The 57671-nt window shown below is 72.0% G+C and carries 43 protein-coding genes and 1 pseudogene (1 of these 44 running past the window's edge); 22 read left to right on the forward strand and 22 right to left on the reverse strand.

All coding sequences use genetic code 11. The annotated features are described in order from the left end of the window. Window positions 1-95: 95 nt before the first annotated feature. Together AB0E24_RS17840 and AB0E24_RS17845 are read right to left on the reverse strand one after the other, a co-directional pair. Window positions 96-1169, reverse strand: coding sequence for a LacI family DNA-binding transcriptional regulator (locus AB0E24_RS17840; RefSeq protein WP_359378077.1), 1074 nt, complete (start codon window positions 1167-1169; stop codon window positions 96-98). 25 nt (window positions 1170-1194) lie between these two features. Then, the gene (locus tag AB0E24_RS17845) at window positions 1195-2856 is read right to left on the reverse strand and encodes a glycoside hydrolase family 13 protein (protein WP_174885988.1); all 1662 of its coding nucleotides are present in this window, start codon (window positions 2854-2856) and stop codon (window positions 1195-1197) included. Between the two features lie 263 nt (window positions 2857-3119). On the opposite strand from AB0E24_RS17845, the gene AB0E24_RS17850 reads away from it, so the two are divergent. From AB0E24_RS17850 to pulA, 6 genes and pseudogenes are all read left to right on the forward strand, one after another. Next, complete coding sequence (locus tag AB0E24_RS17850; protein ID WP_069869276.1) at window positions 3120-4397, forward strand: extracellular solute-binding protein; 1278 nt, start codon at window positions 3120-3122, stop codon at window positions 4395-4397. Window positions 4398-4408: 11 nt separating this feature from the next. Continuing rightward, window positions 4409-5431, forward strand: a complete 1023-nt coding sequence (locus tag AB0E24_RS17855; RefSeq protein ID WP_147968156.1) for a carbohydrate ABC transporter permease — start codon at window positions 4409-4411, stop codon at window positions 5429-5431. Window positions 5432-5433: 2 nt separating this feature from the next. Then, complete coding sequence (locus AB0E24_RS17860; RefSeq protein ID WP_069869277.1) at window positions 5434-6264, forward strand: sugar ABC transporter permease; 831 nt, start codon at window positions 5434-5436, stop codon at window positions 6262-6264. A 131-nt stretch (window positions 6265-6395) separates the two neighbouring features. After that, complete coding sequence (locus AB0E24_RS17865) at window positions 6396-7439, forward strand: LacI family DNA-binding transcriptional regulator (protein WP_174885989.1); 1044 nt, start codon at window positions 6396-6398, stop codon at window positions 7437-7439. A gap of 475 nt (window positions 7440-7914) precedes the next feature. Continuing rightward, window positions 7915-9342 (forward strand): annotated as a pseudogene (locus AB0E24_RS17870) (alpha-amylase); the annotation flags it as partial. 253 nt (window positions 9343-9595) lie between these two features. Further along, window positions 9596-12262 carry a pullulanase-type alpha-1,6-glucosidase gene (gene pulA, locus AB0E24_RS17875; RefSeq protein WP_359378084.1) on the forward strand — a complete coding sequence of 889 codons (2667 nt, stop codon included), beginning with the start codon at window positions 9596-9598 and terminating at the stop codon, window positions 12260-12262. 354 nt (window positions 12263-12616) lie between these two features. On the opposite strand, the gene AB0E24_RS17880 is transcribed toward pulA, so the two are convergent. From AB0E24_RS17880 to AB0E24_RS17890, 3 genes are all read right to left on the reverse strand, one after another. Continuing rightward, window positions 12617-14557, reverse strand: a complete 1941-nt coding sequence (locus AB0E24_RS17880; RefSeq protein ID WP_359378087.1) for a hypothetical protein — start codon at window positions 14555-14557, stop codon at window positions 12617-12619. A 177-nt stretch (window positions 14558-14734) separates the two neighbouring features. Continuing rightward, a complete protein-coding gene (locus AB0E24_RS17885) occupies window positions 14735-17869 on the reverse strand; it encodes an alpha-N-acetylglucosaminidase (protein WP_359378090.1) in 3135 nt (1044 codons plus the stop codon). A gap of 125 nt (window positions 17870-17994) precedes the next feature. After that, the gene (locus AB0E24_RS17890; protein ID WP_079257337.1) at window positions 17995-18642 is read right to left on the reverse strand and encodes a LuxR C-terminal-related transcriptional regulator; all 648 of its coding nucleotides are present in this window, start codon (window positions 18640-18642) and stop codon (window positions 17995-17997) included. A gap of 201 nt (window positions 18643-18843) precedes the next feature. Between AB0E24_RS17890 and AB0E24_RS17895 the strand changes: the two genes are divergently transcribed. After that, window positions 18844-20235 carry a PT domain-containing protein gene (locus AB0E24_RS17895; protein ID WP_359378095.1) on the forward strand — a complete coding sequence of 464 codons (1392 nt, stop codon included), beginning with the start codon at window positions 18844-18846 and terminating at the stop codon, window positions 20233-20235. A 90-nt stretch (window positions 20236-20325) separates the two neighbouring features. On the opposite strand, the gene AB0E24_RS17900 is transcribed toward AB0E24_RS17895, so the two are convergent. After that, window positions 20326-21600: a sensor histidine kinase gene (locus AB0E24_RS17900; RefSeq protein WP_099013490.1), complete on the reverse strand. Its 1275-nt coding sequence runs from the start codon at window positions 21598-21600 to the stop codon at window positions 20326-20328. A gap of 237 nt (window positions 21601-21837) precedes the next feature. Here AB0E24_RS17900 and AB0E24_RS17905 point away from each other — a divergent pair, with 237 nt between their 5' ends. Then, window positions 21838-24033 carry an MMPL family transporter gene (locus AB0E24_RS17905; protein WP_359378097.1) on the forward strand — a complete coding sequence of 732 codons (2196 nt, stop codon included), beginning with the start codon at window positions 21838-21840 and terminating at the stop codon, window positions 24031-24033. 186 nt (window positions 24034-24219) lie between these two features. Here AB0E24_RS17905 and AB0E24_RS17910 read toward each other — a convergent pair whose 3' ends face one another. After that, window positions 24220-24810, reverse strand: a complete 591-nt coding sequence (locus AB0E24_RS17910; RefSeq protein WP_100807468.1) for a winged helix-turn-helix domain-containing protein — start codon at window positions 24808-24810, stop codon at window positions 24220-24222. Between the two features lie 396 nt (window positions 24811-25206). On the opposite strand from AB0E24_RS17910, the gene AB0E24_RS17915 reads away from it, so the two are divergent. Then, the gene (locus tag AB0E24_RS17915; protein WP_069869286.1) at window positions 25207-25647 is read left to right on the forward strand and encodes an SPW repeat protein; all 441 of its coding nucleotides are present in this window, start codon (window positions 25207-25209) and stop codon (window positions 25645-25647) included. Window positions 25648-25791: 144 nt separating this feature from the next. Here the strand turns inward: AB0E24_RS17915 and AB0E24_RS17920 are convergent, their stop codons facing one another. Next, window positions 25792-26514 carry a DUF2848 domain-containing protein gene (locus tag AB0E24_RS17920; RefSeq protein WP_069869287.1) on the reverse strand — a complete coding sequence of 241 codons (723 nt, stop codon included), beginning with the start codon at window positions 26512-26514 and terminating at the stop codon, window positions 25792-25794. A 248-nt stretch (window positions 26515-26762) separates the two neighbouring features. Here AB0E24_RS17920 and AB0E24_RS17925 point away from each other — a divergent pair, with 248 nt between their 5' ends. The 3 genes from AB0E24_RS17925 (at window position 26763) to AB0E24_RS17935 (ending at window position 29645) form a co-directional block, all read left to right on the forward strand. Next, window positions 26763-28121 carry an MFS transporter gene (locus AB0E24_RS17925; protein ID WP_359378101.1) on the forward strand — a complete coding sequence of 453 codons (1359 nt, stop codon included), beginning with the start codon at window positions 26763-26765 and terminating at the stop codon, window positions 28119-28121. Between the two features lie 328 nt (window positions 28122-28449). Continuing rightward, the gene (locus AB0E24_RS17930) at window positions 28450-29259 is read left to right on the forward strand and encodes a carbon-nitrogen hydrolase family protein (RefSeq protein ID WP_359378103.1); all 810 of its coding nucleotides are present in this window, start codon (window positions 28450-28452) and stop codon (window positions 29257-29259) included. Next, on the forward strand, window positions 29256-29645 hold the full coding sequence (locus AB0E24_RS17935) for a cupin domain-containing protein (protein ID WP_359378106.1): 390 nt from the start codon (window positions 29256-29258) through the stop codon (window positions 29643-29645). The genes AB0E24_RS17930 and AB0E24_RS17935 overlap by 4 nt, the downstream gene beginning before the upstream one ends. Window position 29646: 1 nt before the next feature. On the opposite strand, the gene AB0E24_RS17940 is transcribed toward AB0E24_RS17935, so the two are convergent. Both AB0E24_RS17940 and AB0E24_RS17945 read right to left on the reverse strand, forming a co-directional pair. Then, window positions 29647-30279, reverse strand: coding sequence for a GntR family transcriptional regulator (locus AB0E24_RS17940; RefSeq protein ID WP_093702759.1), 633 nt, complete (start codon window positions 30277-30279; stop codon window positions 29647-29649). A gap of 156 nt (window positions 30280-30435) precedes the next feature. Then, window positions 30436-31491 (reverse strand): medium chain dehydrogenase/reductase family protein, encoded by a 1056-nt coding sequence (locus AB0E24_RS17945; RefSeq protein WP_359378109.1) that lies wholly within the window; start codon window positions 31489-31491, stop codon window positions 30436-30438. 119 nt (window positions 31492-31610) lie between these two features. Between AB0E24_RS17945 and AB0E24_RS17950 the strand changes: the two genes are divergently transcribed. Further along, the gene (locus tag AB0E24_RS17950) at window positions 31611-32318 is read left to right on the forward strand and encodes a TetR/AcrR family transcriptional regulator (protein WP_079257330.1); all 708 of its coding nucleotides are present in this window, start codon (window positions 31611-31613) and stop codon (window positions 32316-32318) included. Window positions 32319-32401: 83 nt separating this feature from the next. After that, a complete protein-coding gene (locus AB0E24_RS17955) occupies window positions 32402-32911 on the forward strand; it encodes an inorganic diphosphatase (protein WP_069869294.1) in 510 nt (169 codons plus the stop codon). A gap of 150 nt (window positions 32912-33061) precedes the next feature. Here AB0E24_RS17955 and AB0E24_RS17960 read toward each other — a convergent pair whose 3' ends face one another. Then, entirely contained in the window at window positions 33062-34855 is a 1794-nt protein-coding gene (locus tag AB0E24_RS17960; protein WP_359378113.1) for an ABC transporter ATP-binding protein, read from the reverse strand. Window positions 34856-35235: 380 nt separating this feature from the next. Between AB0E24_RS17960 and AB0E24_RS17965 the strand changes: the two genes are divergently transcribed. The 4 genes from AB0E24_RS17965 (at window position 35236) to AB0E24_RS17980 (ending at window position 39961) form a co-directional block, all read left to right on the forward strand. Further along, window positions 35236-35874 carry a LysE family translocator gene (locus AB0E24_RS17965; RefSeq protein ID WP_079260419.1) on the forward strand — a complete coding sequence of 213 codons (639 nt, stop codon included), beginning with the start codon at window positions 35236-35238 and terminating at the stop codon, window positions 35872-35874. Window positions 35875-36254: 380 nt separating this feature from the next. Beyond that, window positions 36255-37472 carry an Ig-like domain-containing protein gene (locus tag AB0E24_RS17970; RefSeq protein WP_359378116.1) on the forward strand — a complete coding sequence of 406 codons (1218 nt, stop codon included), beginning with the start codon at window positions 36255-36257 and terminating at the stop codon, window positions 37470-37472. A gap of 126 nt (window positions 37473-37598) precedes the next feature. Next, window positions 37599-38993 carry a hypothetical protein gene (locus AB0E24_RS17975; protein ID WP_359378118.1) on the forward strand — a complete coding sequence of 465 codons (1395 nt, stop codon included), beginning with the start codon at window positions 37599-37601 and terminating at the stop codon, window positions 38991-38993. Window positions 38994-39370: 377 nt separating this feature from the next. Beyond that, on the forward strand, window positions 39371-39961 hold the full coding sequence (locus tag AB0E24_RS17980; RefSeq protein ID WP_069869297.1) for an Ig-like domain-containing protein: 591 nt from the start codon (window positions 39371-39373) through the stop codon (window positions 39959-39961). Between the two features lie 94 nt (window positions 39962-40055). Here AB0E24_RS17980 and glnA read toward each other — a convergent pair whose 3' ends face one another. Then, complete coding sequence (glnA, locus tag AB0E24_RS17985; protein ID WP_069869298.1) at window positions 40056-41465, reverse strand: type I glutamate--ammonia ligase; 1410 nt, start codon at window positions 41463-41465, stop codon at window positions 40056-40058. Window positions 41466-41719: 254 nt separating this feature from the next. On the opposite strand from glnA, the gene AB0E24_RS17990 reads away from it, so the two are divergent. Then, window positions 41720-42187 (forward strand): RDD family protein, encoded by a 468-nt coding sequence (locus AB0E24_RS17990; protein WP_079153447.1) that lies wholly within the window; start codon window positions 41720-41722, stop codon window positions 42185-42187. Window positions 42188-42368: 181 nt separating this feature from the next. Here the strand turns inward: AB0E24_RS17990 and AB0E24_RS17995 are convergent, their stop codons facing one another. The 4 genes from AB0E24_RS17995 to lipB all read right to left on the reverse strand — a co-directional run bounded on the left by AB0E24_RS17995 (window position 42369) and on the right by lipB (window position 45676). Continuing rightward, window positions 42369-43049, reverse strand: coding sequence for a DUF4191 domain-containing protein (locus AB0E24_RS17995; protein ID WP_069869300.1), 681 nt, complete (start codon window positions 43047-43049; stop codon window positions 42369-42371). 10 nt (window positions 43050-43059) lie between these two features. Further along, a complete protein-coding gene (locus AB0E24_RS18000) occupies window positions 43060-43257 on the reverse strand; it encodes an SCO2195 family GlnR-regulated protein (protein WP_020871972.1) in 198 nt (65 codons plus the stop codon). Window positions 43258-43593: 336 nt separating this feature from the next. Beyond that, window positions 43594-44544 carry a lipoyl synthase gene (gene lipA, locus AB0E24_RS18005; protein ID WP_069869301.1) on the reverse strand — a complete coding sequence of 317 codons (951 nt, stop codon included), beginning with the start codon at window positions 44542-44544 and terminating at the stop codon, window positions 43594-43596. A gap of 307 nt (window positions 44545-44851) precedes the next feature. After that, window positions 44852-45676, reverse strand: coding sequence for a lipoyl(octanoyl) transferase LipB (gene lipB / locus AB0E24_RS18010; RefSeq protein WP_173963306.1), 825 nt, complete (start codon window positions 45674-45676; stop codon window positions 44852-44854). Window positions 45677-45880: 204 nt separating this feature from the next. On the opposite strand from lipB, the gene AB0E24_RS18015 reads away from it, so the two are divergent. Beyond that, window positions 45881-47497, forward strand: a complete 1617-nt coding sequence (locus tag AB0E24_RS18015) for an NsdA family TPR-like regulatory protein (RefSeq protein ID WP_359378126.1) — start codon at window positions 45881-45883, stop codon at window positions 47495-47497. Window positions 47498-47651: 154 nt separating this feature from the next. Here the strand turns inward: AB0E24_RS18015 and AB0E24_RS18020 are convergent, their stop codons facing one another. The 3 genes from AB0E24_RS18020 to AB0E24_RS18030 all read right to left on the reverse strand — a co-directional run bounded on the left by AB0E24_RS18020 (window position 47652) and on the right by AB0E24_RS18030 (window position 51130). Next, window positions 47652-48416, reverse strand: a complete 765-nt coding sequence (locus AB0E24_RS18020) for an ArsR/SmtB family transcription factor (protein WP_079257325.1) — start codon at window positions 48414-48416, stop codon at window positions 47652-47654. Between the two features lie 253 nt (window positions 48417-48669). Then, window positions 48670-50013, reverse strand: coding sequence for an NAD(P)/FAD-dependent oxidoreductase (locus AB0E24_RS18025; RefSeq protein ID WP_359378129.1), 1344 nt, complete (start codon window positions 50011-50013; stop codon window positions 48670-48672). 208 nt (window positions 50014-50221) lie between these two features. Beyond that, window positions 50222-51130 (reverse strand): TIGR01777 family oxidoreductase, encoded by a 909-nt coding sequence (locus AB0E24_RS18030; RefSeq protein WP_069869305.1) that lies wholly within the window; start codon window positions 51128-51130, stop codon window positions 50222-50224. Between the two features lie 59 nt (window positions 51131-51189). Between AB0E24_RS18030 and AB0E24_RS18035 the strand changes: the two genes are divergently transcribed. After that, window positions 51190-51750: a GNAT family N-acetyltransferase gene (locus tag AB0E24_RS18035; protein ID WP_079257322.1), complete on the forward strand. Its 561-nt coding sequence runs from the start codon at window positions 51190-51192 to the stop codon at window positions 51748-51750. 213 nt (window positions 51751-51963) lie between these two features. On the opposite strand, the gene AB0E24_RS18040 is transcribed toward AB0E24_RS18035, so the two are convergent. Then, complete coding sequence (locus AB0E24_RS18040; RefSeq protein WP_173963470.1) at window positions 51964-52485, reverse strand: DUF4240 domain-containing protein; 522 nt, start codon at window positions 52483-52485, stop codon at window positions 51964-51966. 187 nt (window positions 52486-52672) lie between these two features. Between AB0E24_RS18040 and AB0E24_RS18045 the strand changes: the two genes are divergently transcribed. Beyond that, window positions 52673-53599: an SDR family oxidoreductase gene (locus AB0E24_RS18045; protein WP_180990618.1), complete on the forward strand. Its 927-nt coding sequence runs from the start codon at window positions 52673-52675 to the stop codon at window positions 53597-53599. 192 nt (window positions 53600-53791) lie between these two features. Here the strand turns inward: AB0E24_RS18045 and AB0E24_RS18050 are convergent, their stop codons facing one another. Then, window positions 53792-54757 (reverse strand): helix-turn-helix transcriptional regulator, encoded by a 966-nt coding sequence (locus AB0E24_RS18050; protein WP_069869306.1) that lies wholly within the window; start codon window positions 54755-54757, stop codon window positions 53792-53794. A 295-nt stretch (window positions 54758-55052) separates the two neighbouring features. Continuing rightward, on the reverse strand, window positions 55053-57671 hold the 3' portion of the coding sequence (gene aceE, locus AB0E24_RS18055; RefSeq protein ID WP_069869307.1) for a pyruvate dehydrogenase (acetyl-transferring), homodimeric type. Its footprint extends 57 nt past the window's final position; the window shows 2619 of its 2676 coding nt (coding positions 58-2676); its start codon lies beyond the right edge, outside the window — the gene reads right to left on this strand; the stop codon is at window positions 55053-55055.

Below are 57671 nucleotides of genomic sequence, written 5' to 3' on the forward strand. Positions count from 1 at the left end.
CCCGGCCCTTGTACCGACCTAGATGGTGGCGGGGGGTCTGGGGCGGAGCCCCAGTTTCGGGAAGGGGCGGGGAGGGGAACAGCCCGCCGCAGGCGTCACGACCCCCCGGACGCCCCCTGGGCCGCACCCCCGCCCGCCCGCCCCCGCGACTCCACGCCATGGGCCGACGCGGTGGAACCGCGCACCACCAGTTCGGGCAGGAAGACGAACTCGCTGGGCGGCGCCGGAGTGCCGCCGATCTCCTCCAGCAGCGCCCGCACCGCCGCCTGCCCCATCGACTGCACCGGTTTGCGGATGGTGGTCAGCGGCGGATCGGTGAAGGCGATCAGCGGGGAGTCGTCGAAGCCGACGACCGAGACGTTCTGAGGGACCGCCAGGCCCTGCTGCCGGGCCGCCCGGATGGCACCCAGCGCCATCATGTCGCTCGCGCACACCACCGCCGTACAGCCCCGCTCGATCAGCGCGGTCGCCGCCGCCTGGCCCCCCTCCAGGGTGTACAGCGAATGCTGGATCAGCTCCTCGGACTCCGACGGGGAGAGCCCCAGCCGGTCCCGCATCGCCTGCTGGAAGCCTTCGATCTTGCGCAGTACGGGAACGAACCGCTTCGGCCCGAGCGCGAGACCGATCCGGGTGTGCCCGAGCGAGACCAGATGGGTGACCGCCAGCCCCATCGCCGCCCGGTCGTCCGGGGAGATGAACGGCGCCCGCACCTTCGGCGAGAAGCCGTCCACCAGTACGAACGGAACACCCTGGCCGCGCAGCTGGTCATAGCGCTGCATATCGGCCGAGGTGTCCGCGTGCAGCCCGGAGACGAAGATGATCCCCGCCACCCCCCGGTCCACCAGCATCTCGGTCAGCTCGTCCTCGGTCGAGCCGCCGGGGGTCTGGGTGGCCAGCACCGGGGTGTAGCCCTGCCGGGTGAGCGCCTGCCCGATGACCTGGGCGAGCGCGGGGAAGATCGGGTTCTCCAGCTCGGGAGTGATCAGTCCTACCAGTCCGGCGCTGCGCTGTCGCAGCCGTACCGGCCGCTCATAGCCGAGGACGTCCAGAGCGGCGAGGACGGACTCGCGGGTGGCCGCGGCCACCCCCGGCCTGCCGTTGAGGACGCGGCTGACGGTGGCTTCGCTGACCCCCGCCTGGGCTGCGATGTCAGCAAGCCGTGCGGTCATGGAGTGGGACTGTACCGGTCGCGTGTCAGATTGCCCACCACGCGCATGAATCAGGCGGAATGCACACGGTTCCGGCCTTGTACGTCAGCGGCGCGGACGACAGCAGCGCACGCCCCGGCACCGGCAGTTCGACCTCCTCCCCGAGCGTGTTGAGCGTGCACACAAAGCCCGGCCGGGACAGCGCGAGCACCCCCGCCGGGGCCTGGAGCCAGCTCATCTCGCCGTCCCCCAGCCCCGGCAGCTCACGGCGCAGCGCGAGCGCGCCGCGGTAGAGCTCCAGGGTGGAGTCGGGGTCGCCGGTCTGCGCCTCGACGGACAGCCCGGACCAGGTGTCCGGCTGGGGCAGCCAGCTGCCGCCGGGGCCGAAGCCATGGCTTTCGCCGGAGCGGGTCCAGGGCAGGGGCACCCGGCAGCCGTCGCGGAAGCCGTCCTGACCGCTCTGGCCGTCCTGCCCGTCGGGGGAGGTGCGGAAGAAGGCGGGGTCCTGGCGCAGCTCGTCCGGCAGATCGGTCACCTCGGGAAGGCCCAGCTCCTCGCCCTGGTAGAGATAGGACGAGCCGGGCAGCGCCAGGGTGAGCAGGGCGGCGGCGCGGGCGCGGGCGAGCCCCCGCTCCGGGGAGCCGTCGGCGTAGCGGGTGAGGTGCCGGACCACATCGTGGTTGGAGAGCACCCAGGTGGTGGGGGCGCCGACGGAGCCGGTCGCGGCCAGCGACTCGTCGATCACCTGGCGCATCGCGGCCGCGTCCCACGGGCACTTCAGGAACTGGAAGTTGAACGCCTGGTGCAGTTCGTCGGGGCGTACGTAGAGGGCCAGCCGCTCGGCGGTGGGCGCCCATGCCTCGGCGACGCCGATCCGGTCACCGGGGTAGGAGTCCAGCAGCCGGCGCCAGGAGCGGTGGATCTCGTGCACCCCGTCCTGGTCGAAGAACGGCAGCACCTGGGAGCCGATCAGCTTGGCCTGTTCGGTGTGGCCGATGTCGGGCAGCCCGGCTGCCTTGACCATGCCGTGGGCGACATCGATACGGAAGCCGTCCACGCCCAGATCCAGCCAGAAGCGCAGCACCGAGTCGAACTCGGCGCGGACCTCGGGGGAGTCCCAGTCGAGGTCGGGCTGCTGGGGGGCGAAGAGGTGCAGATACCACTCACCGGGGGTGCCGTCCGGATCGGTGGTGCGGGTCCAGGCGGGGCCGCCGAAGACCGACTCCCAGTCGTTCGGCGGCAGTTCGCCGTGCGCGCCGCGGCCGGGGCGGAAGTGGTAGCGGGCGCGGGCCGCGCCTCCTGGCCGGTCGGCGAGCGCCTCGCGGAACCACGGGTGCTGGTCCGAGCTGTGGTTCGGGACGACGTCCACGATCACCTTCAGCCCCAGCTCATGGGCGGTGCGCACCAGATCGTCGGCGTCGCCGAGGGAGCCGAAGAGCGGATCCACGGCGCGGTAGTCCGCCACGTCGTAGCCGCCGTCGGCCTGCGGAGAGGCGTAGAAGGGGGTCAGCCAGACGGCGTCCACGCCCAGCCCGGCGAGGTGCGGCAGCCGCTCCCGCGCCCCGCGCAGATCGCCGATCCCGTCGCCGTCGCTGTCGGCGAAGGACCGCACATACACCTGGTAGATGACGGCGTCGCGCCACCATCCGGGGCTCTCGGACGATCGCGCCGGCTCGGTGGCAAGAGAGGTCGTGAGCTCCTGGGTCATGGCGCGAACGTAACAGCTCTGCAATGCCTTGCGGAAGAGCTTGCAGGGCGCGCTGATGGACGCCGGGGGTGCTCCGGTCGTGCTACGGGCGTATGTCAAGCGCCCACACGGGAGCGGAGCGGCCACCGCGGGGACACGCGGATGTAACGATGCCGGGCGGCTTGCAGAAATTTGCCGCAAGCTCTTTCGGCGCGCTTGCGGCCCTGTTACGTTCCTCCGCAACCCGGGGCCGCGACGGAGCGGCCGGCTTTGGAGGAGTTCACATGCGACGTGGCATAGCGGCCACCGCACTCGTCGCGGCCATGGCGCTCGCGGCGACCGCGTGCGGTGGTGACGACGGCGGCAGCGGCGACAAGAAGTCCGGCGGCCATCTCTCCGGCACCGTGACGTACTGGGACACGTCGAACGACGCGGAGAAGGGCACGTACAAGGAGCTCGCCCTGGGCTTCGAGAAGAAGCACCCCGACGTCAAGGTCGACTACGTCAATGTGCCCTTCGGCGACGCGCTGGCCAAGTTCAAGAACGCCGCGGGTTCCGGCGGCTCCGGCGCGCCCGATGTGCTGCGCACCGAGGTGGCCTGGACCCAGGACCTCGCCAACATCGGCTATCTCGCCCCGCTGGACGGCACCCCCGCCCTCGCCGACCAGTCCGACTATCTGCCCAAGGCCCTCGCCGGCGCCAAGTTCAAGGGCAAGACCTACGCCGTACCGCAGGTCATCGACACCCTCGGCCTCTTCTACAACAAGAAGATGCTGAAGGACGCCGGGGTCGAGCCGCCCAAGGACTGGACCGAGCTCAAGGCCGCCGCCAAGAAGATCAAGGAGAAGACCGGCAAGACCGGTCTGTATCTGCGTGGCGACGACGCCTACTGGTATCTGCCCTTCATCTACGGCGAGGGGGGCGACCTTCTCGACACCGGCGCCAAGAAGGTCACCATCGACGACGAGCCCGGCATCAAGGCGTTCGCGGCCGCCCGTGACCTGGTCACGTCCAAGGCGGCGGAGACCGACGCCACCGACGGCTGGGACAACATGCAGAACGCCATCAAGAACGGCGACGTCGCGATGACGATCAACGGGCCGTGGGCGATCGAGGACACCCTGGCCGGCAAGGCGTTCAAGGACAAGTCCAACCTCGGTGTGGTCCCCGTCCCGGCCGGCAGCAAGGGCCAGGGCGCCCCGCAGGGCGGCCAGAACCTCACCGTCTACGCCGGATCGAAGAACCTGGACGCCTCCTACGCCTTCGCCCAGTACATGAGCTCGGCCGAGGTCCAGGCCAAGACCACCGAGAAGCTCTCCCTGCTGCCCACCCGCACCTCCGTCTACTCCGACAAGGCGGTCGCGGCGAACGCCAATGTGAAGTTCTTCAAGGCCGCGGTCGACAAGGCCGTCGAACGCCCCTGGATCCCCGAGGGCAACAGCCTCTTCCAGGCGATCCTGGTGCAGTTCCCGGGCGTTCTCACCGGCAAGACCTCACCCGAGAAGGCCGCGAAGTCGGCCGGTGACGCGTACCGCAAGCTCCTCAAGGGCGACTGGAAGTAGGGCCGGCGACGATGGCTGTCGACACCGGTCGGCCGATGGACCCGGCCGCGGGCGCGAAGGGCGCCCGCGGCCGGGGCGGCCGGGTTCACAAGACCGGCACCCCACCGCCGCGCCGCATCCGCGACGCGCTGGCCCGCCACTGGTACGCCTGGGCCATGGTCGCGCCCGTCGTGATCGTCATCGGGCTGATCATCGGCTATCCGCTGGTCCGCGGCGTCTATCTGTCGCTGACCGACGCCAACGAGGCCAACGTCGAGCGCACCATCGGGGTCAACCACATCCCCGCCACCTACAAGACGGTCGGCCTCGACAACTTCCGGGCCATCCTGGACGACCAGGTCTTCTGGGACCGGCTGAGCTGGACCGTCACCTGGACCGTCAGCTGTGTCGCGCTCACCTTCGCGATCGGCCTGGGCCTGGCCGTGCTGCTCAACCGGCGGTTCGCCGGGCGCACCCTCTACCGGTCGCTGCTGATCCTGCCCTGGGCCGTCCCCGCGTTCGTCTCCGTCTTCGCCTGGCGGCTGCTCTACAACGAGAAGAACGGCATCCTCAACAAGGTGCTGCACGGCGGCGGGATCGACGCGGTGCCCTGGCTCAACGACCCCACCATGGCCAAGGTCTCCGTGATCGCCGTGAACATCTGGCTCGGGGTGCCGTTCATGCTGGTCGCGCTGCTCGGCGGATTGCAGTCCATCCCCGGTGAGCTGTACGAGGCCGCCGAGATGGACGGGGCGAGCCCCTGGCAGCGGTTCCGCCACATCACCCTGCCCGGGCTGCGCTCGGTCAGCTCCACCGTGATCCTGCTGTCGACCATCTGGACGTTCAACATGTTCCCGGTGATCTTCCTGCTGACCCGCGGCGGACCCGGCGACTCCACCGAGATCCTGGTGACGTACGCCTACCGGCTGTCCTTCGTCAACAGCCCGCGCGACTTCGCCGGCGCCTCGGCCTGGGGTGTGCTGATCCTGCTCATCCTCATGCTCTTCGCGGTGGTCTACCGCCGTTCGCTCCGCAAGCAGGGAGAGGTGTGGTAGCCATGCGCGACCAACGACGCGGCCCGCTCGCCTCCGTCGGGCTGCACACCACGCTCGTCATCGCCTCCGCGGTCGCGGTCTTCCCGCCGCTGTGGCTGGTGGTGACCTCGTTCAAGCCCAAGAGCGAGGCGTTCAGCACCGATGTGGTCAAGGAACCGACGCTGCGGAACTACCAACACGTCCTGGGCGACACCGAGTTCCTGAGCTGGTTCGGCAACTCGCTGTTCATCGTGGTCATCACCACGATCCTGGGCGTCTTCGTCGCGGCCACCACCGGCTACGCCGTCAGCCGCTTCCGCTTCCCCGGGATGCGCCCGCTGATGTGGCTGCTGCTGATCACCCAGATGTTCCCGGTGGCCATCCTCATCGTGCCGCTGTACAACATCATGTCGACGCTGGGCTGGCTCAACCAGCCGATCTCGCTCATCGTCACCTACCTCACCGTGGCCGTGCCGTTCTGCGCCTGGATGATGAAGGGCTTCTTCGACACCATCCCGGTGGAGATCGACGAATCCGGCCGGGTCGACGGCCTCAACCCGTTCGGGACCTTCTGGCGGCTGGTGGTCCCGCTGGCCAAACCGGGGCTCGCGGTGACCGCGTTCTACACCTTCATCACCGCCTGGGCCGAGGTCGCCTACGCTTCCGCCTTCATGACGGGGGAGGAGAACCTCACGCTCGCCGCGGGGCTCCAGACCTTCGTCAACCAGTACACCTCCGACTGGGGCTCGATGACCGCCGCCGCCGTCATGATCGCCATCCCGGCGGCGCTGGTGTTCTCCTGGGCCCAGCGCCATCTCGTCGCGGGGCTCACGGCCGGAGCGACCAAGTCGTGACGAGTCCGCCGGCGGCGGGCCCGCCCGGGGCGGGCCCAGCGGCCTCGAGCGCGTCCGCGGCCCGCTCACCGGCGCCGAGCCCTCCGGGGGCGGGCTCACCGGCGCCGAGCCCATCGGGGGCGGGCCTGTCGTTGCCGAGCCCACCGGGGGCGGGCCTGTCGGCGCCGCCGCGGCTCGCCGACATCGCCGCACAGGCCGGGGTCAGCGAGGCCACCGTCAGCCGGGTGCTCAACGGCAAGGCGGGGGTGGCGGCCACCACCCGGCAGCGGGTGCTCGCCGCCCTCGACGTCCTCGGCTACGAGCGGCCGGTACGGCTGCGGCGGCGCAGCGCCGGGCTGGTCGGCCTGGTGATCCCGGAGCTGACCAATCCGGTCTTCCCCGCCTTCGCGCAGATCATCGAGCAGGTGCTGGCCGGACATGGCTACACCCCGATCCTGTGCACCCAGATGCCCGGCGGCGCCACCGAGGACGAGTTGGTGGAGCAGTTGGAGGAGCGCGATGTGGCGGGCATCGTCTTCATGTCCGGACTGCACGCCGACACCACGGCCGACCCCGCCCGCTATGCCCGACTGGCCGGCCGCAAGGTGCCGTTCGTGCTGATCAACGGCTACAACGAGCATATCCAGGCCACGTTCGTCTCCCCCGACGACCGGGCGGCGGCGCGGATGGCCGTACGCCATCTGTCCGCCCTCGGCCACCATCGGATCGGGCTCGCGGTGGGGCCCGCCCGCTATGTCCCCGCGCGGCGCAAGGTCGAGGGATTCCTCGCGGCGAGCGCCGAGCTGCTGGACCGATCGCCGGACGAGGCGCGGGAGTTGGTGCGCCATACGCTCTTCAGCGTGGAGGGCGGTCAGGTGGCGGCGGCCACGCTGCTGGACCAGGGCTGTACGGGCATTGTGTGCGGCAGCGACCTGATGGCGCTCGGGGTGATCCGGGAGGCGGCCCGCCGGGGGCTGCGGGTGCCGCACGATGTGTCGGTGGTCGGTTTCGACGACTCCCCGCTGATCGCCTTCACCGATCCACCGCTGACCACCGTGCGCCAGCCGGTGCAGTCGATGGCCACGGCGGCGGTGGGGGCGCTGCTGGAGGAGATGGCCGGAAACCCGGTGCAGCAGACGGAGTTCGTCTTCCAGCCGGACCTCGTCGTACGCGGTTCGACGGCCAGGCTGCGCTAAGCGGATCGGCGGAAGTCGGCTGCGGTTCGGTGGCGCCCCGAAGGGGCGCGGGGCTGTGTCGATGTGCGGCTCCGCCGCGTGGGCGCGGCCGGCTACGACGGCGCCGCGGACGATCGACGGCAGGTCAGGGCACTGCCAGCGGAGCGCTTGGCGGGTGCCGGACGGATCTTGACGCCCGTGGCGGGCCGTTCGCCCGCCGGCACCCCGTGGAAAACCCGATCCGACCGGCCGGGCGCGTGGGGCCTGTTGACAGGCCCCCGGCCGGCCGGACCGGAGAACGTGGTTGAACGTAACACCGCCGCAATCCCTTGCGAAAGGTCTTGCAACCACAAAAACTCGCGAGTACGGTCCGGACACCGACATCGGACTGACGTCTTGCAGCAAGAACCTTCAACCTTTCAACTGGCCTTACGGGCACGGCGCGTTGCCGTACGAGGCTCAATCGGCACCCCCGAACTCCCCCCACGGAGGAACGATGGCCAGCAGCCGCATCCCCCTTGCCACCGCGCTCGCCCTCGCGGCGAGCGCGGCGGTGCTCGTCGCCCTGCCCCAGCAGACCGCGCGGGCGACACCGCCCGGCACCAAGGACGTCACCGCGGAACTCTTCGAGTGGAAGTACGACTCCGTCGCCAAGGAGTGCACCAGCACCCTCGGCCCCGCCGGATACGGCTTCGTCGAGGTGTCCCCGGCCACCGAGCACATCCAGGGCGGCCAGTGGTGGACCTCCTACCAGCCCGTCAGCTACAAGATCGCCGGGCGGCTCGGTGACCGCACCGCGTTCAAGAACATGATCGACACCTGTCATGCCGCGGGCGTCAAGGTGGTCGCCGACGCCGTCATCAACCACATGTCCGCCGGTTCCGGCACCGGCACCGGCGGCTCCTCGTACACCAAGTACACCTACCCCGGGATCTACCAGCCCCAGGACATGGACGACTGCACCTCACAGGTCAGCAATTACCAGGACCGCTGGAACGTTCAGCACTGCGAGCTGGTGGGCCTCGCCGACCTGGACACCGGTGAGTCATACGTCAGGACCCGGCTCGCCCAGTACCTCGACGACCTGCTCTCCCTCGGCGTGGACGGCTTCCGCGTCGACGGCGCCAAGCACATCCCGGCGGACGACCTGGCCGCCATCAAGAGCCAGTTGAGCGACCCCGGCGTCTACTGGAAGCAGGAGGTCATCCACGGCGAGGGCGAGGCGGTCTCCCCGACGGAGTATCTGCGCAACGGCGATGTGCAGGAGTTCCGCTACGGCCGTGACCTCAAGCGGGTGTTCCAGAGCGAGAAGCTGGCGTATCTGAAGAACTTCGGCGAGGGCTGGGGCTATATGGCGAGCGGCCAGTCCGGTGTCTTCGTCGACAACTGGGACACCGAGCGCAACGGCTCCACCCTCACCTACAAGAACGGCGCCGACTACACCCTGGCCAACGTCTTCATGCTGGCCTGGCCCTACGGCTCCCCCGACGTCCACTCCGGCTACGAGTTCAGCGACAACGACGCGGGCCCGCCGAACGGCGGCGCGGTGGGCGCCTGCTACCAGGACGGCTGGAAGTGCCAGCACAAGTGGCCCGAGATCAGCGCCATGGTCGCCCTCCGCAACACGGCCCGGGGCGCTTCGGTGACCAACTGGTGGGACAACGGCGGCAACGCCATCGGCTTCGGGCGCGGCGACAAGGCGTACGTGGCCATCAACCACGAGAGCGGCTCCCTCACCCGGACCTTCCAGACCTCGCTCCCGGCGGGCGGCTACTGCGACGTACAGAGCGGCAAGTCCGTCACGGTCGACTCCGCGGGCCAGTTCACGGCCACCCTGGGCACGAATACGGCGCTGGCCCTGCACACGGCCGCCCGCACCTGCGGCTAGGCGGCGGCCCCACCGACGAACCGAGGGGCAGGGGCTCCGCCCCTGTCCCTGCCCTGCCCCGGGCCCTGTCCCTGCCCTGTCCCGGGTTTGGGTTCGAGGTTCGGGGTTCCGTCCCTGGCCTGGGCTCAGCCCGTGCCCTGTGCCCGGGGCACAGGTACGGCCCCGGGCCTCGGGCTCCGCCTGCCCATCGCCCCGGACGTCGGGCACCGCACCAGGCCCCCGACACCGCCCGGAGGAGCGGGGGCGGGGAGCCCGCACCCAGACCACACCTCAAGGAGCCACCAGCCCCGTGAAACCCCCGAGAGCCACCCTCTTCCGTAGCGCCGCCGCGCTCGCCGCCCTGGCACTGGGTGCGGCGGCCGTGCCCGCCGTTTCGCAGAGCGCCCGCGCCGCGGCGCCCGCCGCCTCGGCGGTCCCCACCGCCGAGGCGCAGTGGATCGACCGCACCACCGTCGTATGGAAGGCCGAGCACACCGCCGGGACCGTCGAGGAGCTGAACTACGCGGACGGCGGCACCCTGCGGCTGGCCCCGGCCGCCCTGACCGACGCCCAGAAGGCCGCCTACCCCCATCTGGCCGGGCGTCCCGCCTACCGACTCGACCCGCGCGACCGCGACAAGGCCGCCACGGCGCTGCGCGGCCCGCTCGCCGCCGTACAGCGCGCGGCCGACGACCATGACCACGTACTGCACCGCACCGGAGTGCAGATCCCCGGCGTCCTGGACGACCTCTACGCCGACCGGGCGCGCCGGGCCCGCCTGGGCCCGGTCTTCCACGGGGGCCGCCCCACCCTCTCCGTCTGGGCGCCGACCGCCCAGTCCGTGTCGCTCGACCTCGACGGGCGCACCGTCGCCATGCGGCGGGACCCCGGCAGCGGGGTGTGGCGCGTGACCGGCGACCCCGGCTGGCGGGACAAGCCCTACCGCTACCGGGTCCGGGTGTGGGCGCCGAGCGTCGGCGAAACCGTCACCAACGAGGTCACCGACCCCTATTCGACCGCCCTGACCGCGGACTCCACCCGCAGCCTGGTCACCGACCTGGCCGACCCCCGGCTCGCCCCCGCCGGCTGGGACGCGCTGAAGAAGCCCAGGGCCGTCCCGTTGCGCGACGCCCGTATCCAGGAGCTCCAGATCCGCGACTTCTCCATCGCGGACCGCACCAGCGCCCACCCCGGCCAGTACCTCGCCTTCACCGACCACGACGCGGACGGGATGCGGCACCTCGCGCGGCTGGCCAAGTCCGGCACGTCCTACGTCCACCTCCTGCCCGCCTTCGACTTCGGCACCGTCCCGGAGCGGCGGTCCGACCAGGCCCGGCCCGGCTGCGATCTGGCCGCGCTGCCCGCCGACTCCGACCGGCAGCAGAAGTGCGTGGCCGAGACCGCGGCCGGGGACGGCTACAACTGGGGCTACGACCCGCTGCACTACACCGTGCCGGAGGGGAGCTACGCGAGCGACCCGGACGGCCCGGCCCGCACCCGGGAGTTCCGGCAGATGGTGCGGGGCCTGGCCCACGCCGGGCTGCGCACCGTCATGGACGTCGTCTACAACCACACCGTGGCGGCCGGGCAGGATGACAAGTCGGTGCTCGACCGGATCGTGCCCGGCTACTACCAGCGGCTGCTGGACGACGGCGGCGTGGCCACCTCCACCTGCTGCCCAGGCACCGCGCCCGAGCACGCGATGATGGGCAAGCTGGTGGTGGACTCGATCGTCACCTGGGCCAGGCAATACAAGGTCGACGGCTTCCGCTTCGACCTCATGGGCCACCACCCCAAGGCCAACATCCTGGCCGTGCGCAAGGCCCTGGACGCCCTGACGCCCGCCAAGGACGGGGTGGACGGCAAGTCGATCATCCTCTACGGCGAGGGCTGGAACTTCGGCGAGGCGGCCGACGACGCCCGCTTCGTCCAGGCCACCCAGCGCAACATGGCCGGCACCGGCATCGCCACCTTCAGCGACCGGGCGCGGGACGCGGTGCGCGGCGGCGGGCCGTTCGACGAGGACCCCCGCGTCCAGGGCTTCGCCTCCGGGCTCTTCACCGACCCCAACGGGTCACCCGCCAACGGCACCCCGGACGAGCAGCGGGCCCGGCTGCTGCACGCCCAGGACCTGATCAAGGTCGGGCTCTCCGGCAACCTCGCCGACTACTCCTTCACCGACACCGGCGGACGCCGGGTCAAGGGCTCCGAGGTGGACTACAACGGCGCCCCGGCCGGTTATGCCGCCGCCCCCGGCGACGCGCTCGCCTACGCCGACGCCCACGACAACGAGACCCTCTACGACGCGCTCGCCTACAAGCTCCCCGAGCGGACACCGGCCGCCGACCGCGCCCGGGCCCAGGTGGTGGCCCTGGCCACCGCCACCCTCTCCCAGGGCCCGGCGCTCAGCCAGGCCGGCACCGATCTGCTGCGCTCGAAGTCGCTGGACCGCAACTCCTTCGACAGCGGCGACTGGTTCAACGCCATTCACTGGGATTGCGCGTCCGGCAACGGCTTCGGCCGGGGACTGCCTCCGGCGGCGGACAACGAGCCCAAGTGGCCCTACGCCAAGCCCCTGTTGACCAACCCGGCGGTACGCCCCGGCTGCCCCGAGATCACGGGCGCCTCGGCGGCCTACCGGGATCTGCTGCGGATCCGCACCACCGAGAAGGCGTTCAGCCAGACCACGGCGGAGGGGGTGCAGCAGGCGCTGTCCTTCCCGCTGTCCGGGGCCGAGGAGACACCAGGCGTCATCACCATGCGGCTCGGCCGGCTCGTCGTGGTCTTCAACGCCACCCCGTCCCGGCAGTCACAGACCGTCCCCGCTCTGGCCGGAACCCCGTACGTCCTTCACCCGGCCCAGGCACACGGCGCCGACACCACGGTGAAGAGCTCCACTTACGAACGCACGACCGGCACCTTCACCGTCCCTGGCCGCACGGTGGCCGTTTACACGGCGGGGGCCGCCGGGCGCTGAGCGGTTGTCTACACGGCGGCGGGGGCTGTCGAGCGCTGAGCAACTCGGCGGAGGCCGGTCGCGGTTCGAGGCGCCCCGAAGGGGCGCGGGGCTGTGTCGATGTGCGGCTCCGCCGCGTGGGCGCGACCGGCGGCTCTTTCCCCTCCCCGCCCCTTCCCGAAACTGGGGCTCCGCCCCAGACCCCGGGGTCCAGGGGCGAAGCCCCTGGTGACAGGAGGGGGAGCCCCGCCGGTCCCGCCGCCCGGGGCCCGGCCCCGGGCCTCGGGGTTCAGGGGCGGAGCCCTGCCGCGCGGCGGAGCCGCATGTCGATGCTGTGGGAAGGGGCGGGGAGGGGAAAAACCCACCGGGCACCCCCTAGCGCAGGGGCCCCATCCGATCGCCGTTCATCAGCCGGGCCCTGAGGTCGGCGCGGGCGCCCGCCTTGGCGGGCAGGATCAGGCCGCGCCCGTAGGAGCGGCCCCGGACCCCACCCGTGGCGACGATCCCGGTGACCTGGCGGCTTCCGGCGGCCAGCAGGTACCAGTGGCCGGATCGCGCCTTCCACAGCACCCCCGCCAGCACCCGCGGCTCGCGCGGACCGCAGGCGGGGGAGTTGTCGGCGCCGGCGGCGACCGCGCCCGACGCGCCCCGGCGGGTGTCCCACGGCTGGAACTGGGCGAGCACCTTGCTGCCCGTGCCCCGCCAGGTGTCGGCCCGGGTGCACAGCCACGCCGCGTGGCCGCCCGCCTCCGGCAGGGCCTGGGCGGCGAACCGCCAGGCGTTGACCGAGCGCACCCCGCGCGTCCGCATCATCGCCAGCCGGCACCCGGTCCTGGCCCAGCTCGCACGGGCCGCCCGCCCCGCCACATCGCGCACACCGGCGCCGGGGGCGCCGTAGGTGAGCCGGGCCGGGGCCAGTTCGCCCAGGTCGGCCACGAGCCGTGAGCCGAACTGAAGCGCGGGCCAGCCACGGCAGGGCCGCAGCCGCGGAACGGTGCGCACCGGGTCGGTCACCCCGTCCCCGGAGCGGTGCAGCGGACGCGGCGCCACACCCGGGCGCAGCAGATCCCGCACCCAGGCGTGGCGCACCCAAGGGGCGGTCAGATAGCGGACGTTGCCATCGGTGCGGCTGAGGACCAGCGCGGTCGAGGTGGCCGCGTCGGCGGCGTCCAGCCGGGCGAAGTCCAGCGCGGCCGCGCCGCCCTCGCCCGTCTCCGCGTACCGCGCCACCCGCAGCCCGTCGTACAGCAGCACCACCGACGCCTGGTCCACCTCGCCCGCGAACAGCAGCTGCGGCGGTCCCGAAGGCGGCCCGGACTGTGTGCCCAGGGTGGCCGACACCCGCACCGAACGGCCCGGCCGCGCCCAGACGGCCAGCGCGCGGCGCAGCAGCTCGGTGTCCCGGACGCGGTCGCCGCGCGCGGGCCAGGAGGAGAAGTCGGCGCGGGAGGCGGTGCGCCAGGCGTCGGGCGTGGCCCGCGTCAACCGATGGGGATCCAGGGCCCGTTCGGAGGACGGATTGCGGGCGTACGAGGGCGCGGCGGCGCTGGTCGGCCCCCAGCCCTCGCCCGGCATCCCGAGCAGCGTCCCGCACACCACCAGCGCCACCACGGCCACCAGCACCGCCCGCAGATGCTGACGGCGGCGCATCAGATCGGTGGGCCGCGCCTGGAGCGAACACGGGTCGAACTCGGCGGACTCCAGCAGCGATCCGTCCCGGCTGCCCGCCGGATCGGGCACCGACTCCGCCTCCTCCAGCGCGGCCCGCGCGTCGGTGACCCCCGCGGTGCGCAGCAGGGTGCGCGTCTCATGCTCGCCGAGCTGCTCCAGCTCCAGCAGGACGTACGCGGCGCGGCCGGGTCCGGACAGCTCCGACAGCGCCTTCTCCAGGGCGAGTTCATCGGCCCCGCCGGAGCGCGGGAACAGCCGCAGCCCGAACACCTGCGGCAGCGCCGGGGGCCGCTGCCACCAGCGCCGCGGCCGGGCGGCGCGCAGCGCCAGCCGCAGCACCCGCAGCCGCACATAGGCGTAGCCGGAGTCGGCGGCCGGGCCCTTCGTCCCGCGCTGCCAGGGCAGTTCGACCTCGGGGTGCTGGTCCGGGCCGGTGCCGTAACCCCGGTTGCGGGGCAGCGCGCGCTGGGCGAGGGCATGCGCCGCGAGCACCCGGCGGGTGCGGCCGATGCCCGGCGGCAGGATGAGATACGCGAGCCGCACCAGCCGCGGGTAGTGCTCGACGAGGGCGGCCTCGGCCTGCTCGACGTCGATCAGGCCGGTGGTTTCGTCGTCGGGGGCGACTGTCGCCTGGTGCTGGTCCACGGTTCGTGAACGAGCGGCGGGCGGGGTTGGTCACCTACGGGGCGTCCGGCGGCCCATGACGCCTACGGCGGGCCGCTTTCCCCTCCCCGCCCCTTGAGCCGCCGGATCCCCTGAGCCCCCTGCGCTCCCTGAGCCGCCGACCCCCCTGCGCCCCACCCCGCCCCCGACGCCACCCCGCTACGGCGTGCCCGTCTTCCAGCCGCTGAACTCGACCGTCCCCCGGGCGCCCGTGCCGCCGTTCGCCGCGCTCATGAAGATCCCGGCGTCCTGGGACGCCGCCGCGCCCGGGGCCGTCACGGTGGCCACCTTCCGCCAGGTCGCGCCGTCATCGGTGGACAGCTCGCCGGTGTAGGAGGTGGCGGCGGTGCGGGTCAGCCGCAGCAGCACGGGCGCCTTGACGCCGGTGATCCGCTGGTAGGTGTCCAGCGTGCCGTCACCGCCCGAGTCGTACGACAGGACGACACCGTTGGCCGGGGTCACGGAGAGGTTCACGAAGCCGGGGGAGCCCGCCGTGGCGAGGTCGTCGCGGACGATGATCCCGGCCCGCGCCCACGGCCCGGTGGCCGCCTGGGCGTCCACCTTCACGGTCATGGCCGTGCCCACCGTAAGGACGCCATCGCGGTAGACGGAGCCGAATTCGGCGGTGCCCTTCCAGAGGTCCTGGCCCGCGCCGTCGATCGCGAACCGCTCGTCCAGCTGCCCGAAGACCGCACCGCTGTTGGTGACCGTCCGCATCCCCTCCGGCAGCGGTCCGGCGATCCACAGCGTCCCGGTGCGCACCGCCCGTACCCGGTCCTCGCCCCGTGGCCCGTAACTGACGCCCAGCTCGTACGGCAGCGGCTTCAGCGGGTGCTCCAGGGGGTCGCCGGGCGCGGTCGCGCGCCAGCGGACCTCGCCCGTGCCGCCCGCCGGGACGCCGGGCAGCCGGGTCGGCCCGTCCGGGGTCGGGTCAAGACCGGTCACGGCGAGGTCGAAGTCGACGCGGCCGGTGGGGCGCAGCCCGTTGACGTTGCGCAGCGCGGCGGTGAGGGACGCGGAGCCGCCGGGCGGCAGGGTGGCGGGCTCGGCGGTGACGGTCAGCGTGCCCTGGTACGGGGCCCTGGCCAGCGCCTCGTACACCCGCTGGGCGGTGCGGTGGGCGTCCGCCGTCGGCCGCACCGGATAGCTCTTGCGCTCCCGTGTCCACGGCTCCTCGACGGCGTACCAGTCGAAGGAGCGCGGCGCCCGGTCCTCCGCCAGCGCGTCCTCCAACTCGTCCAGATAGGACTGCCACTGGGGGAGGTGGAAGTCGGCGATGAGGCCGCTCCAGTCGCGGTTGGCGTAGTTGGCCAGCTTGCCGCCGTCCGCCGTGGCGCGGTCCGCCCAGGTGGTGACGAGGGTGCGCGCGGCCCGCTCCAGCTGGGCCGACTCCTGCTCGCCGGACGCCATCCGCTTGGCGTCCTCGAGCCACGGGCCCAGCAGGAACCGCCGGTGGGCGCCGGTCATGTCGTCGCTGAGCCGCATCAGCTTGAGCCACAGCCGGGACAGCGTCCGGAAGGCGTCGCGGTCCTTGCGCTCGTAGGCGTCCTGGAGCTGCGGGATCAGCTGCCAGGAGCGGTTGGCGAGCGCCTGCCGCGCGATGTCGGTGAGGTCATGGCGGTAGGCGTCGCTGTCGCGTAGCCCGGCGCGCACGCCCAGCAGCGCCGCGAAGGCCGCGTCGAAGCCGGCCGGGTCGAAGGCAGGGGTGTGGGTCGCGTAGTTGGTGCCCGAACGCGCGGTCAGGGAGGGGCGGGCAGCGAAGACCGAGTCATGCGGGCGGCCGTCCTTGCTGCTGATCTCGTACGCGGTGTCGCGCAGCGCGGCGAACGCCTCCCGGGCCCCGGTGTCCCGTCCGCCGTAGCGCACATCGGCGTAGGAGCGGAACCACTCGGCCCGGTCCACCGCTTCCTCGCGCCACGCCAACTCGCTGAACAGCTCGAACGCGGCCGGGTCCCGCTCGACCGCCTCCGGCATATAGGCCGTGCCGACCAGCTTGCTGCCGGGTTTGTCGCGCCAGACCGTGAACCGCCGGACCCACATATGGGTCTTGGCGCCGATGGTGGTGCGGCCGCCGAAGTTGGGGATGGTGCCGAACGCGTACGGCACCGAACCCCAGTCCTTCTCCCGGTCGGTGACGGTGTCCAGATCCGAGAGACCGTCCACGATGAGCATCCGGTCGTGGTCCACGGCGTCCAGCAGATCGCGGCGGGGGTTCTCCTGCCAGCCGAGGATCACCCAGGTGGCGCCGGGGCGGGCGGTCCGGAGCGAGGTCTCCACGGCGCGGGCGGCCTCCGGCACGGGGACGTCACCGGGGTTTCCGCCCTCGTGCAGCAGATCCATCTTGAACAGCTCGGCCTCGCCGAAGAGTTCGCGCTGGTGGCGGTAGAAGGCGGCGGCCACCTCGCGGAACACCTCGGTGCGGGGATCGAGCCAGTCGGGCCGTCTGAGCCCGTTCCAGTCGCCCTGCGGAACCGTACGGGCCCCCGGGTTGCGGTCGGCGAAACCGTCCGGAACGGTGCCGAAGTAGCCGGGGAACACCGGCCGCATGCCCAGCTCCCGCAGCCGGCCGGCGATCCGCCGACCCAGCTCCGTGCGCTTGGCCAGCAGCGCGGTGGACACCGGGCCGCCGTATCCGCTCATGTTCTGGAGCAGCCACCACGGCTGGTGGGAGGGGGCGGGGAGCCAGGCGCGCGCCTCGGCCTCCGTATAGCCGAAGTCCTGGAGCAGCCGGTGGTAGACACCCTCCTGACCGGCGGTGACCAGCAGTTCGTTGCAGCCGTGCAGGGCCGCGACATCGATCAGATGCTCCCAGCGGTCCCAGTCGGCGAACGGCGCGGTGTAGCCGTCATGGGTGTCGTTGAACGCGAAGCGGTGCGGCAGCGCGGTCGAGTGGGTGACGCGCCGGGCGGGCGCGGGCAGCCTCTTCGGCAGGTTCAGCTGGTCGCCGGACCAGGTGAGCTGTGCGTGGCAGGTGTACTTGAGGTACCAGTGGACCCCGGTGAGCAGCACCGCCGGGCTGGTGCCGGAGACCGTCGGCCGCCCCGTGGACCCGCCGATCTCGAACCGCTCCCGCTCGCCCCGCCGCTCCAGCGCCTCCAGCCGGAACTGATCCGCGTGCTCCGGCAGCAGCCGCCGCAGGGCGGCGCGGGCGGGAGCGGTGTCGAAGACGGTCACGGCGCCATCCTGTGCGTCATGCGGCTCGTCGGCCATCGCCGGTAACCGGCTCCCCAGCGTGGCCCCGGCCCCCAGTGCTCCGGCTGTTCCGATCAGCGTGCGTCTGCTCAGGTCGCTCATGCGCCCCCCAACGGACAACGGCCAATGCCTCGTATGGAAAAGGCACTTAACCAGCGTTACCGGGCGGGAGCAATGGGGCGCACGTGAGGTCTCGGCCCACCTCGCGGCCGAAGGGCTTCGCCGGATCAGCCCCGGTCGAGGTAGGCCAGCACCGCCAGCACCCGGCGGTTGTTGTCGTCCGACGGCGGCAGGCCCAGCTTGCCGAAGATATTGGAGGTGTGCTTGGCGACCGCCCGCTCGGTGACGAACAGCTGGGCCGCGATCGCCGTGTTGGACCGCCCCTCCGCCATCAGCTCCATCACCTCGAGCTCCCGTGGCGTCAGCCGCCCCATCGGCTGGTCCTGGGCGCGCCGGTCCAGCAGCTGCGAGATCACCTGCGGATCCATCGCCGTGCCCCCGGCGGCGACCCGGCGCACGGCGTCGATGAACTGATCGGCGTCGAAGACCCGGTCCTTGAGCAGATACCCGATGCCGCCGCTGCCGTCCGCGAGCAGCTCCCGTGCGTACAGCTGCTCCACATGCTGGGACAGCACCAGCACCGGCAGCCCCGGCCGGGCCCGCCGCGCCGCCAGCGCGCACTGCAACCCCTCGTCGCTGAACGACGGCGGCAGCCGCACATCCACCACCGCCACATCCGGCTCCAGCTCCGCCAGCGCCTTGCTCAGCTCGGGCCCGCTCTCCACGGCGGCCACGACCTCGAAGTCGTACGCCTCCAGCATCCGCACCAGCCCGTCCCGCAACAGGAACAGATCCTCGGCGACCACAACACGCACGACGGCTCCAAGACTTCGTCGGGCCCCTGGGGTGGGGGACGTGACCGAATCCGACGAATGTACCGCTGTGCGGTGAGCGGGGGTGCCCGACGCCTGGCCCCGCGGGTTGGGCGCCCCGCGCGGGGAACCGTTCTGCCGGATTCCGCGTGATGTCCTCTTGACGTGCTGCTGGCTGGTGGCTGGCGAACGAAGGGGGAGCCGGTGCTGGGTCGGATGCGGGTGATGGTGGGCGTGGCGGTGTCGCTTTCGGCGGCGTTGGTGGCGTGCGGGCCGGAGAAGGAGAAGGAGTGGACGGGGGCGGAGCCCTCGAAGGGGTCCGCGGCCGAGGCCGCGCGGTTCGCGCCGTTGGTGCGGCTGGCCAAGGGGGAGTCGCTGTTGCCGATGGACGCGACGCGGTTCATCGGGCGGTCCGCGCTGCGCTTCGACCACGAGGGCTTCTGCCGTGACGAGGGGCCGGTGGCCGATCCGATCGACCCGCGGCGGTTGGGGAGCAAGGACAATCCCTACAAGCACGCGGACGTGGAGCCGGGGAAGTCCTCGTCCAAGCCGGTGTCCTGCCCCGGACACGGGGATAAGTGGCACACCTCGACCGAGGCCGACGGCGGTTTCTATCTCGACCCGCCGAAGGAGGTGCGGAAGGGCGAGGGCACCGACGCGCCGGTCTACTGGGAGTACCACAACCACAAGACCGACCCGAAGCGCGCGGCGTACGTCTACTGGTTCTTCTACGCCTACAACAACCTGACCCCGGGCAACCGGCACGAGGGCGACTGGGAGCGCGTCGCGGTCCAGCTGCGCGACGGCAAGCCGGAGGCGGTGACGTTCGCGAAGCACGGCAAGGATACGTGCGGCGTGAAGTGGTCGGACCTGGATCCGCGGGACGGGCATCCGACGGTGTACTCGGCGCGTGGTTCACACGGCTCCTATCCGACTGACAAAAACCAGTGGGTGAACGGCACGCTCGATCGGCCCTCGAAGGGCGGCGCCGAGTGGCACACCTGGGACCACGTCCGCCCTGTCGACGGCGAGCCCTGGTGGGGGTATGCCGGGTGGTGGGGGTCGCAGCAGCATGTGAGCGGATTCAACGGGCCGATGGGCCCGCGCCCGGGGCGTCTGCTGTCGGGCATCTTCACCAACGACAGTTGCGGGGGCGGCGACAAGGCGCCGACCGATCCGCCCAAGGACCAGCCCACGAATCAGCCCACCGGCCAGCCCACCGGCCAGCCCACGGACCAGGCCGCGCCCAGGACGAAGGAAGGGGCGATCCGGCGGTACGAGGAGTATCTGCACGCCGTGGGCCGGGAGGACATCAAGACGGTCTGCGAGGTGGCCGGGCCCGCGGCGAAACAGGCGGAGGACCAGGGGTTCGGTCCGTGCACGTCCACGTTCCTCGTCACGTTCCAGATGATCTCGCCCACGCAGAAGAAGGCTCTGCAAACGGCGACGGTCGACCCGCAGAAGGTCGTCGTACGAACCCCCGAAAAGTTCGACATCCCGGCCGCGGCGGTCAAGGCCCCCGTCACCTTCTCCGAAAACGAGATCGGGACCAGCACCCTGGAGTACCTGAAGGACGACTGGTACATCACCGACTGAGCGCGCGCGGCGCGGTGGAGTGTCAGCGGTGGCCCGGGACGTTGTGCACGCGGCCGCCCGGGGAGCGGGCGGCATTGGGCGCCCAGTGGGTCATCGCGCGGCGCCCCGCGCCGAGAGTGTGCAGGGGATCTCCATCGTCACCATGGTCGGCCCGCCGGTGGGGCTGCTGACCGCGAGGACCCCGTCGAAGGTGCCCAGGCGGCGCTCGACCCCGCTCAGCCCGCCGCCCGGGGTGATCTCCGCGCCGCCGTGGCCGTCGTCGGTCACGGCGATGCGCAGCATGCCGTCCTCGTGGTGCAGGTCCAGCCACATCCGGGAGGCGCCCGCGTGCTTGGCCGCGTTGGTCAGCACCTCGCTGATCGCGAAGTAGGCGGCCGATTCGACCGGTTCCTCGGGGCGGCCCGCGAGGTCCACGTCCACCTCCACGTCCACCGCCATCCGCAGTGTCAGCGCGCGCACCGCGTCCCCCAGACCGCGCTCGGCCAGGACCGGCGGATGGATGCCACGCACCAGGTCGCGCAGCTCGGCCAGGGCCTCGGCGGAGTTGGTACGGGCCGCGGCGAGCAGTTCCTTGGCCTTGGCCGGATCCCGTTCGATCAGGGCCTCCACCGTGCCCAGGCTCATGCCCATCGCCACGAGCCGGGCCTGGGCGCCGTCGTGCAGATCGCGCTCGATGCGGCGCAGTTCGGCGGCGGAGGTGTCCACGGCGTCATGCCGGGTCTCGGTGAGCCGCCGCACCCGCTGTTCGAGCTGCATATGCGGGGTCGGGTCGAGGAAGGCGCGCGAGAGCAGGAAGTGGCCGCGCAGCAGGAGGGGTGAGACGGCCGTTCCGGCGGCGATGAAACCGGCGCCGACCGGGACGGCCAGGAGAGCGGTCCACTGCGAGTCGATGGGCAGGAACGCGTACCAGTACGTGCCGCCCGCGTCCACGATCGGCTGCCACACCCCGGCGGCCAGGACGAACCCTTCGAGTCCGTACGGCATGAAGGCGAAGGCCAGCAGCGCGATGACGTATCCGGCCGTCATATCGATCTGAAGCCACAGCAGATCGCGCCAGGTCGCCGGGTCCTTCAGCAGAAGGGTGCACAGCTCCACCTGTCCGGTGACCCCCGAGCGCCGATCGGCCGGCAGCGGCCGGTACGGCAGCTGGATCCGTACATCGGCCCAGGTGGCGGCCAGCAGCCGGCGCTGATTGGCATGCGCCCGCACCGCGCGGATCAGCGGAGGGGTGGTGAACACCCCCACGCCCAGCGGGATGAAGCAGATCGACAGGATCGTCAACACGGACAGGATGATCGACACCAGCGCGAGCCACGACACGGCGAACCCCCGTACGCAGGCCGTCAGCGCTCTACGTCCCTTCATCCGGCTTCCCCCTCGCAGGTCGGATTTTCAGCCCGCACCGGCGGGCCTCATCAGTCTGGCAGCGCCCCGCCGCCCGGACACGGGGGCCGCACACCGTCCGGGGGTGTACCTGGCACCACCTCCCCGCCTCGCCTTATGGCTCGGCGACTGGGTGGCTGCCCGGCTGGGGCCCGGACCTGCGAATTTCTAACGTCGTGGCATGACCTGTTCCGTCCGTACCTCACGGGGAGAGACGCCATGAGCGCAACGAGGAAGAGCCTGGCCGTGCGGCTGGGCGGGTGGTCCACCCGCCACCGCAAGACCGCGATCATCGGATGGCTGCTGTTCGTCGTGGTCGTCGCCGTGGTCGGCGGTATGTCGGGCTCCCGGCAGATGACCAATTCCGAGAACGGTACGGGCGATTCCGCACGTGCGGAGAAGATCCTGGAGGACGCGGGCCTCCAGACCCCGGCCGGAGAGATGGTGATGCTGCGCAGCGACCGCCCGGACGGCTGGCGGGACGCGGCCCGCGACCTCTCGGGGCGGCTGGAGCGGACCGGGGAGACGGTGCGCGTCCAGCCCCCGGTGCGCTCGGAGAACGGACGGGAGGCCCTGATCAGCTTTGAGATGAAGGGCGACCCGGACACGGCCGGGAAGCGGGTGGAACCGGTCGTCGAGGCGGTGCGGAAGACCGAATCGGCCCATCCGGGGATCGTGACGTACGAGTTCGGCGACGCCACCGCCCAGCACCGGCTCGACGACATGCTGACCGACGACTTCAAGAAGGCCGAACTGACCGCCGTACCGCTGGCGCTCGGCATTCTGCTGGTGGTCTTCGGGGCGCTGGTCGCCGCGCTGCTGCCGGTGCTGCTCGCGGTGACCGCCTGCGTCGGCACCTTCGGGCTGCTCGCCCTCGTCAGCCACCAGCTGCCCCTGTTCGACTCCACCAACTCGGTGATGTTCCTGGTGGGCCTGGCCGTCGGCGTCGACTACTCGCTGTTCTATCTGCGCCGGGAGCGCGATGAGCGGGCCGCGGGCCGGGACGCCGGGGCCGCGCTGCGGATCGCGGCCGCCACCAGCGGCCGGGCGGTGCTGATCTCCGGGGTCACGGTCATGCTGGCGATGTCCGGGATGTTCCTGTCCGGGCTGCTGCTGTTCCACGGCTTCGCGGTCGCCACCATCCTGGTCGTGCTGATGGCGATGCTCGGCTCGGTGACCGTGCTGCCCGCGATGCTGTCCTGGCTGGGCGACCGGGTCGACGCCGGACGGGTGCCGCTGCTGAACCGCCGCCGCAAGAAGGGCGTACACGCCAGCGGTGGTGTCTCCGGTCGGCTGATGCGGCCCGTCCTGGCCAAGCCGAAGCTGTTCGCCGCCGTATCGGGCGCGCTGCTGCTGGTGCTGTGCGCACCCGCCCTCGGGATGAAGACCGAACAGCTCGGCCTGGAGAAGCAGTTCGGCTCGGATGCCGCCATCAGCGTGGCCTACAAGGAGATCATCGACTCCTTCCCCGGCGGGCCCGCCCCGGCCGAGGTGGTGCTGCGCTCCGACGAGGTCGACTCGCCCGGCTTCCAGGCGGCCGTGGCGGACTTCAAGAAGGGGCTCGCCGACTCCGGGCGGTTCGGCAAGACGGTCGACGTCGAGACGCACCGTACGGAGGGGGTGGCCCGGATCGAGGTGCCGCTGGCCGGCGACGGTCAGGACACCACCTCCCGGCGCGCCCTGGACACCCTGCGGGACGATCTGGCCCCGAGGATCCTCGGGCCGGTCTCCGACCAGGTGTACGTGAGCGGTGAACTCGCCTCGAACCGCGACTTCAACGACCAGCTGAAGACCGATATCGCACCGGTCTTCCTCTTCATCGCCGCCGTGACCTTCGTACTGATGCTGCTCTGCTTCCGGTCGCTGCCGATCGCGATCGTCTCGATCCTGCTCAACCTGCTGTCGGTGGGCGCCGCGTACGGCACGATGACCGCCGTCTTCCAGCACGGCTGGGGCGCGGAGCTGCTGGGGATGGAGCCGGCCGGGGCGATCGAGTCATGGATGCCGCTGTTCGTCCTCGTCATCCTCTTCGGGCTGTCGATGGACTACCACGTCTTCGTCGTCTCGCGGATCCGGGAGGCCCATGAGCGGGGCCTGGCCACCCGGGACGCGATCCGCGAGGGCATCCGGACGACGGCGGGCTCGGTCACCGGGGCGGCCGCCATCATGGTCGCCGTGTTCGCGGTCTTCGCCCTGCTGCGGATGCAGGACATGCAGCAGATGGGCGTCGGGCTCGCGGTCGCGGTGCTGGTGGACGCCACGCTGGTGCGGATGGTGCTGCTGCCCTCGGTGATGGCGCTGCTGGGGGAGCGCAACTGGTATCTGCCGCGCGCCCTGCGGTGGCTGCCGAACGTCAGCCACGGCGAGGAGCCGATGGAGCGGCCGCGGCCGCCGCTGGTCGGGGCGGGCCGCTGAGGTCCGCGGCGTACACCGCGGCTACGCACGCGCCCGCCGTGCCGGACAGGCTCCTGGCCTGCCCGGCACGGCGGGCGTTCGCCGGTTCACGGCGTCACGGCGTCATGGGTTCATGACGTCACGGCTTCATGGCGTCATGGGTTCGCGGCGTCATGCGTTCATGGCGGCGCGCGCTCGTGGGAGTGGTCAGGCGGTGGGCACGTACTTGTACCCCACCCGCCGCACCGTCACGATCGTCCCCCGGTGCTCGCGGCCCATCTTGCGGCGCAGCCGGGCCACATGGACATCGACGGTACGGCCGTCGCCGACATGGCCGTACCCCCACACCGTGGTCACCAGCTGATCGCGGCTGTGCACCCGGTGCGGATGGGCCACGAGATGGCTCAGCAGCTCGAACTCGAGATAGGTCAGGTCCAGCGGCCGCCCCGCGACCTCGGCGGTCCGCCGGTCGGGATCGATCCGGATGAGCTCGTCACCCGTGGTCGCCGGTATCCCCTCCGGGGGCGGCGCGGCCGCCTCGGGATGCTGACGGTCGGCCGGGACCAGCACCAGATAGCCGACCATCGGCGGATGGCCGGGAAGCGTGGGCACGGTGTGCGGGGGAGCGGGCAGCCAGGTGGCGCCGGGGTGCAGCAGATCGGCGACCGGTGGCACCTCGTCCGGTGCTACGGCCCGCAGCCGCTGGCGGGCCGCCGAAGCGGGCGCGGCGGACGGGGCGGACTGGGCGGATGGAGTGGCGGGAGCGGAGGCGGAGGACAGACGACGCAGATTCGTCATGGAGGTCAGCTCTTTCGCGCGAGAAGGCGTCAGTGGACGTCGTGCGCGCGGGCTGGGCGGCTGGGCGAAGAGATCAGCGGCCGAGCGAGCGGGCCCGCGCATCGGATGCGCGGCAACACTCGCGGTCGAAGTGGTGCGCCTGCCGGGATGGCCAGAACGGCTCGAGGTCATAACGACCCGTCGCGATGTCGTGGAGGCTGGCCATGGCCCTATTGAAGCAGATATCGGGCCCGGGGCGCTCGGCCGTTGAGCAGGAAGAGGCGCGACGGCGAACTATACGCCATTGGGTGCGAATCCGGCATCTACCTATAAACCAGGGCGAGGCGCACAATGGTGGTGCGGTGTTTTTACCGCACTGCGCGGTCAGACTTGCATGGATCGAAGGAGGCGAGTCGAATGGCCGACGTCTCACGAGCGAGAGGCGATCTCACGGGCCACCCCGACGTGACCGAGATGCGGGAGCGTTACGCCCGCATGATGGACGCGAGGGACGTTGTCTTCCTCGACGGGCCGGTGCTTCTCGCCGGTCTGTACTTCGCCATCTCTCCCTGGGTGGTGCACTTCTCGGGCACCAACCCCAACCTCATGGTCAACAACCTCATCCTCGGCATCACGGTCGCCCTGCTGGGGCTCGGCCTCACCACGGCGCCGAGGAGGATGTACAGCCTGTGCTGGGCCATGTCCGCGATCGGTATATGGATGATCATCTCCCCCTGGGTCGTCGCCCGGGGCGCCGATGCCGGGGTGATCGCGAACAATGTTGTCGTGGGTGCCATCACCTGCCTGTTCGGCCTGATCGCGGCCGGCATGGTGATGCGGAAGGGCAGGGAAACCTGACTGGACGCTGAATCCCTGGACCATCTGACCATCTGACCCTCTGGACAACGGCGAAGGCCGTCCACCGCGGGCCCCCGAGGGGCGTGCGGCGGGCGGCCTTCGCACGCTGCCTGTGTGTCTTTGCCTTCTTTTTCGCGCGGGGGCTCAGCCGATCGGCTCGGGCAGCGGGACCACGTCGTAGGAGCATTCGATGGTCTGCCCGGTGGCCGGGTCGCCCAGCTCCACCCGCCAGCGCTCGGCGAACTGGTCCACGCCTTCGGCCATCGGGATCGTGCCGGAGATCAGCACGGTGCCGGGCACCAGGTCACCGCGTTCGCGCAGCACCTCGACCCAGTAGGACGGCGGCAGCAGCTCGGCCAGGGTGCCGCTCTGCACCTCGGTCTCCTCACCGTCGTGAGTGACCCAGGCACGGAGCGTCAGATCGTCGAGGCGGGGCGCCACATCGGACAGCCGCCAGGCGCGGGTGGCCAGTACATCGGGGGCCGCGTTCTTGCTCCAGGCCACGCCGTGGACCTCCAGCGCCCGGTCGGTGTGGTCGCAGGCCGCCGTCAGCAGTAGTTCCCCGTCCGCGGCCACGACCAGTGCCCACTCGGCCTCACCCGAGGTGTGGCCGTGCTGGACGCTGACCCGGCCGGTCTGCTGGGCGAGGTAGGGGGAGACGGGGTAGAGGGCGGGCGTCACGGAGGGCGCGGGCACGCCCAGCTCGGCGAGCTCGGCGACATGGGCGGCCACATCGTCCTGGCTGCGTCCCGCGTAGCCCGCGTTGAGCACCTGGACGACGTCCACGTGGTGGAGGGAGCCGTCGGGGAGCTCGAAGGTGAGCGAGGAGCGGGCGGGCTGTGCGGGCTGCGAGGGCTGCGTCGTCATGGGCTGTGCTCTCCAAGGCGCGGTGGGGCGGTCGTGCGGGTTCTGCGCGTGCCGTGGTGGTGGCCGTGGTCGCGCTTTCCGCGGTTTCGAAGCGGTTAACTTCCCCCTGAGGGGTTGCGCATACGCTTGGTATACAACAAGTATGCCGGAAGGTCGATCCACGTAAACCCCCGCCCACCTCATCGCATCACCCCGAAAGCACCACGTACCATCCCGTAAGCCTCATGCACCACCAACGAGGACGGAACATGCAGCCCACCGCATCGAGCGCACCGCAGCCCCGGGCCGACCGGACCGGGGTGCGGCGCGCCTTCGTCGCCAGCCTCACCGGCACCGCCCTGGAGTGGTACGACTTCGCCGTCTACTCCGCCGCCGCGGCCCTCGTCTTCGGCGATCTCTTCTTCCCCTCCAAGGACCCCTTCACCGGCACCCTGCTGGCCTTCTCCACCTACGCCGTCGGCTATCTCTCCCGGCCGCTGGGCGGCTTCGTCTTCGGCCGGCTCGGCGATGTCATCGGCCGTAAGAAGGTGCTCATCGCGACGCTCGTGCTCATCGGCGGCGCCACGCTGCTGATCGGGCTGCTGCCCACCTACGCCACGGTCGGCGTCGCGGCCCCGGCCGCGCTGGTGCTGCTGCGCTTCGCACAGGGCGTCGGCGTCGGCGGTGAGTGGGGCGGCGCGGTGCTGCTGTCCAGCGAGTTCGGCGATCCGCGGCGGCGCGGCTTCTACGCCTCCGCCGCACAGGTCGGCCCCCCGGCGGGCAATCTGCTGGCCAACGGTGTCCTGGCCGCGCTGGGCGCGGCGCTGACGGAGGACCAGTTCCTCAGCTGGGGCTGGCGGGTGGCGTTCCTGCTCTCCGGCGCCCTGGTGGCGTTCGGCCTGTGGGTCCGCGCCAAGCTGGAGGAGACCCCGGTCTTCAAGGCGATGGAGGCCGCGCAGGACCGCCCGGAGGCCCCGCTGCGCGAGGTGTTCACCACCCAGCCGAAGGCGCTGACCGCCGCGATCCTCAGCCGGGTCGCCCCCGATGTGCTGTACGCGATGTTCACCGTCTTCGTACTCACCTACGCCACCGAGGAACTGGACATGTCACGCGGCTCGGCGCTCACCGCCGTGCTGATCGGCTCCTCGCTCCAGATCGTGCTCATCCCGCTGGCCGGGGCGCTCTCGGACCGTGTCAACCGGCGGCTGCTGTACGGGGGCGCCGCCGTCGCCGCCGGTGTCTGGCCGTTTCTCTTCTTCCCGCTGGTCGCGGACGGCAGTTGGGCGCTGCTCACCCTCGGGGTGGTCGGCGCGCTGGTGATCCACTCGCTGATGTACGGACCGCAGGCGGCCTTCGTCGCCGAGCAGTTCTCCCCCCGGCTGCGCTACACCGGCTCCTCGCTCGCCTACACCCTCGCCGGGCTCATCGGCGGCGCGATCGCGCCGCTGCTCTTCACCGCGCTGCTGGGGACGTATCACGCATGGGTGCCGCTGGCCATCTACATCGCGATCACCGCGGTGGTCACGGTGATCGGCCTCTGGCTGGGCCGGGACCCCGGCTCCGCCGAGGACGAGGAGCCGCTCCCGCTCCCGGTCGGCCAGACCGCATCCTCCACGACCGTCTCCTGACCCGTTCCCGCCCTGCCCCGGCGGCGGCCCGGCCCCGGCGGCGGCTCGGCCCCGGCTCGTGCGCCCGGTGTCCGGCTCCCGGCTGGCGGCTGGCGGCTGGCGGCTCCGCGGAGCTGTAAAGCGGGCCGCGCCGGGGAAGGGGCGGGATGGGGCGGCGCACCCAGGCCGAGCCCGGCGGACGCGCCGCCTCGCGCTTGCCCGCCCCGCCTACCACCCGACCTCCCGCCCCGCCTACCTCCCGACCTGCCGACCCGCCGACCCTCCCGACCAGGAATTTCCGACCCTCCCGACCAGCTTCTCCCGATCAGGAAATGAGGCAGCACCCGCCATGCCCCTCCGCATCGCACTGAGCCAGATCACCACGGGCCCGGACCCGGCGTCGAACCTCGCCCTTCTGCGCCGGGAGACACAGCGGGCGGCGGAGGCCGGGGCGCGTCTGGTCGCCTTCCCGGAGGCGGCCATGGCCTGCTTCGGCACCCGGCTCGGCCCGATCGCCGAACCGCTGGACGGCCCCTGGGCCACCGAGGTCCGGCAGATCGCGAAGGACGCCGGGCTGGTGGTCGTGGCGGGGATGTTCAACCCGGCGCCCGACGGCCGGGTGACCAACACCCTGCTGGCCACCGGCCCGGGGGTGGAGACCTCCTACGACAAGATCCATCTGTATGACGCCTTCGGCTTCGCCGAGTCCAAGACCGTGGCCCCGGGCTCCGAGGTGGTGACCTTCGACCTCGACGGCGTCCGCATCGGCCTGGCCACCTGCTACGACGTACGGTTCCCCGAGCTCTTCCGGGCCCATGCCGACGCGGGCGCGGTGCTCTCCCTGCTGCCCGCCTCCTGGGGAGCCGGGCCCGGTAAGCGTGAGCAGTGGGAGCTGCTGACCCGGGCGCGGGCGCTGGACGCCACCGTATGGCTGGCGGCCGTGGGCCAGGCCGATCCGGCCGCGTCCGGCCTCACCGCCGCGACCTCCGCCCCCACCGGTATCGGCCACAGCGCCCTGATCGGCCCCGACGGCACCGTACGGGAGCGGCTGGACGCGGGGCCGGCGCTGCTGGTGGGGGAGGTGGACACCGAGGAGGTCACCGCGGTGCGCCGCACGGTGTCCGTCCTGGCCAACCGCAGGCTGGGCGTCCAGCCATGAGCGGCACCGGCGGGGCCAAACCGGAGCGCGAATTCCATCTGCCCTCCGGGCCCTGGCGGCGGCCGCCGGGCGCGGCCGCGGGGGTCAGCGAACAGATCCTGGCCGTGGACGGGAGCGGCACCCACACCACCGCCCTGGTGCGCTGGGAGCCGGGGACGGACACCTCCTTGTCCGGGGTGGCCCGCCATGACGGCTGGGAGGAGGTCTATCTCCTCGAGGGCAGCATGCGCGATCTGACGCTGGGGGAGACCTTCTCGCGCGGCTTCTACGCCTGTCGGCCACCGGGGATGCCGCATGGCCCCTGGGTCTCCGAGGAGGGCGTCACCATGCTGGTGATCACCTACCCGGAAGCGGTGCCGGTATCCGGAAGCGGTGCCGGGCGCTGACTCACCCGGCGAGCAGCACCTTCAGCGTTGACTCCAGATGGGCGCTGATCGCCGTGCGGGCCGCCTCCGTGTCCCCGGCGGCCACCGCCTCCAGGATGGCGCGGTGCTCGCCGAGCACCTCCTCCTGGCGGCCGGTCTGGTTGTACAGGGCCACCACCCCGGCCCGGATCTGGCGGCTGCGCAGCCCCTCGTAGTGCCGGTTGAGGAGTTCATTGCCCACCGCGGCGATCATGGTCGCGTGGAAGAGGTGGTCGATGGCGATGAACTCCTTGGCCTGCTCCGGGCCCATCAGCTCGCGCTGCCGTTCCAGCAGCTCCGTCAGCTTCCCGACCGGCACCGTGCCCGTCTCGATGGCGTGCTCGGCGGCATAGCGCTCGACGATCCCGCGCAGCTCCATCAGCTCGGTGATCTCCCGGCCGGAGAGCGGGGCGATATGCGCACCCCGCTTGGGGACCAGCTGCACCAGATCCTCGGCCGCCAGCAGGAGCAGGGCCTCACGGATCGGGGTCCGGGAGATGCCGATCCGGTCGGCGATCTCCTGCTCGGTGAGGAAGCTGCCCTGCATATCGGGATCGGTCAGCACGGTCTCCTTGAGGAACGCGTACGCCTTTTCTCGTCCGGACTGAGCTGGCACTGGGCCCCCATGCTGCTTCGCATACAACTCGTATACGAAAATTATCACGAACTGGTGGCCGGGTCGGGGATCCAGGAGCCGTGGATCCCCGCGGGAACGTGGTGGGCAGATCCACGGTGGCGACGGGGGCGGCCGTGATGTCCCGGGGCTTGCAGCTCATCGCGCGCCCTCCTCGCCGCCCCGGCGGGCGTCCTGGTCCGCGACCAGGACCACCTTTCCGGTGACGGTGCCGGATTCGGCCAGCCGCATCGCCTCCGCGGCGTCGGAGAGCGGAATCCTCGCCGCCACCATGGCGGTGAACTCGCCGCTCGCCAGCAGCGCCAGCACCTGCCCCAGGTCGGCGCGGATCCGCGCCTGGTAGGCGGCCTTCCGGCGCCGTCCGGCCCAGAGATTGAAGAAGTGCGCCCCCCGTCCGTTCGGCAGCAGATTCCACAGGAACAGCCGGGCGAACAGCTTGAGCACCGGGGCCCGGGACGAGCCGGGGACGTCCCGGGTGGCCGCCGTGCCGTAGGAGACCAGCGTGCCGCCGCGGGCGAGCAGCCGGAAGGAGTCGACTATGCCTTCGCCGCCGACATGGTCGAAGACCGCGTCGACCCCGCCCGGGGCCAGTGCGCGCACCCGGCCGGGCAGATCCGGATCGCGGTAGTCCAGCGGGGTGGCGCCGAGGGCGCGCACCGCGTCGTGATGGCGGGGCGAGGCGGTGCCGATGACCTTGATGCCCGCGTGGCGGGCGAGCTGGACCAGGGTGGTGCCCACCCCGCCATTGGCCCCGTGCACCAGCACGGTCATCCCGGGGCGCACCTTGGCCACGCGGTGGAGCATCTGCCAGGCCGTGATCCCGTTGACCACCACCGTCTCGGCCTCCGTCGCGTCCACCCCCTCGGGGACCTCCACCAGATCGCCCGCGTCGACAAGGGTGTGGCTGGCCCAGCCGCCGATCTTCGTGAGCGCCGCGAACCGGCGCCCGCGCAGCGCCGGATCCACCCCGGGGCCGGTCGAGACCACGGTGCCCACCAGGTCATAGCCGGGGACGAAGGGAAACGGCGGCTGGTCGTAGTACTTCCCGCGGCGCATCTGCTGCTCGGCGAAGGAGACCCCCGACGCCTCGACGGCCACCAGCGCCTGCCCGGGGCCGGGCTCGGGCAGCGGGCGGGTGCGCAGCTCGAGCCCTTCCGGCTCCACCTGGCCCGGGAGAACGACTTCGGTGATCATGGCTGACCTCGCTTCAGGTGAGGAGTTCTCGCTGTGGTGAGAACTTCTAACCAAACAATGAACCTGTTACTCTCGGTGTGTCAAGTGGGAGATCGACGACCCGTACGAGAGGCGCGTCCATGGCGACAGCACGGCGAGAGCGCTACCGCAAACAGACCCGGGAGGAGGCCAAGGCCGTGGCCCTGGCCCAGCTGTCCGAGTCGGGCACGGCCGGCATCTCGGTGAACGCGATCGCGAAGGCGATGGGCATGACCGGCCCCGCCCTCTACCGCTATTTCGCGAGCCGGGACGAGCTGCTGACCGAGCTGATCACCGACACCTACCGCGATCTGGCCGAGACCCTGGCCCGGGCCGTCGCCGACGCCGCCCCCGCCGACCGCTTCCGTGCCCTGGCCCGCGCCCTGCGCGACTGGGCGAAGCGGCAGCCCGACCGCTATCTGCTCATCTACGGCACCCCGGTGCCCGGTTACCACGCACCGCCGGAGACCACCGAGATCGCGGCCGGGCTGATGCGGACCATCTTCGACGCCTGCGCCACCGTCGGTGAGGCCGGTGAGGCCGGTGAGGCCGGCGGCGGCGGTGTCGACGGGGGCCGTCAGCAGCCCCTCACCGAGCTCGAGGCCGAGCTGGCGCGCCATCTGGAGGGCACGGGCCCCTGGGGGCCCGGGGAGGAGCCCGGCGGGGAGGTGAAGGGCCGTGCGCTGCGCACCTGGACCCGGCTCCACGGCGTGATCAGCCTTGATGTGCAAGGCCAGTTCACGGGCATGGGCTTCGATCCCTCGGTCCTCTTCGAGGCCGAGATCGACGCCCTGGTGCGCGGCGGCTGAGCCGCCCAGGTCCGAGCTGCCCGCCCGGCGGGCCCGGAGCACACTGGAAGGACATCGGAGCGCAGGGGTGACCGGAGGGCGCGATGGAGCACGGTGAGTTCGATGTGGTCGTGGAGATCCCGGAGGGGTCTCGCAACAAATACGAGATGGACCATGAGACGGGCCGGATCCGGCTGGACCGGATGCTGTTCACCTCGACGAAGTACCCGGCCGACTACGGCTATGTCGACCACACCCTCGGCCGGGACGGCGATCCGCTGGACGCCCTCGTGACCGTCGCCGAGCCGACCTTCCCCGGCTGTGTCATCCTCTGCCGGGCCATCGGCATGTACTGCATGCGCGATGAGCAGGGCCCGGACGAGAAGATCCTCTGCGTCCCGGCCCATGACCCGCGCTACGTCGGCGTCCAGGACATCGAGGACGTCCCCGAGTTCGACCGGAAGGAGATCACCCACTTCTTCGAGGTCTACAAGGACCTCGAGCCCGGCAAGTCCGTCGAGGGCTCCCACTGGGAGGGCCGCGACCGGGCCTACGCCGAGATAGCCGCCTCCCGCGCCCGCGCCGCCGAAACCGGCCGGTTCCAGAGCCCCTGACCCCAGAGCCTCTGCCTCCAGGGTCCCTGACCCCAGGGCCCCCGCCCCCGGAGCCTCTGCCCTCAGGGTTCCTGCCCACCCAGCGTCCCTGACCCCAGAGCCTCTGCCCCCAGGGTCCCTGACCCCGGAGCCCCTGACCGGGGCCGGAGTTCAGGGTGTCTCCCCGCGCGGCGCCGGCACCCCGCGGTCGTTCTGTAGCTCCCACAACTCCCGGAACAGCCCCGGGGACCCCGTCAGCTCCGCGAACGTGCCCTGCTGGATCACCCGCCCCCGCTCCAGCACCACGATCCGGTCCGCCACCGCCACGTTCGCCAGCCGGTGGGTGACCAGGACGACGGCCCGGTCCTCCGCCATCTGCCGCAGCCCCGCGAAGATCCGGTGCTCGGCGCGGGCGTCCAGCGCGCTGGTGGGCTCGTCCATCACCAGCAGCCCGGCGGGCCGGTGGAACGCGCGGGCCAGCGCGATGCGCTGCCACTGCCCGCCGGACAGCTCCACCCCGCCCCACCACTGCCGGGCGAGCAGGGTGTCCAGTCCGCTGCGCAACCCGTCCACCACCTCATGCGCCCCGGAGCGGACCGCCGCCTCCCGGACCCGTTCGTCCCCGCCGTGCGGCTGGCCGAGGGTGATGTTGTCGCGGGCGGACAGCGGCCAGTGCGCGTAGTCCTGCGGCACAACCGCCGTATGCCGCCACATCGCCTGCGGATCCAGCTCCTCCACACCCACGCCGTCCCAGGTCACCGCGCCCTTGGTGGGCAGATAGAGCCCGGTCAGCAGCTTGCTCAGGGTGGTCTTGCCCGAGCCGTTCTCGCCGACCAGCGCCAGCACCTCGCCCTGCCGCACCTCGAGCGTCACATCGTCCAGGGCAGGGGCGTCGGACTCCGGATAGGCGTAGGTGAGCCCCTCGGCCCTGATGACCCGCGGCGGCGCCGGGACCCGGGTGCCGCGGACCATTCGGTGCCCGCCCGCCTCCTCGATGAACTCCGCCCAGTCGTCCAGATACAGCCCCGTACGGAACAGCCGCGTCCCGTAACCGACCATCCCCTGGAGCGAGGCGCCGACCGTCCGCAGCGCGAACACCGCCGTGCCCGCCGACGCCACCGACATCCGCCCCGCGCCCAGCAGCAGCGCCAGCGACACCCAGACCAGCCCGGACGCCACCCCGCCCGCCACCGCCCCCAGCACCGCGTACCGCGCGCCCCGGTGGACGGCCTTGTCGGTGGCCGCGTCCACCCGCGCCCCGATGGCCCGGTACCGCTTCAGCAGAAACTCCGCCATGGTGCCGGAACGGAGCTGATCGGCGATGTCCTTGTCCATCATGTACCAGCGGAGCAGTCCGAGCGTGCGCCGGTCGGCGCTCATGGCGCGACTGGTCTCGTACTGCACCCGGGCCGCCTTCATCCCCGCGATCCCCTGTGGCAGCGCGGCCAGCAGCAACAGCGGCAGCAGCGCCGGATGCAGCACGGTGACCACGCCCGCCGCCGCGATCAGCGAGGAGAGACACGCCATCAGCTGCTGCGACTCGGTGATCAGATCTCGCGCCACCTCGGCGCCCCGGTCCGCCGCGTCCCACTTGTCGTTGAACCCGGGGTTGTCGTACGCCGCGAGCTCGGCGTTGATCGCCGCGTCCAGCATCTGGGTCTCGGCCTCCCGGGAGATCCGCGGGGACAGCCGGCTGGAGATGTTGCCGACCGCGATCCCCAGCAGCGCCCGCAGCCCGGCCGCCCCCGCGAGCACCGCGATCGAGGGCAGCGCCTCCCGGAGCCGGTCGGTGATCTGGCCGGAGGAGATGAGCGCCGTGATCGTGCCCGTGGTGGCCAGCAGCCCGAACGCCTCGAAGAACCCCGACAGCGCCTGGCACACCAGCAGCGCCACCACCGCCTTCCGGTCCACCTTCCAGGCCAGCGCCAGTGAACGGCGCACCAGTTGGGGCAGTCTGCGGGCCATGGCCCGGGTGGTGACGGGGTTCCGCTCCCAGGCCGTCAGCGTGGGCGGCCGGAACCGTAACTCCTCGGCGGGCCGCTCGGCCGATGAATCCGATGGTTCCGACGGCTGTCCCGATGGCTGTTCCGGCGGTTGTTCCGATGGCGGTTCCGTCTGCTTCGTGGTTTTGGACGTCACAAATCCCCCTGGGCGTCTGTTTTCCATTCGGTGCGCCCCAGATTGCCGCAGACCGGGACAGGGATGCCCGGGTTTTATGGTGAGGTCCACCGAACGTGGAGCGGCCGCGGCACAGTGGGGAGCGGCCGCGGCACAGTGGGCCGCCCCTCGCGCCGGACCGGAAAAGGGCTGGAGCCGCGGAGTGTTGGCGTGCTTCGATGCGCTCCATGGTGTCCATCGACCGGCTGCTCGCCTTCGCGGCCATGTCCTTTCTGCTGATCGTGATCCCCGGCCCCAGCGTGCTCTTCGTGGTCGGCCGGGCACTGGCCCAGGGGCGCCGCGCGGCGCTGACCACGGTCGTCGGCAATACGCTCGGGGCGTATGTGCTGGTCGTGGCCGTGGCGTTGGGCGTCGGGTCCGTGGTGGAGCGCTCGGCCGTCGTCTTCACCACGCTGAAGCTGGTGGGTGCCGCGTATCTCGTCCATCTGGGCGTCAAGGCGGTGCGGCAGCGCCGCTCGCTGCACGCCGCCTTCACCGGCGACGGCCCCGCCCACGGCGGTCTGCGCACGCTGTGGGAGGGGTTCGCGGTCGGTGTGGCCAACCCCAAGACGATCGTGTTCTTCGCCGCCGTGCTGCCCCAGTTCGTCGATCGTGAGCAGGGCCATGTCGCTTGGCAGATGCTGCTGCTCGGCCTGATCTTCAACGCCATCGCGGTGATCTCCGACAGCGTGTGGGGTCTGGCCGCGGCCACCGCCCGTACCTGGTTCGCCCGCTCCCCGCGACGCCTCGCCATGGTCGGCGGCGTCGGCGGGCTCTCCATGATCGGCCTCGGTGTCACCGTCGCCGCGACCGGCCGCGCGGACTGAGCGCTTCGCCGGACACGCGCTGAGCCGCCCCCGCCCGGCCGACGGCCACGTCCTCTGACGCCCCGCCCTGCGCTGGGCGCGCCAGGGGAGCCTGAGCAGGGGAAGCGCGCCGTGCACGGGGTGGGGGAGTGCGCCGGGGGAGGGCGTGGGCGCTGCGCCGTATGGGGTAATTCAAGGGCTTATCTATGGTGTTGGCGGCGTGTCGCGCGCCTACTGGTGCTACAGACCGGTGGGTTCCACATCTGCCGGGGGCGAGACGCGCATCCCGCGTCGCTCGCCGTATGTGCGCACCCCCTGGCCTCCGATGCGCCGCCGCGCGCGGTCACCGTCCCGCGTGGCGAGTAACGGCCCACCATTCCACTCCCTTTGGAGGGCCCATCATGGCTTCACCCACTGTCACCCTGGTCACGGCGGCACCGAACCCCGCCGTGGCCGGGCAGTCGGTCACGCTCACCGCCACCGTGATCCCGCTCGGCGCCGGAACGCCCACGGGCACCGTCACCTTCGTGGTCGGCGGCGGCCCCACGCTGACCGGGACGCTGTCGGGCGGGACGACCTCGGTCACCGTCCCCAACCTGACCCTCGGCACCCATATCGTCACCGCCACCTACAACGGCGACGTCAACTTCACCTCGTCCACCGGCACCACGGCCGTCGTGGTGATCCAGGCGTCGACCACGACATCGGTGATATCGGCGCCGGACCCCTCGACTCTGGGGCAGCCGGTGACCTTCACCGCCACGGTCACCCCGGTCGCGCCCGGTGCGGGCGTCCCGACCGGCTCGGTCACCTTCGTCATCGGCGGCAGCGGGGGCGGTACGTTCGTCCAGCCGCTGTCGGCCGGCACGGCGACGCTGTCCCTCAGCACCCTCGGCGTCGGCACGCACACCGTGGTCGCCCTCTACGGCGGCAGCGCGGACTTCCTGGCGTCCTCAGGCACCGACACCCACACGGTGAATCCCGGGCCCGCGGCGACGACCACGACGCTGGCGTCCTCGGTCAACCCGTCCGTGTTCGGGCAGCCGGTGACGTTCACCGCCACGGTCACCCCGAACCTGCCCACCACCGGCACCCCGACCGGCTCGGTCACCTTCGTGATCAGCGGTACGGGCGGGGGTACGTTCACCGAGCCGCTGTCGGGCGGCACCGCGACGTTCATCACCAGCGGCCTGGGCACGGGCTCGCACACCGTGACGGCCACCTACAGCGGCGACGCCGACTTCGCCACGTCGACATCAGCGCCGCTGACGCAGACGGTGGACATGGCGAACTCGATCACCTCGCTCAGCTCCAATCCCAACCCGGCCGAGGAGGGCACGCCCATCGACTTCGTCGCCTTCGTGGCGGCCATGGCGCCCGGCGGCGGCACCCCGACGGGAACGGTCGCCTTCACCCTTGTCATGGGAATGACCACCATCGAGATGAGCGTGCCCGTGGACGCCTTCGGATTCGCCTTCCTCTCCGACCAGATCCTGGCGGCGGGCACCTGGGACGTCAGCGCGGTCTACTCGGGAGACGCCAATTTCGGGGCCTCGGGCGTCTCCGACTACGCACAGGTCGTCACCGGGGCGGTCAGCGGCGTCCAGACCACCATCTGACCGCACCGCACCGAGCCCCGCCACCGCCCGCCAGAGCCGGTGGCGGGGCTCGGCCACGCGGTGCTGAAGGGCATGCTCCAGGGCATGCTCGCGCATATATGGTGCTTATAGGGGTAAACGCGAAGTGTGTCCGGCAAGACGCCGCGATGGGGCACGCTGTTCCTCGCGGCCCTCGTCGCCCTGACGGCGGTGCTGCTCACCGCCGGGGGCCCGCGTGCCGAAACGGATGTGGACAAGATCGGCAAGGCGCTGCGGAGCAGCCCGGTGTACGTCGATCCCGGCGCCTCCGACGCACTGAGCGCCCGGCAGGCCCGTGCCCTGGTTGCACACATCCGCGAGACGGGGGCGCCCCTCTACGTCGCCGTGCTGCCGGACGACCCCGCGTACGGCGGAGACCGCGTCTTCGGGCGGCTGCGTGCCGCCGTCGACCGTCCCGGCATCTACGCCGTCGCGCTCGGCTCCTCCCTCGGTGCGGCCTCCGACACCTCGGTGCTGCCGGGGCGCACCTCACAGGCGCTCGCGGCGCAGAACCTGCGGCAGCATCCGCGCGACCTCGCGGCGGCCCTGGACGGCTTCGTGACCGACGCGGCCACGGAGTTCCACGACCGGGCCGGTCAGGGGACCGGCGGCGACCAGGGGACCGGAGGTGACCAGGGCGCCCGCGACTCCACCGGTCTGTCGGCGGGTGACGCGGTGGCCGTGCTGATCGTCCTGGCCGCCGTCGCCGGAAGCGGTCTCTATATGGTGCGGCGCACCCGTAAGCAGCACCGCGAGCGCGAACTGGCCGAGCTGGAGCAGGTGCGCGGCGCGGTCGAGGAGGACATCACCGCGTACGGCGAGAAGCTGAGCCGGACCCGCTTCGACCCCGCCGACCCGGCGTCCACCCCCGAGATGGTGGACGGCTACGGCCGCGCCCTGGACGCCTACGAGGAGGCGAAGGCCAGATCGGCCGCCGCCCGGCGCCCCGGGGACGTACGGCCGGTGACCGAGGCGCTGGAGGAGGGCCGCTTCGCGCTGACGGTGCTCGACGCCCGCCGCGAGGGCCGCCCGTTGCCCCAGCGGCGCCCTCCGTGCTTCTTCGACCCGCGCCATGGCCCATCGGTCCGGGACGTCCCGTGGGCGCCCCTGGGCGGCACCCGGCGTTCGGTCCCGGCCTGCGCCGCCGACGCCACCCGCATCGACGACGGCGCCGAGCCGGACGCCCGCACCGTCCCGGTCGGCGGCGACCGGCGCCGCCCGTACTGGGAGGCCGGTCCGGCCTACGGGCCGTGGGCGAGCGGGTACTTCGGCGGATATGGCTCGATGCTGCTGCCCGGACTGCTGATCGGCACCTTGCTGGGCGGATCCCTCGGCCCCGGCTACGACACCGGCTATGACACCGGCGACTTCGGCGGTGGCTACGGCGACTCCGGGAACGGCGGCGACTTCGGCGGGGGCTTCGGGGACGGTGGCGACTTCGGCGGGGGCTTCGGGGACGGTGGCGACTTCGGCGGGGGCTTCGGGGGAGGCTTCGGCGAATAGCGGCCCACGGCGGCGTCCGCACGCCGGGCCGACGCGCCCCCGGCAGGCACACGGCGGACGCGTGTGCGCGGTGCGTACACGGTGCCCCGGCCATGGGAGACGCGCCGCACGGGGTGGATGGTGTGCGCGGGGAAGGCCGCCGAGCGCTGCGCTATCCGGGGTAATTCGGTGGCACCTCTATGGCGGTGGCGGCAAGTCGCGCGCCTACTGGTGCTACAGACCGGTGGGTTCCACAGCTGCCCGGGACGGCGACGCGGGATGTCCCCGTGTGGATCGCCGTAGGTGCGCACCCCCTGGCCGCCGATGCACCGCCGCGCCTTGTGTCCGCATGCGTGGCGAGTAACGGCCCACCACCCCACACCACTTGGAGGGCCAACATGGCTACGCCCACGATCACCCTGGTCACGGTCTCACCCAACCCCATCACGGTCGGACAGTCGGTCACGCTCACCGCCACCGTGATCCCGCTCGGCCCCGGAACCCCCACCGGCGATGTCACCTTCGTCATCACCGGGGGCCCCACCGTGACCGGCACGCTGTCCGGCGGAACGACCTCGGTCACCGTCCCCGGCCTGGGCGTCGGCGCCCACGCCGTCCTCGGCAACTACAACGGTGACACCAACTTCTCGCCCTCCACCGGCGCCAATGTCATCCTCGTCGTCCAGGCGGCGACCACCACAGCGGTGTCCTCGGCGCCGGACCCCTCGACACAGGGCGAGCCGGTGACGTTCACCGCCACCGTCACCCCGGTCGCGCCCGGTGCGGGCGTCCCGACCGGCACGGTCACCTTCATCATCGGCGCCGTCGGCGGAGGCGCGTTCGTCCAGCCGCTGACGGCGGGCACCGCGACGCTGACCCTCGACACCCTGGGCACCGGTACCGCCCCCGTGGTCGCCATCTACAACGGCGACACCAGCTTCCTGCCGTCCTCCGGCACCGACACCCAAACCGTGAACCCCGCCGCGTGATTCGTCCACACACCACCGAGCCCCCGCCGCCGCCCATGGAGGCGGTGGCGGGGGCTCGGGCCAGAGCCGGAGGAGCTCATACGGCCGGCACGGCTCACACGTCGAAGTAGAGCTCGAACTCGTGCGGGTGCGGACGCAGCTGGAGCGGCGCGATCTCGTTGGTGCGCTTGTAGTCGATCCAGGTCTCGATCAGGTCGGAGGTGAAGACGCCGCCCTGGAGGAGGAACTCGTGGTCGGCCTCGAGGGAGTCGAGGACGGCCGGGAGGGAGGTCGGGACCTGCGGGACGCCCGCGTGCTCCTCGGGGGCGAGCTCGTAGAGGTCCTTGTCGATCGGCTCGGCCGGCTCGATCTTGTTCTTGATGCCGTCCAGACCCGCGAGGAGCAGGGCGGAGAAGGCCAGGTACGGGTTGCCGGAGGAGTCCGGGGCGCGGAACTCCACGCGCTTGGCCTTCGGGTTGGAGCCGGTGATCGGGATACGCATCGCGGCGGAGCGGTTACGCTGCGAGTACACCAGGTTGACCGGGGCCTCGAAGCCCGGGACCAGCCGGTGGTAGGAGTTCACCGTCGGGTTGGTGAAGGCCAGCAGCGACGGGGCGTGCTTGAGGATGCCGCCGATGTAGTAGCGGGCGGTGTCCGACAGGCCCGCGTAGCCCTGCTCGTCGTAGAAGAGCGGGGAGCCGCCCTGCCACAGCGACTGGTGGACGTGCATGCCCGAGCCGTTGTCACCGAAGATCGGCTTCGGCATGAAGGTCGCGGTCTTGCCGTTCTTCCACGCCACGTTCTTGACGATGTACTTGAACAGCATCAGGTCGTCGGCCGCGGCCAGCAGCGTGTTGAACTTGTAGTTGATCTCGGCCTGGCCGGCGGTGCCCACCTCGTGGTGCTGGCGCTCGACCTGGAGACCGGCCCTGTTCAGCTCGAGGCTGATCTCGGCGCGCAGATCGGCGAAGTGGTCGACCGGCGGCACCGGGAAGTAGCCGCCCTTGTAGCGGACCTTGTAGCCGCGGTTGTCCTGAAGCGCACCGGTGTTCCAGGCGCCCGCCTCGGAGTCGATGTGGTAGAACGACTCGTTCGCCTTGGTGTCGAAGCGCACGCTGTCGAAGACGTAGAACTCCGCCTCCGGGCCGAAGTACGCGGTGTCCGCGATGCCGGTGGAGGCGAGGTACGCCTCGGCCTTCTTGGCGATGTTCCGCGGGTCACGGCTGTACTGCTCACCCGTGATCGGGTCGTGGATGAAGAAGTTGATGTTGAGGGTCTTGTCCCGGCGGAACGGGTCGACACGTGCCGTGGAGAGGTCCGCGCGCAGCGCCATGTCCGACTCGTGGATCGCCTGGAAGCCGCGGATCGACGAGCCGTCGAAGGCCAGCTCCTCGTTCGGGTCGAACGCCTCCGCCGGTACGGTGAAGTGCTGCATGACGCCGGGAAGGTCGCAGAATCGGACGTCTACGAACTTGACGTCCTCGTCCGAGATGAACTTCCGAGCGTCGTCGGCGTTCTGGAACATCCAACTCCTCCTAGCCCGGCCGCGGTGGGACGGGGATTTGTCCGGTGGCGCGGTCCATGTGCGGTGGCGCGCTCTGGCCGACCATAGGCAGACGGGATTTCCCGGGCATGACCCATTTGTTTCACCCAGGTTAACCGGCCGGAGGGGGGTCGCGGAGGTGTCGTGGCCTCGGAAAAGGCGCCGGAACGGCCCGGCGGGAACCGCTGGAAGGGGCCCGGCCGGGGGAACGTATGCCGTCGCAGTAACGTAGACGGGTGGACAAGAGGCAAGCAATCGGATCGTGGCTTTCCGGGCCCCGCGCGGCCGCCGAGGAGATGGGCGTCGATTTCGGCTACCGGGGCCAGGGCCTCGGGCTCCCCGAAAGCGGACCGGGCTCCATAGCGCCGCTGGGACGCCGCTTCGGGGCGCTTTTCATCGACTGGGGCCTGTGCCTCCTCGTCTCCTACGCCCTGCTCTCCGGCCGCGACGCCCAGGCCGCCGGGAACTGGGCGCTGCTGGTCTTCCTGGGGCTGAGCCTGGTCACCGTGGGCACCGTCGGCGCCACCCCCGGCAAGCTGCTGCTGAGGCTGCGGGTCATCGGCGAGGGCGGGGTGCGGCTGAGCCTGCCGAAGGCCGTGCTGCGCAGTGTGCTGCTGGTGCTGGTCATCCCCGCGGTGGTCTGGGACCGCGACACCCGCGGACTGCACGACCGGCTCTCCCGCGCCGTACAGATCAGGGTCTGACGCCCCACTCCGAGCGGATGCGCGGATCAGGGTTCCGAGGGGCCATGGGCCCGGGATTGCGTACAACCGCGGACAACGCGTAACAGCGGACCGCGGCGGTATATGCGAAATATAACGAGGCGGCGGCCCGGACTCTCCGTCCGGGCCGCCGCCTCGTATCCGTTTGTCGGCGGGAAGGGGCTCAGCGCCCCTTCGGCATCCGCATCCCCTTGGGCATCGGCCCCTTCGGAATCGGCATGTTGCTCATCAGGTCGCCCAGTGCGCGCAGGCGGTCGTTCACCACCGTGACCTGGGCGCCCGGCAGGACCCGGGGGAGCTTCAGCAGCGTGGTGCGGAGCTTCTTGATCTCGACCTGACCCTCGCCGGAACCGACGATCACATCGTGGACCGGGACCTCCGCCACGATGCGCGCCATCTTCTTCTTCTCGGCGGCCAGCATGCTCTTGACCCGGTTCGGGTTGCCCTCGGCGACCAGCACGATGCCCGCCTTGCCCACCGCGCGGTGGATGACGTCCTGGTTGCGGTTCATGGCCACCGCGGGGGTCACCGACCAGCCGCGGCCCACGTTCTCCAGCACCGCGGCCGCCGCGCCCGGCTGGCCCTCCATCTGTCCGAAGGCGGCCCGCTCGGCACGGCGGCCGAAAATGATCGCCATCGCGAGGAATGCCAGGACGAAGCCCAGGATGCCAAGGAAGATCGGGTGGCCGATCCAGAAGCCGATCGCGAGAAGGACACCGAAGGTGACAATCCCCACGCCGGCGACGACAAGTGTGACCTTCGGGTCGACCCGCTTGGTCATCTTGTAGGTCAGGGCGATCTGCTTCAGCCGCCCGGGGTTCTCGGATGTTTCCTTCCTCGCCATACAGCGAAGTTTACGTGGCCTGGGAAGCCCCGGTGGACACGGCCTCCAGCACGTGTTCGGCCTCGTCCCGGTCCTTGGCCCGGCGGCGGTCCTCGAGCACGGCGGTCCACGCGTTGCGGCGAGCGGTGCGCTGCCCGCCGCGCAGCAGCAGACCTTCCAGGACGAGGAGTGCGTCGGTGACGGACGGGCGTACGGGCGCAGCCGGCATGGATACCCCTCGGAAGCGGCGGATGATCGCTACGCACAACGTATAAGCGGTGCGTGGCTCAATCGTTACCCAATGGTGTTACCAGTGCGTGACTGGCCGGTCAAACACCGATGAAACCCGGCTGTGGCCGGTATTCCGCCGTTGAGCTGCGGCGTTCTCGGGGCGCTCGAAAACGCGTGTGCTCGCAATCACACAGAGTGTTGCTCACACGGCCCATGGCATGACGGAACGTGACGGAGAATCAGTTCGGACCGCCCGGGGTTTCGGACGGTCCGGAACGTGGACAACTGGGGCTTTGGACGGCCCTGACGGGCCGCCGTTCGGACCGTTCGGACCTCAGACCGCCTGGGAGGCCACCGCGACATTGCGCCGCTCGACGGCCTGCTGGTACAGACGGCCGGCGCGGTACGAGGAGCGGACCAGCGGGCCGGACATGACACCCGCGTAACCGATCTCCTCCGCCTCCTCCTTGAGCTCCACGAACTCCTGGGGCTTGACCCACCGCTCCACCGGGTGGTGCCGGGCGGACGGCCGCAGGTACTGGGTGATGGTGATCAGCTCACAGCCCGCGTCATGCAGGTCCTGGAGCGCCTGGCTGATCTCCGCGCGCTCCTCGCCCATGCCCAGGATCAGGTTGGACTTGGTGACCAGACCCGCCTCGCGCGCCTTGGTGATCACCTCGAGCGAGCGCTCGTAGCGGAAGCCGGGACGGATGCGCTTGAAGATCCGCGGCACCGTCTCCACGTTGTGCGCGAGCACCTCGGGACGGGCCGAGAAGACCTCGGCGAGCTGCTCGGGGACCGCGTTGAAGTCCGGGATCAGCAGCTCCACACCGGTGTCCGGCATCAGGGAGTGGATCTGGCGGACGGTCTCCGCGTAGAGCCAGGCGCCGCCGTCCTCCAGGTCGTCACGGGCCACACCGGTGATGGTCGCGTACTTCAGCTCCATCGTGCGTACGGATTCGGCCACCCGGCGCGGCTCGTCGCGGTCCAGCGCCTGCGGCTTGCCGGTGTCGATCTGGCAGAAGTCGCAGCGCCGGGTGCACTGGTCGCCGCCGATGAGGAAGGTCGCCTCGCGGTCCTCCCAGCACTCATAGATGTTCGGACAGCCCGCCTCCTGGCACACGGTGTGCAGGCCCTCGCGCTTCACCAGGCCGTGCAGCTCCGTGTACTCGGGGCCCATCTTCGCCCGGGTCTTGATCCACTCGGGCTTGCGCTCGATGGGGGTCTGGCTGTTCCGGACCTCCAGGCGCAGCATCTTGCGTCCGTCGGGTGCGACTGCGGACACGTCCGGCACTCCTCTTTGCTTGGCTCTGCTTGGCGGCTCGGCGTGGCGAGTTTGCCGGCGGGCTTTCGAATCGTCGGCGGTCACCAGGGTACGCCCGTGGTTCGTACGGATTTACGTCCAGGGCAACCGAAGGCAGCGAGGACGCATTCCCGCAAGGGCCGGATTCCGGCCGGAGCGGGCCGTCCCGGGCCGCCCCGGATCCGGCCCGATCGGGAACGGCCCCGGAACGGCCTCGGGACAGCCCCGGAACGGCCCCGGAACGGCCTCGGAAGGGCTCCGGAGACGGTCCCGGAGGGTCCCGGAGGGGTCAGACCGCCCGCGGCAGCGGGACGGCGGACTCCAGGACCTCCCGCAGATGCCGCTCGATCACCGGCAGCACCTCGGCGATCGGCACATCCCGGCCCAGCTCCTCCGAGAGCGAGGTCACACCCGCGTCCCGGATACCGCACGGCACGATCCGGTCGAACCAGGTGTTGTCCGGATCGCAGTTGAGCGAGAAGCCGTGCATCGTCACGCCCTTGGCGATCCGGACCCCGATGGCGGCCAGCTTGCGGTCCTCACGGCGCTGCCCGGCGTTGGACGGGGCGTACTCCGGGCCATTCAGCCGCGCGTCGAACTCCTCGTCCGCCAGCCGCGGGTCGAAGTCCAGCTTCAGCCCGCCGAGCGCGGGGCGCTGCTCCACCGGATCGCCCAGCACCCACACCCCGCTGCGGCCCTCCACCCGGGTGGTCTCCAGACCGAACTCCGCACAGGTGCGCAGCAGCGCCTCCTCCAGGCGGCGGACGTGCGCGATGACGTCCACCGGGCGCGGCAGCTTCAGGATCGGATAGCCGACCAGCTGACCGGGGCCATGCCAGGTGATCTTGCCGCCGCGGTCCACGTCCACCACCGGGGTGCCGTCCAGGGGGCGTTCGTTGTCGGCCGTGCGCCGCCCGGCCGTGTAGACCGGAGGGTGCTCCAGCAGCAGACAGGTGTCGGGGATCTCGTCCGCGAAGCGGGCGGCGTGCACCCGGCGCTGCTCCTGCCACGCCTCCTCGTAGTCCACGGCGTCCGCGCCGAAGCCCAGGTGGACGTAGCGCAGCGCCGATGAACCGGGGGCCGCCCCCGGCGAAGCAGTGGTCACGGCGGTCACGGCAAGCTCCTTCTGGGCCGCGTCGGATGGGGTGGCGAAGCCTCGCGGCGGCGCCTCAGCCACTGTACGACCGTGTCCCCATACGTCCTCACCCGGCTCGTTCTCACACGATCGGATGAATGGAGCCCGACGGCCGCGATCAGCCCTCTAGCGGCGGTTACATTCGCGCCGTTCCACCGAGCGATCAGGGAGACCGGCAGGCTGATGACGGAACGACCCCCGCAGCGCATCCCCAATCGTCAGCTCGCCGCGCTCATCGCAGAGGCGGGCTTCTCCAATGCAGGGCTCGCCCGGCGGGTGGACCAGCTCGGACTGGAGCACGGTCTGGACCTGCGGTACGACAAGACATCGGTGACGCGTTGGCTGCGCGGACAGCAGCCGCGCGGCACCACCCCCGCGCTGATCGCCGAGGTGTTCACCCGGCGGCTGGGGCGCCGGCTGACCGCCCAGGACCTGGGCCTGGACGCCTGTGCGCCGGTCTACGCGGGGCTGGAGTTCGCCGCCACCCCGCAGGAGGCGGTGGACATCGTCAGCGGGCTGTGGCGCAAGGACTCCGGGAGCCATGCGGAGCTGCGGAAGATCGCCTTCACCCCGGCGGGCCTCGTCGTCCCCAGCCGTGACTGGCTGATCGGGCGGCCCGACGACCGGGTGGCGCGCGGTGAGCCACCGGCGGGCCCCGCCCCGGCGGGGGCGGCCGTGGGCGTGGGCACCGGGGCCGGGCGGCTGCCCGCGCAGGGCGGCCGGGCGGGCGCCCAGGCGGCGGCTGCCGGTGCGGCCGGGGTGGCGCCGGGGCGCGGGGCCATGCAGGGCTCCCAGGGCCCTCAGAGCGCCCACGGCGGTCCGGGGGTTCATGGTGCCCATGGCCGGGCGCCGCTGCCCCGCCAGCGTCGCCACGACCGCGACCGGCGCGGGCCGGGCTACCGGGTGACCACCGGCGATATCGCGGCCCTGCGCTCGGTCGGCGAGCTGTTCGCGGCCCTCGACCAGACGTACGGCGGCGGACACGCCCGGCAGGCCCTGGTGCGCTACCTCGAGCACGAGGGCGAGCCGATGCTGCGCGGCTCGTACAACGAGGCGACCGGGCGGCGGCTGTTCGGCGCGATCGCCGATCTGACCCGGCTGGCCGGGTGGACCTCGTTCGACATCGCCGCCCACGGTCTCGCGCAGCGCTATTTCGTCCAGGCGCTGCGGCTGGCGCAGGCGGCCGGGGACCGCACGTACGGCAGCTATGTGCTGGTGACCATGAGCCGCCAGGCCGTCTATCTCGGCCATGGGCGGGAGGCCGTGCAGCTGGCCCGGGTGGCCCAGCAGGGGGTCGGCGGCGGCGCCCCGCCGGTGCTCCAGTCGCTGCTGCACGCGATCGAGGCGCGCGGCCATGGCGTCCTGGGCGAGGTGCGCGCGTGCACCGCCTCGCTCGCCCGCGCCGAGCGGGCGCTGGAGGCGGCCCGGCCGGGGGACGAGGTGCCGTACTGGGCGCGGCTGTTCGACGAGGCGCAGCTGGCCGACGAGTTCGGCCACTGCCACCGCGATCTCCAGCAGTACCGGGCCGCCGCCCAGCACGCGGAGCGCTCCTTGCAGCTGCATGGCGCCGGCTGCGCGCGCAGCCGGCTCTTCTGCCGGGTGGTGCTGGCGACGGCGCGGCTGGGCCTCGGCGAGCTGGAGCAGGCGTGCCAGCTGGGGGCGGAGGCGGCGCACCAGGCGTCGGAGATGCGGTCGGTGCGGGCGGTGGAGTACGTACGGGACTTCGAGCGCCGCCTGGAGCCGTACCGGGACGCGGCACCGGTGCGGGGGTACCGGGAGCGGGTGGCGACGCTGGGGTGACGCTGGGGCGGGGGGCTCGCGCCGGGGCGCCCGGGACGGATGCGTCCAGGCGTCCCGGGCCCGCGCTGGGGTGTCTGGGACCGGTGTTGTTCAGCTCTCCAGGACGTCAGCTGTCCAGGACGTCAGCTGTCCAGGACGTCAGCTGTCTTCGGCGTCAGTTGTCCAGGACGACGCCGAAGGTGCGCTCCAGCCCGGTACGGCCCGCGTCGGTCAGGTGCACCACGCGGCGGCGGCCGCCACGGCGGATCCAGTCCAGCGCGAAGAGCCGGTCCGTCAGGGCGGCCCCCAGCGCCCCGGCGAGGTGGTGGCGCTGCTCGGTCCAGTCGACGCAGTAGCGGATCAGCGGGCGGCGCCCGGCGACGAGCCCGTCCGCGTCCACGCCGAACGCCGCCAGCGCCGCGCGCCCCGGCTCCGTCAGCCGGTACGTCGTGTCGTTGCCCGGGGCGGAGAGCCTGTCGCCCTCGGCCGCCTCGGGGTGGAACCGTCCGTCACCGCCCTCCAGGACCCCGCGTTCCAGCAGCGCCGCCAACAGGGCCACGCCGAGGGCGCCCGCGACATGGTCGTAGCAGGTACGCGCCCGGCGCAGGGCGTGCGCGTGGCTGCTCTGGCGCAACGAGGTGACCGGCAGCGGCGGGGCGATCCTGGCCAGCGCCTCGAGGGCCTCGCCGACGGCGGGGCCGGTCAGCCGGTAGTAGCGGTGCCGCCCATGCCGCTCGACCCGCACCACCCCGGCCTCCAGCAGCTTGGCCAGATGCCCGCTCACCGTGGAGGCGCTGACCCCGGCCTCGGTGGCCAGCACACTCGCCGGCAGGGCCCGGCCCTCCAGCAGCGCGGTGAGGACGCGGGCACGGGACGGATCGGCGATCGCGGCGGCCGCGCGAGCGATATCGGCGTCACGGGCGCCCGTGGTGGTGGCCATGGATCCCAGCGTAGGACGGCCTCGCTTCGGCGACGGACGAAGTGTGCCGGGCGGCGGCGCGCGCCTTCGGCGTACGGGGCGAGGCACGTGCGGACATCGGGCCGGACGCCTCGCTGTACGAGCCCCGGCCCTGGCCAGCCGGCTCCGGCGCGCACCGAGGCCCGTGGGTCTTGGGCCGCGTGCTCAGGGCTGGACGCCTGGCCCTGTGAGCCCCCGGCCGTTGGCCGTGGCGCACCCGCCGGTCTGCGCGCCGTCAGGCCGCCGCGGCCGGGAAGGGGTCGGGGCCGGTGTCGGGGGTTGTGCCGGAGCCGGAGTCCGGGGGTGCGCCGAAGTCGCTGAGCACCGCGCGGGCGGCTCGGCGGCCGGAGGCCAGTGCGCCCTGCACCGTGCTGGAGTCCCGGTGGTCGCCGCAGACGTACAGCCCCGACAGCAGCCGTACCGGGCGGCGCGGGTCGTGCGGTGCGGGCATGGCCGGGACGGCGTACGGGTCGTGATGGGCGGCCAGCAGCTGCCAGCCCGCGGTGGACGTCCCGTAGACCGCCGCCAGTTGGGCCCTGACGGACCGGTCGAGCTCGGCGGTCGGCAGCGCGGCGGAGGTGCCCAGCACGGTGGAGGTGATCAGCACCCGGCCGGGCGGGGTGCGCGAGGGGTCGACCTCGCTGGCCACCATGGTGTGGGCGACCGGGCCCCGGCCGCCCGCCGCGAGTATCAGCGCGGGCTCGCGCAGCGGCGGCCGGTCGGCGGTGTGGTGCACCACGGTGACCGGGTGGAAGGCCGGCACCCGCAGGCCGGGCAGGAGCCCGGCCGCGTCGTGCGCCCCGGTGGCCACCAGCACCGCACGGCAGCCGAACTCGCCGTGTTCGGCGGTGGCCACGGCGCTGGTGGAGGCCGATACGGCCCGGACGCCCGTACGGACCGTCCCCGGCGGCAGCGCGGCCGCGAGCAGTTCGGGGACGGTGGACGCGCCGCCCGCCGGGAGGCAGAGGCGGCCGCGTGCGTAGCCGCGCAGCGCGAGGTCGGCGCAGCGGCTCGAAGTGGTGAGGTCCGGGTCGCTCAGCAATGAGACGAGCAGCGGACGCAGCACCCCCTCGACCGTACGAGCAGGTAGGCCCCGCCCCCCCAGGGTCTCGGAGACCGGCCGGTCGGGGCGGGCGAGCAGGCGGTCCGCGGGCAGGGCGGCGAGCCTGCCGAGCGCGGCACCGAGTCGGGCCTGGTCGAGCCCGCTGCCGAGCGGCGCGCGGGCGGCGTTCGCGAGGGCGCGTGCCGTGGTGAATGCGCCCCTCATGCTCCGGGGCGTGTCCACCCGGTGCGTACGGCCCTCGCTGTGCACGAGCACACCCTGGGCCAAGGGGCGCAGGGCGAGGGCGCCGAGCCCCGGAGTGCGCCGCAACTCCGGGAAGGAGGTGTTCATCAGGTGGCCGTTACGGTCCAGCCGGAAGCCGTCGACGGTGTCGGTCGTCATCCGCCCGCCCACCCGGGGCGCGGCCTCGAGCACCGTGACCGCCACTCCCGCGCCGGTCAGCCGATGAGCCGCGGCCAGCCCCGCGAGCCCGGCGCCGACGATGACGACGTCCGTGCGGTGCGCGCGCTTGAGCACGTGTCCTCCCCGAGGTCGGTGCGTCCGTCACGGGGGCTGCTGCCCCGACCGGCGGCCTGGATGCGTGGGTCCCGCGAGTCGGCTCGGCGAGACGGTCTTGACAGTACGGACAAAAACGGTCGATGCCAGACGCGCATCGACCGGGCACGGGCGCACAGCGGTCGCACACCGCCATGGGGCGATATGCGACCGGAGAGCTGGAAGGGCGTCAACCCTCCTGAGTGAGCGCCGCCTTGATGGCCTCGTCCACATGTGGGTACGCGAAGGTGAAGCCGGAGTCCAGCAGTCGGCGGGGGACGGCCCGGACGCTGCCGAGGACATCGCCGGACATCTCGCCCAGGGCGATCCGGAGCGCGGGGGCGGGGACCGAGAAGAGCGTGGGGCGGCGCAGAACGCGGCCCATGGCCGCCGTGATCTCGCGGTTGGTGACCGGCGTCGGCGCGGTGAGGTTGACCGGGCCGGTGAGCTCGGGCGTGTCGAGGATATGGCGCAGCGCGGCGATATGGTCCCGCAGCGCGATAAAGCTCCAGTACTGGTGGCCGCTGCCCATCCGCCCGCCGAGGCCCAGCTTGAACAAGGGGAAGAGCCGCCCCCACGCCCCGCCCTCGGCGGAGATCACCAGCCCGGTCCGGGCGAAGGCCGTCCGGACGCCCGCCTCCTGCGCCGCGCCCGCCGCCTCCTCCCAGTCCTGGCAGACATCCGGAAGGAAACCATGGCCAGGGGGCGCACTCTCATCGACCGCGCGCTCCCCGGTGTCACCGTAGAAGCCGATCGCGCTCCCGCTCACCAGCACCCGCGGCGGGGTGTCCAGCGAGGCGATCGCCTCGGCGATGGCGGCGGTGCCCAGCACCCGGCTGTCCCGGATCTCCTTCTTGTACGCGTCGGTCCAGCGCCGGTCGCCGACGCCCGCGCCCGCAAGGTGGAACACGGCCTCACAGCCCATCAGCCCCGCGGTGTCCACCCACTGCCGCCGCGGATCCCACTCCGCCTCGTCCTCCGCGCGCGGCGAACGCCGCACCAGCCGCACCACTTGGTGGCCGTCCTCGCGCAGCGAGCGGACGAGTGCCGTGCCGATGAGCCCGGAGGAGCCGGTGACCGCGATACGCATGGTCACCATCCTGCCCTCGATCAGAGGCGGGATGTCGGACAACGGGCGGGCGTGGCACAGTGACGCGCATGTCCCAGCCGTCCAGCCTGCCTCAGCCCTCCGACCCACCACACCCCTCCGGCCCGCCGTCCCGGCGTGCCGAACTGATCATCCGCCCCGCCGTGATCGACGACGAGACGGCACTGGCCGATCTGGACCGCCGCACCTGGTCGACCCTGCATTCCGTGCAGCCGAGGCCGCAGCCGCCGTACGACCGCTTCTTCACCCTGCACAACCGCGTCGATGAGATCCTCGTGGCCGAACTCGGCGGGCACCCCGTCGGCTATATACGGCTCGTGCCGCCGACCCCGCTGGCCTGCAACGCACATGTCCGTCAGATCCAGGGGCTCGCGGTGGACGAGCGGACGCGGGGGCGGGGCGTGGCGCGGGCGCTGCTCGGCGCCGCGTGCCAGGAGGCGCGGCGGCAGGGCGCCACCCGCATCACCCTGCGGGTGCTGGGCCACAACACCCCCGCACGGCGGCTGTACGCGTCGGAGGGGTTCGCGGTGGAGGGCGTCCTGCCGGGGGAGTTCCTGCTGGAGGGGGAGTACGTGGACGATGTGCTGATGGGACGCTCGCTGGACCGCTGAGGCGCCACCGTCCCTCAAACCGGTCAAGCCCCTTCGAGCTCCCCTGGCCCTCAAGCCCCCAGCCCTCAAGCCCCCAGCCCTCAAGCCCCCAGCCCTCAAGCCCCCAGCCCTCAAGCCCCCAGCCCTCAAGCCCCCAGCCCTCAAGCCCCCAACCCTCAAGCTCCCCCAGACCTCAAGCTCCTCAAGCCGCTCAAGCTCCGCTCCCCAAGCCCCTCAGACCCTGAAGCGCTCCCACAGCCGGGGATACCGCTCCGCCAGCACCGCCTCGCTCTCGAAGTCGAGGGGCTCCCCGATCGGTTCCCGGGGTGCGGGGGCGAGTTCCAGGTCCGGCAGGGGCGCGCCGGTCAGCCGCTCGTACGCCTCGTCCGCCGCGTACCCAAGATCCTCGCAGTCGCCGTCCACCTGGTCGTCGAAGTCCTCGAGCAGATCGGCGAGCGCGTCCGGATCGAGCAGCGCGCCCTCGAAGATCCCCCGGCCCTGGCCGATCAGCCAGTAGCGGAACGCCTCGAAGGCATCATCGCTGACCCCGCCCAGCAGCACCCAGGCGGCGCCCCACACATCCCAGCGGTACGCCCGGTTGGAGCGGGCCTCGAAGTGCCGGGCGAAGTCCAGCACGGCGTCGGGGTCCAGCTGTGACAGCCGTTCGACGAGCAGGTCGGACTGGTCCTCGGGGTCGCCGTCCGCGGCCTCCCGAGCGCTGTCGACCAGCCCCCAGAACTCCGTCTCGTCCATCATCACGGGACCAGGATCGGCCCTCCCGCGCACCCCCGCACGCGGAGGGGGCCGGATGCGGCCGCCTCGGGATACCGGACAGAAGGTGTCGGGTTTTGCTGCGAGGGTCGACCGTGGTCGACCGGACTCGAGCCGGGTCGACCATGTCACCCACACCGGTTTCCACACCGGGACGCACATGAGAGGACGTATGGACGTGAGCACACAGGGCGCACTGGCGGGCCGGATCGCGCTCGTCGCGGGGGCGACGCGCGGCGCGGGCCGGGCGATGGCCGTCGAGCTGGGAGCGGCCGGGGCCACCGTCTACGCGACGGGGCGCACCACGCGCGAGCGGGTCAGCGAGGTCGGGCGGCCGACGGAGACCATCGAGGAGACGGCCGAGCTGATCACGGCCGCGGGCGGCACGGGCATCGCGGTGCCGACCGACCATCTGGAGCCCGAGCAGGTCCGGGCTCTGGTGGAGCGGATCGACCGGGAGCAGGGCCGGCTGGACGTCCTGGTCAATGACGTCTGGGGCGGTGAGGCACTGATCGAGTTCGGCAAGAAGACCTGGGAGACGGATCTGACGGGCGGGCTGCGGATGCTCCGGCTCGGCGTCGAGACCCACCTCATCACCAGCTACTACGCGCTGCCGCTGCTGATCCGGCACCCGGGCGGGCTGGTGGTCGAGGTGACCGACGGCAACGAGGAGTTCAACAAGACCTACCGCGAGAACCTCTTCTTCGACCTCACCAAGAACGCCCCGATCCGCACGGCCTTCGGGCTCGCGGAGGAGCTCGCGGAGTTCGACGGTACGGCGGTGAGCATCTCGCCGGGCTTCCTGCGCTCGGAGCAGATGCTGGACCACTTCGGGGTGCGGGAGGAGAACTGGCGGGACGCGGTGGAGAAGGAGCCGCACTTCGCGATCGCCGAGTCGCCGCACTTCGTCGGGCGGGCCGTCGCCGCGCTCGCCGCCGACCCGGACCGGGCGCGGTGGAACGGGAAGTCCGTCTTCAGCGGGGATCTGGCCAAGGTCTACGGCTTCACCGATCTGGACGGCTCGCGGCCGGATGTCCTCGGCTACTTCCAGGACGTCGTCTTCGGCGGCAAGGAGGGCACGGCCGCCGACTACCGCTGAGCGCTCCGCCGGAGGCGCGGCCGAGCTGCCTCGGCCGTCCGCGGCGCGGCGCCGTCGTGGCCGGCCGGTCCCACGCGGCGGAGCCGCATATCGCCACAGCCGCGGCGGAGCCGCAAATCGACACGGCCCCGCGCCCCTTCGGGGGCCTTGCGAACCGCGGCCGACCTCCGCCGATCCGCTGAAGCTCCGCGGTCACTCGTAGAGCCGCGCCGTGCGGCGCGCCGCGTCGGCGAAGAGTTCGCGCAGCTCCGGCGGCCCCAGCACTTCCGCCTCCGGGCCCAGCCCGAGCAGCTGGGCGAGGGCGACCTGGTACGACTCGACGGGCAGGGTGACGGTGATCCGCCCCTGCCCGTCGGGCTCCCCGGCCGCGCGTACCGCCTCCTCGGCCGCCGCCCGGTCCGTGACATGCGGCAGCCACCGGGCACCGGCCGGGGTCAGCCGTACGACGGCCTGTTCGCGCAGGATCGAGCGGGCGAACTGATCGGCCCGCTCCGCCCAGAAGGCGGGCAGCTCGAAGTCCTCGGCCCGGGTGAAGCGGGCGCCGGACGGTTCGACGGCGGCGAAGCGGTCCACGCGGTAGACCCGGAAGCCGCCCTCCGCACGCGCCGCGAGATACCAGACGCCCGCCTTGAGCACGAGCCCGTACGGTTCGAGCTCGCGCCTGACCTCCGCGTCCCGGCGCCGGTAGCGCACGGTGATCCGCAGATCGTCCCAGACCGCGTCGGCGATCCTCGGCAGCAGCTCCGGCGTCTCCGGCTCCCGCCACCAGCCCGGGGCGTCGAGATGGAACCGCTGCGCCACCGTATGGGAGGCGTCCCGCAGCTCCGGGAGCAGCGCGGCGGACACCTTCAGCCGGGCGGCGGAGGCGGCGTCCGCGAGCCCCATCTCGCGCAGCGCGGAGGGGACGCCGGACAGGAACAGCGCCTCGGCCTCGGTCCGCCCCAGGCCGGTCAGCCGGGTGCGGTAGCCGCCGATGAGCCGGTAGCCCCCGGCCCGGCCCCGGTCCGCGTAGACCGGGATGCCCGCCTCGGAGAGCGCGGCGGCGTCCCGGGTCACGGTGCGCTCGGAGACCTCCAGCTCCCGCGCCAGCTCGGCCCCCGTGATCGAGGGCCGGGCCTGGAGCAGAAGCACCATCTTGATGAGCCGGGCAGCACGCACGGCCCCATGATGCACTGCCCTGCGGGGGCGCGGCGGACCATGGCGGGCGGCCCCGTCCCTTCCCGCAGCATCGATATGCGGCTCCGCCGCGGGGCAGGGGCTGAAATCAGCCCCTCCGGCGATTGAGGAGCGGGGTCTGGGGCGGAGCCCCAGTTGTGGGAAGGGGCGGGGAGGGGAAAGCCTCGATATGCGGCTCCGCCGCAGGCGTCGCCGGGCCCCGGCGACCGGGGCGACGTCCGAGCGCGCACCGGGGGCCGGGCCGCCGCCCGGCCTCCGGCGCGCTCGCGCCGCGCCGTCAGATGCCGTACCGCTCCGCGGCTTCCTTGGGCGCGGTGGCCGGGACCGCGCCTTGGCGGGCCAGCCGGGACAGTGCGGCCACCACGATGGCCGGGGCGTCCACGCCGAAGTGGCGGCGGGCGGCCTCGCGGGTGTCGGAGAGGCCGAAGCCGTCCGTGCCCAGTGAGTACCAGTCCTGCTCGACCCACTGGCTGATCTGGTCGGGGACGGCACGCATCCAGTCGCTGACGGCGAGGACCGGGCCCGGTGCGCCTGCCAGGGCACGGGTGACGTACGGGACCCGGTCTTCGCCGTTGAGCTGCGCCGCGTCACAGGACAGGGCGTCGCGGCGCAGCTCGCTCCAGGAGGTGGCGGACCACACGTCGGCGGCCACGCCCCAGTCGTCGGCGAGGAGTTTCTGGGCCTCCAGCGTCCAGTGGATGGCGGTGCCGGAGGCGAGCAGCTGGATACGGGGGGAGTCCGCGGCCGGGGCCGTGGCCTCCCGGTAGCGGTACAGGCCCTTGAGGATGCCCTCCTCGACGCCCTCGCCCGTGGGCATCGACGGCTGGACCTTGGGCTCGTTGTAGACCGTCAGGTAGTAGAAGACGTCCTCGGCCTCGGGGCCGTACATCCGCCGCAGACCCTCCCGCACGATCGCGCCGACCTCGTAGGCGAAGGCCGGGTCGTAGGCGAGCGCCGCCGGGTTGGTGGAGGCGATCAGCGGGGAGTGGCCGTCGGCGTGCTGGAGGCCCTCGCCGGTCATCGTCGTACGGCCGGCGGTGGCGCCGATGAGGAAGCCGCGGCCGAGCTGGTCGGCGAGCGCCCACATCTGGTCGGCGGTGCGCTGCCAGCCGAACATCGAGTAGAAGATGTAGAAGGGGATCATCGGCTCGCCGTGGGTCGCGTACGACGTCGCGGCGGCGGTGAAGTCGGCCATCGAACCGGACTCGGTGATCCCCTCGTTGAGGATCTGACCGTTCGCGGCCTCCTTGTAGTACAGGAGCTGATCGCGGTCGACCGGGTCGTAGGTCTGGCCGAGCGGGGAGTAGATCCCGGCGGTGGGGAAGAGCGACTCCATGCCGAAGGTCCGTGCCTCGTCCGGCACGATCGGCACCCAGCGCCGCCCGGTCTCCTTCTCCCGCATCAGGTCCTTGACCAGCCGGACGAAGGCCATGGTGGTGGCGATCTCCTGGCTGCCGGAGCCCTTGGCGAGCGTCTCGAACGGCTTCGCGGACGGCTCGGGCAGGGCCACCGGGTGGACCCTGCGGGCCGGGGCCGGGCCGCCGAGGGCCGCGCGGCGCTCCTGGAGGTAGCGGACCTCGGGGGAGTCGGGGCCGGGGTGGACGTAGGGGACGAGGTGCTCGTCCAGCTTGCTGTCCGGGATGGGGAGTTCGAGGAGGTCCCGCATGGCGCGGAACTCCTTGCCCGTCAGCTTCTTCATCTGGTGGTTGGCGTTGCGCGACTCGAAGCCGGGGCCCAGCGTCCAGCCCTTGACGGTCTGGGCGAGCACCACGGTCGGGGCGCCCTTGTGCGCCATGGCCGCGCGGTAGGCCGCGTACACCTTGCGGGGCTCATGGCCCGCGCGCGAGGTGTGGAAACACTCGGCCAGCTTGGCGTCGGTGAACCCCTGGGCGAGCCGGGCCAGCTCCGGCTCGGCGCCGAAGAAGTGCTCGCGGATATAGGCCGCGTCGCGGGTCGCGTACGTCTGGAACTGGCCGTCCGGGACCTCGCGCAGCCGGCGCACCAGCGCGCCCGTGGTGTCCTGCGCGAACAGCTCGTCCCAGGCGGAGCCCCACAGCGACTTGACCACGTTCCAGCCCGCCGCGCGGAACTGGGCCTCCAGCTCCTGCACGATCTTGAAGTTGGCGCGCACCGGGCCGTCGAGGCGCTGGAGGTTGCAGTTGATGACGAAGGTCAGGTTGTCCAGGCCCTCGCGGCCGGCCAGGGCGAGCGCGGCCGTCGACTCCGGCTCGTCCATCTCGCCGTCGCCGAGGAAGGCCCAGACGTGGGAGTTGGCGGTGTCCTTGATGCCACGGGCCGCCAGATAGCGGTTGAAGCGGGCCTGGTAGATCGCGGAGATCGGGCCGAGCCCCATCGAGACGGTGGGGAACTCCCACAGCCACGGCAGCCGCCGCGGATGCGGATAGGACGGCAGGCCCTCGCCACCCGCCTCGCGGCGGAAGTGGTCCAGATGGCGCTCGGTCAGCCGCCCGTCGAGGAAGGCGCGGGCGTAGATGCCGGGGGAGGCGTGGCCCTGGATGTAGAGCTGGTCGCCGCTGCCGTCCGCCTCCTTGCCGCGGAAGAAGTGCTGGAAGCCCGTCTCGTAGAGCCAGGCGGCGGAGGCGAAGGTGGCGATGTGGCCGCCGAGGCCGTCACGGCTGCCGCGGGTGACCATCGCCGCCGCGTTCCACCGGTTCCAGGCGGTGATGCGGCGCTCCATGGCCTCGTCGCCCGGGAACGCGGGCTCGGCGGCGGTCGGGATGGTGTTGAGGTAGTCCGACTCCAGCAGGGGCGGCAGCGCGAGCCCGGCGCTCTCGGCGCGCTCCAGGGTGCGGCGCATGAGGTACGAGGCGCGGTGTGACCCGGCCGCCCGCGCGACGGCGTCCAGGGAGGCGCCCCATTCGGCGGTCTCCTCGGG

Source organism: Streptomyces malaysiensis subsp. malaysiensis (genome assembly GCF_040653035.1).
Taxonomy (GTDB): Bacteria; Actinomycetota; Actinomycetes; order Streptomycetales; family Streptomycetaceae; genus Streptomyces; species Streptomyces malaysiensis.

Coding starts and splice junctions, on each gene's coding strand:
- AB0E24_RS17910 (WP_100807468.1), bottom strand. CDS start 24,810: ATGACGAATCTGCGTCGTCTGTCCTCCGCCTCCGCTCCCGCCACTCCA.
- AB0E24_RS17980 (WP_069869297.1), top strand. CDS start 39,371: ATGGCTACGCCCACGATCACCCTGGTCACGGTCTCACCCAACCCCATC.
- AB0E24_RS17905 (WP_359378097.1), top strand. CDS start 21,838: ATGAGCGCAACGAGGAAGAGCCTGGCCGTGCGGCTGGGCGGGTGGTCC.
- AB0E24_RS18040 (WP_173963470.1), bottom strand. CDS start 52,485: ATGATGGACGAGACGGAGTTCTGGGGGCTGGTCGACAGCGCTCGGGAG.
- AB0E24_RS17945 (WP_359378109.1), bottom strand. CDS start 31,491: ATGATCACCGAAGTCGTTCTCCCGGGCCAGGTGGAGCCGGAAGGGCTC.
- AB0E24_RS17970 (WP_359378116.1), top strand. CDS start 36,255: ATGGCTTCACCCACTGTCACCCTGGTCACGGCGGCACCGAACCCCGCC.
- AB0E24_RS17995 (WP_069869300.1), bottom strand. CDS start 43,049: ATGGCGAGGAAGGAAACATCCGAGAACCCCGGGCGGCTGAAGCAGATC.
- AB0E24_RS17855 (WP_147968156.1), top strand. CDS start 4,409: ATGGCTGTCGACACCGGTCGGCCGATGGACCCGGCCGCGGGCGCGAAG.
- AB0E24_RS17930 (WP_359378103.1), top strand. CDS start 28,450: ATGCCCCTCCGCATCGCACTGAGCCAGATCACCACGGGCCCGGACCCG.
- AB0E24_RS17915 (WP_069869286.1), top strand. CDS start 25,207: ATGGCCGACGTCTCACGAGCGAGAGGCGATCTCACGGGCCACCCCGAC.
- AB0E24_RS17845 (WP_174885988.1), bottom strand. CDS start 2,856: ATGACCCAGGAGCTCACGACCTCTCTTGCCACCGAGCCGGCGCGATCG.
- AB0E24_RS17950 (WP_079257330.1), top strand. CDS start 31,611: ATGGCGACAGCACGGCGAGAGCGCTACCGCAAACAGACCCGGGAGGAG.
- AB0E24_RS17925 (WP_359378101.1), top strand. CDS start 26,763: ATGCAGCCCACCGCATCGAGCGCACCGCAGCCCCGGGCCGACCGGACC.
- glnA (WP_069869298.1), bottom strand. CDS start 41,465: ATGTTCCAGAACGCCGACGACGCTCGGAAGTTCATCTCGGACGAGGAC.
- AB0E24_RS18035 (WP_079257322.1), top strand. CDS start 51,190: ATGTCCCAGCCGTCCAGCCTGCCTCAGCCCTCCGACCCACCACACCCC.
- AB0E24_RS17920 (WP_069869287.1), bottom strand. CDS start 26,514: ATGACGACGCAGCCCTCGCAGCCCGCACAGCCCGCCCGCTCCTCGCTC.
- AB0E24_RS17885 (WP_359378090.1), bottom strand. CDS start 17,869: ATGAGCGACCTGAGCAGACGCACGCTGATCGGAACAGCCGGAGCACTG.
- AB0E24_RS17955 (WP_069869294.1), top strand. CDS start 32,402: ATGGAGCACGGTGAGTTCGATGTGGTCGTGGAGATCCCGGAGGGGTCT.
- AB0E24_RS18000 (WP_020871972.1), bottom strand. CDS start 43,257: ATGCCGGCTGCGCCCGTACGCCCGTCCGTCACCGACGCACTCCTCGTC.
- AB0E24_RS17860 (WP_069869277.1), top strand. CDS start 5,434: ATGCGCGACCAACGACGCGGCCCGCTCGCCTCCGTCGGGCTGCACACC.
- AB0E24_RS18030 (WP_069869305.1), bottom strand. CDS start 51,130: ATGGTGACCATGCGTATCGCGGTCACCGGCTCCTCCGGGCTCATCGGC.
- AB0E24_RS18045 (WP_180990618.1), top strand. CDS start 52,673: ATGGACGTGAGCACACAGGGCGCACTGGCGGGCCGGATCGCGCTCGTC.
- AB0E24_RS17960 (WP_359378113.1), bottom strand. CDS start 34,855: ATGGCCCGCAGACTGCCCCAACTGGTGCGCCGTTCACTGGCGCTGGCC.
- AB0E24_RS17850 (WP_069869276.1), top strand. CDS start 3,120: ATGCGACGTGGCATAGCGGCCACCGCACTCGTCGCGGCCATGGCGCTC.
- AB0E24_RS17900 (WP_099013490.1), bottom strand. CDS start 21,600: ATGAAGGGACGTAGAGCGCTGACGGCCTGCGTACGGGGGTTCGCCGTG.
- AB0E24_RS18020 (WP_079257325.1), bottom strand. CDS start 48,416: ATGGCCACCACCACGGGCGCCCGTGACGCCGATATCGCTCGCGCGGCC.
- AB0E24_RS17935 (WP_359378106.1), top strand. CDS start 29,256: ATGAGCGGCACCGGCGGGGCCAAACCGGAGCGCGAATTCCATCTGCCC.
- AB0E24_RS18015 (WP_359378126.1), top strand. CDS start 45,881: ATGACGGAACGACCCCCGCAGCGCATCCCCAATCGTCAGCTCGCCGCG.
- AB0E24_RS17965 (WP_079260419.1), top strand. CDS start 35,236: ATGGTGTCCATCGACCGGCTGCTCGCCTTCGCGGCCATGTCCTTTCTG.
- AB0E24_RS17840 (WP_359378077.1), bottom strand. CDS start 1,169: ATGACCGCACGGCTTGCTGACATCGCAGCCCAGGCGGGGGTCAGCGAA.